The following is a 57,410-nucleotide window of genomic DNA, read 5'->3' as shown; positions in this document are numbered from 1 at the left end:
CGCTGGTGATCGCGCTGGCCCTGCGCGAGGCCGGCACCCCCTACAGCCGGATCGGGCTGGCCACCGCCGCCTACGCGATCTCGGCCGCCGTGGGCGGTCCGGTACTGGGCCGGATCGTGGACCGCACCGGGCAGCCGCGGGTGCTGCTCCTGTCCGCCGTGGTCGCGGGAGGCGGGTACGCCCTGCTGGCACTCGCGCCGGGCTCGGCCCTGGCCGCGCCGGTCGGCGCCGCGATCGCCGGGCTGGCGATGCCCCCGCTCGAACCCTGCCTGCGCTCGCTCTGGCCTGATGTCGTCGACGAGGAGCAGCTCGACACCGCGTACGCCTTCGACTCCGCCTCGCAGCAGATCCTCTACGTGGCCGGCCCGCTCGCGGTGGCCGGCATCGCGGGCGTGTTCAGCCCGGTCGCGGCGCTCTGGGTGGCGGCCGGACTCGGGCTGGCCGGGGCACTGGTCGTGGCCACCGCCGGACCGGCCCGGTCCTGGCAGGCACCGCCGCGCGCGCACTCGGCCGGCCTGCTCGGTCCGCTCCGCTCCCCCGGCCTGGTCCTGCTGCTGGTCGGCCTGGCCGGCGCCGGCTGGGCGGTCGGCGCCCAGAACGTCCTGTTCATCGCCTACGCGGAGGCGCACGAGGGCGCTCTGCCGGGCGGCGCGGGGACGCTGCTGGCCCTGGCCGCGCTGGGCGGACTGCTCGGCGCGCTCGGGTACGGGGCGGTCCGGTGGCGCAGCAGCACGGCGACCCGGACCTGGGTGATGGCGCTCGGGATGGCCGTCTCCTACCTGCCCCTGGTCCTGCTCCCCGGCCCGTACGCGATGGCCGCGCTGGCCTTCCTGTCCGGGGTCGGGCTGGCGCCGCTGCTGGCGGCCGCGTTCGTCCTGGTCGCGGAGCTGGCCCCGGTCGGCACGGTGACCGAGGCCTTCGCCTGGCTGGTGACGCTGTTCGCGACCGGCAACTCGCTCGGCTACGCCGTCTCCGGCAACCTCGCGGAGGGCTCGCTGCGACCGGTGGCGCTCTGCGCGGCCGGCGGGATCGGTCTGGGCGCGCTGCTGCTGTTCGGCGCCCGCCGCTGGTTCCAGCCCCTGCCGGTGACCGCGGTGGCGCGGCCGGTCCCGGTGGGCTGAGCCCCACCCCCCGCACGTGATCGCGCCCGTCGGACCGGGTGGTCTGGCCGACGGGCGCGATCACTTCTCTCGTAGGTCGTCCGAGGTCACCCGTCAGGGTGGCCCGGACCTCGATCAGCTGTGGCGGCCACGGCCTCCCCGGGCGACCAGGACGAGCAGCAGGCCCGCGCCGAGGACGACCGCGCCGAGCAGGCTCGCCAGGGGGCCGACCCCGCCACCGGTGCCGGGCAGCTCGCCGCCGTGGCTCGGCGTCGGCTGCGGCGAGTGCGGCGGGTGCGGCGAGTGCGTCGGCGACCAGGCCTCACTCGTGGACGGGGACGGCGAGGGCGACCACGACGGGGACCACGACGGCGAAGGCGTGGGAGAAGGCGTCGGCGAAGGCGTCGGCGTGGGCGAAGACGTGGGAGACGGCGACGGCGAAGGCGAAGGCGGCGCCGGCACCACCACCCCCAGGTCGAGGTCGAGATCCCGCACCCCGCCGGCCAGCCGGACCACCTGGGTGGCACCGGTCGCCGGGTCGGCGTCGGAGTCCAGGGCCGGGTCGGTCCCGGCCGCCCGCCGCGTCACCGTGGCGTCCTTCGGGAGCGTCGCCAGGTCGAAGCGGGCGGCGTACTCGCCGTCCGGCAGCCGCTCGAACAGGTAGTGCCCGGTCGCGTCGGTCACCGTCTGGACCGGCCGGCCGTCCTTGTCCCGCAGGACCCGGCCGGAGCCGTCCAGCAGTTCGACCCGCACACCGGGCAGACCGGGTTCGCCGGGCTGCTGCACGCCGTCCTTGTTCAGGTCGTTCCAGACGAAGTCGCCGAGCGCGTTGTCCGGCGGGGTCGGCCACTCCACGCCGACGCCGACCTTGGCGGGCTCGGCGGGCAGCAGCGGCCGGCCCTCGGAGTCGGTCGCGGAGTAGGCGAAGCTGTTCCAGGCGAAGTCGGCCTCCCCGGCGTCGATCGACGCGATCATCGACCAGGTGAGCGTGAACTGGCCGCCGGACTCCAGCGCGCCGGGCCGACGCACCCGGAACCAGGCCGCCGCCCCCGGCCCGGGGAACGTGGCGCTCCACACCGCACCGGCGTCGCACGGCCCGGGCACGGCGAACTCGCCGGGCAGACAGGGGTCGGCGGAGGTGGTGTACTCGATCACCACGGTCGGATCGCTCGCGACCAGCGGGCGCACCAGTGACGGCGTCCAGGCGGAGCCGCGCGGGGTGTCCGGGCGCAGCACGTAGCCGTCACCGGGGACCGGCAGCTTGTCGTAGGCGACGAAGTCGGTCACCGGGTCCGGGGAGTCGTTGCGGACGGTCATCCGGTAGGAGATCTGCCCGCCCGGGGTGGCCGTGCCGGTGCTGCCGTAGTCGGCGTCCCGGTCGCCCTTGACCTCCTTGTAGGCCCGCAGCACGGCCGGCACCTGCACCTCCACCTGCGAGGACGCGTGGCAGAGCGTCTCGGTGGTGTCGCCGTCGCGGTCGAGGTCCTGGGCGTCGACGACGCCGGTGTCGTTGCCGTAGTAGAAGCAGGCCACCGGCGGACCGGAGCCGTCGGCCGTCACGTAGACGTCGTTGGTGAGCTCACCGGGCCGGGCGCTGCCGGCCACCTGGACGTCGATCAGGGTCCGGTAGGCGAGGTTGTCGTGCAGGTAGGTCATGTCCGGGCTGCCCGCCGGCCAGGTCATCCGCAGCAGCTGACGGCCGTCGGGGCCGGGCAGGACGGTGACCTCGGAGGGTGCCACCGAGTCGGGCCAGCCGGTGTCGCGGCGCGCGGAGCCCTCGACGTAGACCATGCCGGGCGGCAGCAGGTCGTAGAGGACGAGCGGGCGGTCGAGAGTGCGGCCGGTGTGGTTGTACGGGATCACCTGGAAGGTGGCGGTGGCGCCGGGGGAGAGCACCGCGCCGGAGACGGTGGTCTTCGCCGCGCCCAGGTTGGTGGCGGCGGTGACGGTGGAGTCCGCGCAGGCGCTCGCGGCCGAGGTCACGCCGCCGGCGTCGGTGCCGAGCACGTCGACGCAGTTGTGCAGCGGCACCGGCGCGGGCCGGCCGTCGAGGCCGGGGGTGATCACCTGGAAGAGCACCTGGACACCGCTGCCGGGGCTCCAGCCGGTGGGGATCGGGCCGGTCCAGGTGAACCTCAGGCCGTCCAGCCGGCGGCCGGCCGGGATGCCGAGGACGTCGCCGGCCGGGTCGCCGGCCCCCTGCGCGAAGGTGACGCGGCGGACGGAGGAGCCGTCGAGGGGGCTGCCCGGGGTGAACGGGAGCCAGCCGGGGTCGGCGTCGAGGCGGTACTCCAGCAGCAGGCCGATCGAGGTCGGGTTCCAGGGGTCCAGCTGGATGGACTGCGGGGCGAGCCAGTTGTAGAGGTCGGCGGTGGTGCCGCTGCCGGGGTCGGTCATCACCAGGCTGGTGACGGGAGCGGCCACGTTGCCGGGGCGGAGGCTGAAGGAGGCGATGTCGCCGGACACGGCGTCCTGCCACACCTTGGAGGCGGAGACCTGGACTCCGGTGACGGGCGGCTGGAAGACCGGGGTGGTGGTGTCGGCGGTGGAGAGGTCGCGTTCGGGCTCGGGACCGAGCGGGTCGCCCTTGAGCACCACGTCGTTGGGCGCGGTGGTACCGCTGGGGAAGGCGTCCTCGGGGTAGTAGACGACCAGCACGCCGGGGATCCGGCAGCCGGCCTGGCCGTTCCCGGCCCGGAAGGCCCCGTTGTCGTAGACCCAGGTGGTGGAGCCGGGCGGGTTCTGGACCCAGCCGGGCGAGCGGCCGGTGTCGACGACGGCGCCCGCCGGCAGGGTGTCCACCAGCCGGCTGGCGTCCAGGTCGACGTTGGGCACGTTCGCGTTGGAGCAGGCGCTGAACTGGTAGGTCACCAGCCGGCCGTCCTGGCTGCTGCCCTGGACGCCCTTGGTGACGGTGTATCCGGGCTGGACGACCGCGGTGGTGTCGGCGGTCCCGGTCAGCGGCTGCTCGCCGTCGGCGGTGAGGGTGGCGGAGTTGGTGCTCCGCGTCCCGTTCGCGGTGGAGAAGTTGGGGTACTTGAGCACGACCGTGATGGTGGCGGTGGTGCCCGGGGTGAGGTCCTTGAGCTTGATCGTCATGGTGGCGCCGACGGCGCCGGCGGCGGGCACGGTCGATCCGGCGACATCGACCGTCGACGGGTCCGGGGTCCAGCCGACGAACTGCATCCCGGCCGGCAGGGTGTCGGTGATCAACCCGTTGACACAGTCCGTCACCGAGCAGGTGTAGCGCAGGGTGTAGGTGACGTTCTCGCCCGGCGCCGGGGTGGCCTTGTCGACCGTCTTGGTGAAGGTGACGGCGGCCTCGGCGGTCGGGGCACCGAGGGTGCCGGTGAGCAGGGTGCCGCCGAGCAGCCCGAGGGCGGCGGCAAGCCGTGCCAGGCGAGGCAGGCGTGAAGGTCTGGATCGGAGCGTCCGCATGGCGAAATCTCATCGTCTGTTAATTCGCCCGGCGGTGCGGCGCGAGACAGTCTGACGGGATTTCACTCGTTCGAACTAATACGAACGGACGCTTCAGGGAGCGGAGCCACCTGCGGCGGTGGACGCGACCGCCGTCGAGGCGCGCAGCACCAGCGAGGTCGCCAACGGCGGCACCGGTGCGACCGGCTCACCGCGCAGCAGGTCCGCGAGGGCGGCGACCCCGGCCCGGCCCAGCTCCTCGCCGGGCAGGTCGACGGTGGTGAGCGGCGGGGTGAGCAGCTCGGCCACCGGGATGTTGTCGATCCCGACCACCGAGAGGTCCACCGGGACGCGCAGGCCGAGTTCGGCCGCCGCCTGGTAGACCCCGGAGGCCACCACGTCGTCGTCGCAGATGACCGCGAGCGGACGGTCCGGGCGTGCCAGCAGCCGGTGAGCGGCGGTGCGGGCGGCGGGCTGGCCCTCGTTGAGGCTGACGCCCAGCTCGACCACCTCCAGGCCGGACGCCGCGGCGGCCCGCTCGAACGCGGCCTGACGGACCCGGAAGGTGTAGGCGGAGTGGGTGGACCGCAGCCGGCCGATCCGCCGGTGGCCCAGCCCGGCCAGGTGCTCGACGGCGGCGCGCATCCCGCCGGCCACGTCCAGCTCGACGGTCGGGCGGGCCCGGTCGGTGTCGGGGTCGGCGTCCAGGAAGACGGCGGGGGTGTCGGAGGGCAGCGCACCGAGCTGGCTGTCGTCCGGGGAGCAGATCAGCAGGCCGTCGAAGCGGCTGGTGGTCGCCGCGTCGGCGAGCGTGGCGCTCCCCCAGCCGGAGCTGACCACGACGGCCAGGCCGTGCCGGCCGCCCTCCTCGTGGACGCCCTCCAGCACCCGGCCGAAGAACGGTCCGAGGATGTTCGGCACGGCCAGCAGGATCATGCCGCTGCGCCCCAGCCGCAGTTGCCGGCCGGCCGCCTGCGGGCGGTAGCCGAGGCCGCGGGCCGCCTCCCGGACACGCTCCCGGGTGGCGTCCGAGACCCGGCGGCCGGCCTCGGAGCCCGAGAACACCAGCGAGACGGTGGCCTGTGAGACCCCGGCCAGCCGTGCCACGTCCCGTCCGGTGGGCTTGCGGACCGGGGCCGGCCAGGTACCGCTGACGCTCTCGCCCTGCGACGGGGCGGGCTCGGACGGGGACCCGGGCACTGCCGGCCCGGCCGACGATTCGGCCGACGACTCGGGCAGTGCCGGCTCAGGCAGTGGCGACTCGGGCGACGACGGCTGCGGATCGGGGGCGGGCACGGCGGCGGAGCGCGATCAGCCCTGCAGGGCGGTCGCGCGCGCGGCGTCGTCGGCCGCGTCCTCCTCGGCGTTCTGGCTGGCGATCCGCGCGGCCGTCCGGTTGCGGATGCCGTCGACCCGGCCGGAGATCTGGGCCGACATGTCGTCGCGCTGCCGGCTCAGCAGCACGTAGCTCAGCGGCGCCGACACCACGGCGGCCACCAGGAACAGGAAGATCGCGCCGGTCTGCCCCTTGACCGGGATGACCTGGAAGTGGCCCAGCAGCAGGGCGACCAGCAGGCAACCGAGGAAGATGCTGACCCGCATGGAGGTGTAGCGGAGCGTGGCGTGGGACTTGTTGCTCACCTTGCTGCTCACGGAGGACACATCCTTAGTCTGCGCGGGGGCCGGGCCGGTCTCCCAGTGAAGCATGCCCGACAGGCGGCGCGGGGAACGGGTCGCCCGTCCCCCGCCAACCGGTGTCCGGGCGGCCCGTGCCGTCAGCGCAGGTCGAGCCACATCGTGACGTCGTCGCGGTCGTCCCCGGGAGCCACCCGGATCGCGGCGGGGACCCTGCCGACCTCGGTGTAGCCGCAGCGGCCGTAGAAGGTCTCCAGGCCGAGGCCGCCGCGCAGGGTCAGCCGCAGACCCTCCAGTCCCCAGGCCCGGGCCACCCGCTCGGCCTCGGCCATCAGGTCGGCGCCGTAACCGCGCCCCTGGAAGTCCGGGTGGACCATGACGCGCTTGAGCATCCGCCAGTGCTCCATCAGGCCGAACCGCATGGAGTCGAAGAACAGCACGGCGGCCAGCCGGCCGCTCTCCACCTCATGGGCGACCAGCAGCCGGTCCGGCCCGGCCGGGGCGATGCCGGCGAACTGCGCGTCGGCGGTCTTCCAGACCTCGTCCTCCGTGACCGGCGCCACGAAGCCGACCGCGCCGCCGGCGTTGGTGACGTCGGTCCAGAGCCGGACGATGTCGGAGCACAGCTCGGGGCCGGGCTCGGGGTCGAGGGTGAAGGCAAGCGTCATGACCCCCGAGCCTAGCCGTCGTTACCGACGGACTCACGGCGCGAGGGCCGCCGCCGGCCGGCCCGCGGTGGACCCCCGCAGGGCCAGGCAGAGCACCACGGCGACCGCGCAGAGCCCGCCGGCCGCGTACCAGGCGAGGTCATAGGTGCCGAGGGCGTCCCGGGCGAGGCCGGCCAGCCCGGCCACCGCGGCCGCGCCGAGCTGGTGGCAGGCGAGCACCCAACCGAAGACGATCGGCGCGTCGTCGCCGAAGTGCCGGCGGCAGAGCGCGACGGTCGGCGGGACGGTGGCCACCCAGTCCAGGCCGTAGAAGATCACGAAGGCCAGGATCGGCGGCTCCAGCGAGCCCGCGAACAGCTGCGGCAGCACGAGCAGCGAGAGCCCGCGCAGCGCGTAGTAGGAGACCAGCAGGGTCCGGGAGTCGAAGCGGTCGGTGAACCAGCCGCTGGCTATCGTCCCGATCACGTCGAAGATCCCGATCAGGGCCAGCAGGCTCGCCGCCGTGGTGACGGGCAGGCCGTGGTCGTGGGCGGCGGGGATGAAGTGGGTGCCGACCAGGCCGTTGGTGGTCGCGCCGCAGATCGCGAAGGAGGCCGCGAGCAGCCAGAAGGCGCGGCTGCGGGACGCCTCGCGGAGCACCCGCAGCGAGCGGGCCAGCGCCCGGTTGTCCGCCGCCGGCGCGGGCGGCGCCTCCGTCGCGCCGTACGGGAACAGGCCGAGGTCGGCGGGCCGCTCGCGCATCAGCAGCAGCACCGGGACGGCGACGGCACTGGCCGCCAGCGACACGACGACGACCGCCGAGCGCCAGCCGTGCTGCTCGACCAGCCAGGCGCCGACCGGCAGGAAGATCAGGTTGCCGGCCGCGCCGGCGGCCGTCAGGACGCCGGTGACCAGCCCCTGACGGGCCCGGAACCAGCGTCCGGTGACGGTGGTGGCGAAGGCGCCGGCCATCGAACCGCTGCCCAGGCCCACCAACACGCCCCAGCAGAGCACCAGCTGCCAGGGCTCGCGCATCAGCATGGTGAGCCCGGAGCCGACCGAGATGGTCAGCAGCGCGCAGACCACCACCAGGCGGACGCCGAAACGGTCCATCAGGGCGGCGGCGAAGGGGGCGGTGAGGCCGTAGAGGGCGAGGTTGACCGAGGTGGCGCTGGAGATCGTCCCCATCGACCAGCCGAACTCGTTGTGCAGCGCGTCCATCATCAGGCTGGGCGCGGACCGGAACCCCGCCGACCCGAGCAGCACCAGCAGGGAGACGGCGGCGACCACCCAGGCGTAGTGCGGCCGGGGCCGGCCGGCCCCGCCCGGCCCCGGCCGGACGTCCGCGACGGGGTCCTCGGTGGGGACGGCCCCCGGGGCGGGGGCGGGGACCGGGCCCGCAGCGGGACCCGGGGCGGTGGCGGGGCCCGGTGTGGGGGCGGGGCCCGGTGTGGGGGCGGGGCCCGGTGTGGGGGCGGGGCCCGGTGTGGGGGCGTTGCGTTCGTTCACCCGGCCGAGTCTCCCGAAGCGCGCGCACCACCACGAGTGGCCTGACTGCCAGCTTTCGCAAGAATCGGGCCAGCGGGCCCGGCGTACGCTGGTCGCCGGCCCCGGCCGTCGGGGCCGGGGAGCGGAAGACCCGTACCGGGCCACGGGCACGGGCCACGGGCACGGGCACCGGCCACGGGCACCAACGGCCGGACGCCGGGACGGCGGACGGAGAGCGGAAGGGCGGACGCGGTGGCGCACAAGGTCGCGGTACTGGCACTCGACGGGGTGATCGCCTTCGAACTGGGCATCCCCGCACGGATCTTCGAGTCGGCCAAGGACGCCGACGGCGTCCCGCACTACCAGGTGGCGACCTGCACCGTGGACGGCCGGCCGGTCCCCACCAGTACGGATTTCCGGGTCGCCGTCGACCACGGGCCCGAACTCCTGGAGTGGGCCGACACCGTGGTGCTCCCGGCCTCCGCCGACCCGGGCCCGCGGCAGGTCGACGCCGAGCTCCGCCCCGCCCTGACCGCCGCCCTCGCCAGGATCCGGCCGGGCACCCGGCTGGTCTCGATCTGCACCGGCTCCTTCGTGCTGGCGGCCGCCGGTCTGCTGGACGACCGTCCGGCCACCACCCACTGGCGCTACACCGAGCGGTTCGCCGCCCTGTACCCGAAGGTCCGGCTCGATCCGGACGTCCTGTTCACGGACGACGGCGACGTGCTCACCTCGGGCGGGGTGGCGGCCGGCATCGACCTCTGCCTGCACATCGTGCGCCGTGACCACGGCAGCGCGGTGGCCAACGCGGTGGCCCGTTCCTGCCTGGTGCCGCCCTGGCGCGAGGGCGGCCAGAAACAGTACGTGGAAGTCCCCCACCCGGCCGTCGACACCGGCGCCGGCGCCGCGGCCGTCCGCGCCTGGGCGCTGGAGCACCTGGACCAGCCGCTCCCCCTGCGCCGGCTCGCCGACCGGGCGGGGATGAGCGTGCGGACCTTCACCCGACGGTTCCGCGAGGAGACCGGCAGCAGTCCGGGCGAGTGGCTGACGGTGCAACGCACCGAGCGGGCCCGCCAGCTGCTGGAGAGCACGGACATGACGATCGATCAGGTCGCCCGGCAGGCCGGCTTCGGTACGGCGGCCTCGCTCCGGCTGCGCCTGCGCGGGCGACTGGACGTCGCGCCGAGCGCGTACCGTCGCACCTTCCGATCAGTGGAACAGTCACACTGACGGGCGGACGGATCGGCCGGCGGATGACCGGAACCGGCCCCTCGCCGTGGACGAATTGGACGACGGCGGACCGCACGCACCCCGAGCACGGCACGGCCCGCCGCCATCCAATCGCGAAGCACGGGCCCTGAACCCGCGCAAAGCCCACCGCACTCGCCAAGGAGCCACCGCGCGATCGACGTACCACGGCCCCCCTGCTGACATGATCCCCCTGGACAGCAGCACCGCAGTGGCGTTCGGGTGTTCCCTCGGCGTCCCCTCGCAACGGAGAGCTGCTCCCAAGAGTGATCAGTCGGATACGTCACGTCAATGGGTTGTCCGAAATTCGGAATGGTTGCGTCAGGTTTCGGCCCGTTGATCGTCGGATTGTCACTGGGCCAGCGCGGCCCAGTCCACGGCGGTCAGCGGGTCCACCGGCCGGGCGTCGGCGCCGATCTCGCACCAGACCCGCTTGCCCGATCCGTCCGGATACCAGCCCCAGCGGTCGCAGAGCAGCTCGACCAGCTCCAGGCCGCGCCCGTTGGTGGCATCGGCGTCCGGGCCCGCGTGCCGGGGGGCGGGGGCGACCTGGCTGGCGTCCGCGACCTCCACCCGGAGCGGACCGACGGCGGCCGCCTCGCGCACCGCGCCGCCGCAGTCCGTGCCGTGCACCGGGGAGCCCTCACCCCCGGGGGGACCGTCACCCGCGGGGGATCCGTCGATCGGGAAACAGAGCCTCAGGACGGCCGGACAGCCGGTGTGCACCACGGCGTTGGTCACCAGCTCGGAGACCACCAGGACCACCGTCTCGGCGATCGGCGCGTCCGGGTCCACCCCGTGGTTGAGCAGCCGCGAACGCACCCAGCGGCGGGCCCGGCCGACCTCGGCGGGGTCCGCCCGCACCGCAAGCTGTACCTGAAGAACCTGCACCGCTCCACCACCCGCACTCGCAGTTCGGCCATCGTCTCGATCGGGCCGGGTCGGCCGGCCGGTCCCGGCACGCGCCGGGCCGCCGCAGGCCGGGCCGCCGTACGTCACACCCGGTACGTCGTGCCCACGCCATCTCGTCCGTCGCGCTCCGGCTGCGACACGAATACGCCTCAGGATGGTTCGACGGGCGGACCGCAGCAAGCGCTTCGGGCATATTCCAGCGATCGGGGGACAGGGCAGTGCATACTGTCCCGTTCACTCTGGCGAGCCTCGTACCGGCGATCGTCCGGCCCGGGGCCGACCGGCCGGACACGCAGTGGCGAACCTACCGCCGGACACCCCGGACGCGACGCCCGCCACTCGCGAACCACCCGTGCGACATATGTCCAACGGCCTTCGAACAACGGGATCGACGGCAGATCCCACCATGTGACGATCCGAAACCGCTGGTTCCCTTCCGCACCGAATCCGCCCGCTCCCGGAAGGCCGCAGGATAGCGTTGGACACGGCACCGAACCCCACGGCAGGAGGGTGGTTGGCGATGACCACCCCCGGAAGCGCCCCGCGCTGGGACGAACAGCTCCAACGGCGGCTCGCCCGGGGCGAGGAGACGGCGCTGGGCGAACTGTACGACCAGCTCGCGCCGATGGTGCACGGGCTGGCCGGGCGGATACTGGCCGACCAGGCCGCCGCCGCCCAGCTCACCCGCGAGATATTCGCCCATGTCTGGGAGCACCCCGAGGCCTTCGACCCCGCCCAGGGCTCGCTCCGCTCCTGGCTGGGCGCCCTGACGCACAGTCGCGCGGTCGACCGCCTGCGGGTCCGGCGCGCCGCCGAGGGCACGGACGGCACCGGCGGCGCCGGCCCGCTCGACGGCCCCGACGAGGAGGAGATCCGGGCCGTGGCCGCCGCCGCCCGCGTCCAGTACGTGGTCGACTCCCTGCCGCAGAGCCTGCGTGAGACCATCGCGGTGTCGTACTACGACGGCCGCACCTACCAGGAGACGGCCCGCCGGCTCGGGATCAGCGAGCAGACCGCCAAGCAGCGGATGCGGCTCGGTCTGGAGCTGCTGGCCACCGAACTCGCCGAGGAGCGCGCCCACCAGCGCGAGGCGGGCCGCCCCGACTGCCGGCGCCACGACGGGTGCGGCGGCGGGCCTCGCCAGGACACCCCGCAGCACGGCGGACAGCGGTACGCGGGACAGCAGGACGACGGACAGCGGCACGAGGGACGGCAGCACGGCGCGCGGCGGCACGACGGGCAGCGCCACGGGAACGAGGGCGGGGGCACGTGACGATCACCGAGGAGCAGCACGAGGCCCTGCGCTCACTGCTCGGCGCCTGGGCCCTGGGCGCCTGTCCGCGGCGCGAGGCCGCCGAGGTGGAGCAGCACCTGCGGACCTGTCCGGCCTGCGCCGAGGAGGCGGCCCGGCTCCGGGACGCGGCCGGCTGGCTCTCCGCCGACGAACCGCTCGACCAGCCCGGCCCGCTGCGCCAGCAGGTCCTCGACTGGTGCCTCACCCGGCGCCCCGCCGAACTGCCCGTCCCCGCCTGGGGCGTGCCCTACACCGCGGAGACCGCCAAACTCGACGCGCTGCTGCGCGACCTCGGCCCGGAGGAGTGGCAGGAGGTCGCCGAACTCCCGTGGCACGGCGGCACCGAGTACCTGTGCCCGGCCGAGGTGCTCTGCCACCTGGCCGCCGTGGACGGCTACGTGGCGCTGGCCCTCGGTCTGCCCGACCCCGTCCCGGGCGGCGGCGCACCGGCGGCCGACCGCCGGGTCCCGCCGCAGGACCCGGCCCCGGCGCTCCCCCGGGTACCCCGGCAGAGCGGCCCGCCGTGGGCCGGCATCGCCGAGCGCACCGCCCGGCTGACCGCCGAGCAGGCCGGCCAGCCCCCGCAGCGGGTCCGGGCCCGGTGGCGCCGGCACTGTCACGAGCTGGTCCGCTCCGCCGCACTGGCCCCGCAGGGCAACACGCCCGTGGACTTCGGCTTCGTGACCGTCCCGCTGCGCGACGCCTTCGTGGACCGGGCCTTCGAGTGCTACGTCCACGGCGAGGACGTGGCCCGGGCGGTCGCCTACCCGTACGCCCCGCCGGCGCCGCAGCACCTGCGGCAGATGGTCGACCTCGCGGTGCGGATGCTCCCGGCGGCGCTGGCCGGGGCGCGCGCCGCCCGGCCCGAGCTCGCCGGGGCGCCCGCGGGCAGGTCGCCCGACGGCGGGGTCCGGACCGGCCGGCAGGTGCGGCTGGTGATCGACGGCCCGGCCGCCGGCGAGTGGCTGATACCGCTGGACGGGCCGGAGTACGGCCCGCCCGGTGGTGAGCCGGTGGCCTCGATGGTCATGGACGGCCTGGAGTTCTGCCAGTTGGCCGCCGCGCACCGCGACCCGGACCGGGTGCCGGTCGGCGAGCACGGTGACCGGGCCGCGATCCGCGAGGTGCTCCGGGCGGCGCCGCTGCTGTCCCGCCCGTAGCCGCCCCGGAGGCCCGGCCGCGCGGGGCCGGTCCCGTCCGGGGTCCGGCGCCGCCCGGGGTCCGGGGCCGGACCTACGCGAAGACCACCGTGCGGGTGCCGTTGAGCAGCACCCGGTGCTCGCTGTGCCACTTGACCGCGCGCGCCAGCGCCTGGCACTCGACGTCCCGGCCGAGCGCCACCAGCTGGTCCGGGGTGATGTCGTGGCTCACCCGGGCCACCTCCTGCTCGATGATCGGGCCCTCGTCGAGGTCGGCGGTGACGTAGTGCGCGGTGGCGCCGATCAGCTTCACGCCCCGGGTGTGCGCCTGGTGGTAGGGCTTGGCGCCCTTGAAGCTCGGCAGGAAGGAGTGGTGGATGTTGATCACCTTGCCGGACAGCGCGGTGCAGAGCTCGTCCGAGAGCACCTGCATGTAGCGGGCCAGCACGACCAGTTCGACGTTCTCCTTGGCCACCAGGTCCAGCAGCTGCTGCTCGGCCTCGGCCTTGTTGTCCCGGGTGACCGGGATGTGGTGGAACGGAATGCCGTAGCCCTCGGTGAGGTCGCGGAACTCGGTGTGGTTGGAGACCACCGCGGCGATCTCCACCGGCAGCGCGCCGATCCGGGTGCGGAACAGCAGGTCGTTCAGGCAGTGGCCGAACTTGCTGACCATCAGGACGATCCGCATCCGCTCCTCGGACGGGTGGATCTGCCAGTCCATCCCGAACGAGGCGCCGATCGCGGCGAAGCTGGCCCGCAGCTTGTCCGCGGTGACCGGCTCGGCGGCGGAGAAGTGCACCCGCATGAAGAACAGTCCGGTCTCCGAGTCCCCGAACTGCTGGCTGTCGACGATGTTGCAGCCGGTCATGAAGAGGTAACTGGAGACCGCGTGGACGATGCCCTGCTTGTCGGGGCTGGACAGCGTGAGGACGTACTGGGCGCTGGCTGTCTGCTGTTCCACGGTGGGGATGTCCCGTCCTGAGGTCGTGCCGGTGCTGAGTGGTCCAGCGTGTCACATCCTGGACAGCGGCCGTCCCGCTGCCCGCACTGCGGGACGGCCCGGCCCACCGGCAGCGCGCCGGGGCCGGGCCGGGGCACGACGGACCGCCCCCGGCCGGTCCCAGGCCGGTCCCAGGCCGGTCCCAGGCCGAGGTCAGGACGAGGTCAGGACGAGGTCAGGACGAGGTCAGGATGCGCAGCACGTCCAGCGAGCGCGGCGGGGCGTCCGGGTCCTCGCCGTCGTTGACCGCCAGCTTGACGTGGGCCTCGCGGGCCGCCCGGACCGCCTCCGGCCAGCCGTGGTGGCCCAGGTAGGCGGAGGCCGGGGCGTCGGCGCCGACCTGGTGCAGGATCCGGACCACCCGCAGCACCGCCACGTCCACCACCGAGGCCTCGGCCGAGTCCCGGAAGATCGTGCCGACGTACTTCTCGGCGGACCAGCGGTCCAACCAGGTGTCCTCGACCAGCCGGTAGACGGCGTCGGTCACGTCACCGAAGCCCTCCCGGCCGGAGAGCCAGGTCTCCTGCTGGAACCCGGGGTCGGACAGCATGTGCAACGCCGAGCGCAGTCGGGCTCGCCAGCGCCACCAGGGCAGGTCGTTGAGCGGCATGCCGCCCATCGTGCTGGAGCGGTGGCCCGGACGAGAAGGGTTTCGGGAAGACCGATACGAAGAATCTGTGCTGGCGGACATGGAGAACGATCGTACGGTCCCCGGGACGGTTCGTGCTCTACTCCCGATCTACACGCGTCCCCGCTCGGAGTTCGGGTGGCATTTGCCGTCCGTTCGCTTTTCGGCCCTCTCGGCTTGCGGCGCCCCGGCTTGGCTGGTGCCGGTGCGCAGCAGAGCGCCCCGGGAGGGAAGACCGATGACCAGCCGAAGGGGCTCGTCCCAGGCCCAGAACGCGATCGCGGCGCGGCGCAACCGCCGCCCGATCGTCGCAGCCGCCGTCACCGCGGCGCTGCTCCCAACCCTCTTCTCGGCCTCCGCGTGCGGCGGACCGGCCGACGCCGCCACCGGCAGTGGCGAACTGACCGTGATGACCTGGGCCCCGTCCGGCACCGGCTCCGCGGACCGGCCCGGCATGACGGCCCTCGCCGAGGCCATCGGCCGGGACATCAACGCCAAGGGCGGTCTGAACGGCCGCCCGATCCGGGTCCTGACCTGCAACGAGCACAACACCGCGGACGGTGCCACGGCCTGCGCGCAGCAGGCGGTGGACGCCAAGGCGGTCGCCGTACTCGGCTCCTACAGCCAGTACGGGGACAACTTCATGCCCGTCCTGGAGCGGGCCGGCATTCCGCTGATCGGCGGCTACGGGCTCTCCCAGCCCGAGTTCAGCAGCCCGCTGTCGTACCCGGTGGGCGGTGGCCTGCCCGCGCTGATCGGCGGCAGCGGCCGGCAGCTGGTGGAGGCCGGCTGCAAGGCCGTCGCGCTGGTCCGGCCGGACACCCCGGCCGGTGACAACCTGCTCGGCTACCTGGCCAACGCGCTCAAGCCGGCCGGGATCAAGCTGCTGGACGTCAAGGCACCGGAGCAGTCGAACGACTACACGCCGGTCGCCCGCAAGGCGATCGGCAAGGACGAGCCGGCGAACTGCATCACCTCCGCCCTGGCCGCCGAGCCGACCGGCAACCTGCTGGACTCCTACCGCCGGCTGAGCCCGAAGAACACCCGGATCGCCTCGGTGATCGGCAGCGTCCAGCAGTCGGTGGTCGACTCCACCGGCGGCGACAGCGGCCCGCTGGCCGGCGCCTACGTCACCAGCTGGTACCCGCCGGAGTCCGCCAAGATCTGGGACGCCCTGCGCTCGGTGGTGCACGGCGACTCCGCCGGCGGCCGGAACGTCGACGTCTCCGACCCCGGGGTGCAGACCACCTGGGTCGCCTACGAGGTCTTCCGCCAGGTGTCCGAACGGCTGACCGCCGCCGGGCGGCCGCTCACCGCCAAGACCGTGACGGCGCTGCTGGACGGCGGTGAGCAGATCGACGTCGGGCTCACCCCGCCGCTGAACTGGGGCACCACCAACATGCTGCCCAGCACCGAGTCGCCGCGGCTGGTCAACACCTGGGTGAGCTACCAGGTGGTCAAGGGCGGACGGATGACCCTGCAGCAGCCGGGCTTCGTGGACGTCCGCTGGGTGCTCACCGGGGGCCGGCCGCCGGCCTGACGGCGCGCGCCCGGCACGGGCCGGACCGGTCACCCGGTTCCGGCCCCTCGGGCTGCCCGCCCACCGGGCACACGCTCCCCGGGCGCACGTTCCCCGGGCGCACACCGCCGGGCAGGGCCCGGCCGGAGCGCCGCGTCAGAGGTCCCCGTCGCCGCGGGTGGGCAGGCCGGTCTGGCCGGCGATGGTGTTCCAGAGCCCGGAGGCCTGCTTCTTCGCGGTGGTGGCGGTGCCGCTGGCCTGGACCGCGTTCTTGTAGTGCTGGTTGTCGATCTTCTTCGGGTCGCAGGCGCTCTGCGCGTCGCCGGCCCAGGCCGCGTACTCGTCGTCGGCGGTCGCCGAGGCCTGCCAGGCCGCGTTGAGCTGCTCGACCAGCTGCGGGCCGCTGGGCAGCTTGTCCGTCTTGAGGGCGGCGAGCTTGGTCTGCAGCTCCCGGCGCTTGCCGGCGGCGTCGGTCAGGGCCTGCTGGGACTCGGGCAGCTTGTCGCACTTCTGCACCGAACCGACCGCGCCGATCACCGCCTGGCGGCTGTCGTTGGCGGTGCCCAGCAGGTCGGACAGGGCCTGGGCCTGGGCCTTGACCTCCGGGCTGACGGTCGCCGCCGTGCCGCTCGCGGCGGGCGGGCCGCCGGCCGGGCTGCTGCCGGTGGCCACCGGGGCGGCCGGCTTGTCGTGACCGGCCTTCTCGTCGCCGCCGCTCATCAGGACGGCGACCAGGATGCCGGCGGCCGCGCAGCCGGCCACCACCCCGCCGATGATCAGCTTGCCGGAGGGCCGTCCGCCGCCGCGGTTGGCGACCTGGGTGGTGGGGTGGTCCTGCCCGCCGTAGCCCTGTGGGGCCGGGTACTCCTGCGGGGCCTGCTGGTACGCGGGGTAGCCCTGCTCCGGCTGCTGCGGGTAGCCCGGGGCGGGCTGCTGGTAGCCCTGGTCCGGCTGCGGATAGCCGGGCGCGGGCTGCGGGTAGCCGGGCTGCAGCGGATGGCCGCCCGCCTGCGGATCCCCCGCGGGGTAGGGCGGCAGGTACTGCGTCTCCGGCGCCTGGCCGGGCTGCGGCGCGCCGTACCCGGGCTGCGGCACGCCGCCCCACGAGGCGCCCTGGGCCGGAATGGCCTGGGTCGGCAGCGCGTGCGCGCCGTCGCCGAGGTACTCCGGCTGTCCCGAGGGCTGCCCGGCCGGCGGGAAGGGCGGCTGCCCGCCGGACTGCTGGGGCGGCTGCTGGCCCTGGGCACCCGGCGCCGGTGGCTGCCCGGGCTCGGGGCGGAACAGATCGTCCAGGTTGAAGTCACCCGAATTGGGGTACGAGCGGCGCTGGCTCAACGCGATTCCTCACCTGTGCACGACCGCGCGCTGACGGCGGACCACATCTCGTCGGTTCTTGGGGGCATCACAGTTCCTTGGACGTCGCGCCCACGCTACCGGTTCACCGAACCGGGTGACCACGTGGGCGGTCCATCCCTCACCGGCCCCTCACGCGCCGCACGGCGCCCCGCTCAGGCGGCCTCCGCCTCGGCCCGGGCCTGGAACTCGCGCACCACCCGCTGCTCCCGGAACGGCTCCAGCCGCCGCCGGAACTCGTCCAGGTACTCGACGCCCCGGTTGGACCGCAGCCCGCTCAGCAGCCGGACCGCCTGCGCGCCCGTCTCACAGGCCCGCTCCAGGTCCCGCTGCTGCAGCTGGGCCGTCGCCAGCAGCACCAGGTCCACCGCGCGGCGCCGGACCCTGGTCGGCGGGTGCAGGTCGAGCGCCCGACGGGCGTAGTGCTCGGCCGGTCCGGCCTGCTCCAAGTCCCGGTGGCAGTGAGCCAGCTCGTCCGCCAGGTAGGCGTCGTCGAAGTGGACGATCCAGTCCGGGTCGTCCTCCGGTCGGCGCTTCTCCATGGCCTCCAGCGCCTTGGCGGCCACCGCCTCGCAGGAGCGGGCGTCGCCGAGCAGGGCGTGGCCGCGCGCCTCGGCCGCGTAGAACATCGCCATCGCCGTCGGGGTGGCCACCGAGCGGGCCCCCTCCTGCGCGGCGCGGGCGAGTTGGGCGATCTCCCGCGGGTTGCCGAGCGTCGCCGCCAGGTGGCTCATCGAGGCCGCCAGCACATAGCCGCCGTAGCCGCGGTCGTCGGCCGCCTGGGCGAGCCGGAGCGCCTGGATGTAGTAGCGCTGGGCCAGCCCCGGCTGCCCGGTGTCCACCGCCATGTAGCCGGCCAGCTCCGTCAACCGGGCGACCGCCGCGAAGAGTTGCCGCCCGGTCTCCTCTCGGTAGGCGCCGCCGAGCAGGCCGGAGACCACGCTGTTGAGGTAGTGGACGACCACCGGGCGGACGTGCCCGCTGCCGAAGCGGTGGTCGAGGTCGACCAGCATCGCCGTGGTCGCCTTGATGGCCGCGACGTCCGTCGGGCCCACCCGCGGCCCGCCGGTCCGCGCCACCACCGGATCGGGCGGGGTGATCAGCCAGTCCCGGCTGGGCTCGACCAGGGCGGAGGCCGCCACCGTCGCACCGGTCAGGAAGTCCCGCCGGCCGACATCGCTGCGCCAGAGCTCACAGACCTGCTCCAGCGCGGCGTTCAGCGTCGGCGCGAACTGCAGCCCGATCCCGGAGCTGAGGTTCTTGCCGTCGGCCATGCCGATCTCCTCGACCGACACACCCCGCCCCAGCTTGCGCCCGAGCGCTTCGGCGATGACCGCCGGTGCCTGTCCGCGCGGCTGCTGGCCACGGAGCCAGCGCGCGACGGACGTCTTGTCGTACCGCAGGTCCAGGCCGTGCTCGGCCCCGCAGAGGTTGACCCTCCGCGCCAGGCCGGCGTTCGAGCAGCTGGCCTCCTGGATCAGCTGCTGCAGACGCTCGTTGGGCTGTCGTGCGACAAGTGGTCTCGCGGCCATTGGCTTCGCCTCCCCACACCCTCCGGTCCCGGCCGGTGGGCGACGATTCTGCTGATCTGTTGCCGACTGTCCGACCGTCCAAGGAATCTGACACCAGGTTAGCGATCAGCAACGCCACCGGGATACCCACGGTGACGATCCCCACCCCCCACGCGCCCTGGTCAATGCTCCCGTGCGCCCCCACTGCGCCCACCCCCGCCCACCCCAACTCGGTTGCCTCACCGGTTCGGGTGACAATTGCCGCCGCGCGGCAGACCCGCTCCCGCCGGGCCGTAACCAGCCTCACGCACGGTAGTTGAGCACCGCGTGGACGACATCCCAGACTCCCCCGACCAGGGCGGCAACGCCGGACTCCCCCCGCTGCTCATCGAAGCGGTCAGCTATGCCGAGACCCGCCACTGGGAGGTCGCCCCGGGTGCCTGGCTGATCGACGGCGACGGGCCGGCCCGCTGCTCCTGCGGCGACGGCCGCTGTCCGCTGCCCGGTGCGCACCCGCTCGACGCGGACTGGGCCCGCAAGGCGAGCGCCGGACCGGGGGCGGTGCGGCGCTGGTGGGCCGAGCGGCCCGACGCCTCGATCCTGCTGCCCACCGGTCGCTCCTTCGACGTCCTGGACGTGCCGGAGGTGGCCGGCTGTCTGGCGCTGGCCCGGATGGAACGGATGGACCTCCAGCTCGGCCCGGTGGTCGCCGTCCCGGCCGCGCCCGGCCGGTCCGGCCGGCGGCTGCACTTCCTGGTCCTGCCGGGTGTGGCGGCCAAGCTGCCGGAGATGCTGCGCAGGCTCGGCTGGCCGCCCGGCCGGCTGGACCTGGTGGCCCGCGGCGAGGGCGACTGGACGGTGGCCCCGCCGTCCCGGGTCGGCCCGAGCGGCTTCGCCCAGTGGGCCCGCTCGCCCTCCGCGCTGAACCGCTGGCTGCCCGACGCCGCCGAGCTGATCAGCCCGCTGGCGTACGCGTGCGGCCGCGAGGCGCCCTCGGTCCAGCAGCGGCCCGCCCAGCCGGCGGCGGTGCGCTGAGGCCGGCCCGGCACCCGGACGGCTCCGGACCGCGCCCCGCGGCGGCGCCGGGCCGGGCACCGGCCGGATGATTCACCACCCCGTGAACAGCCGCCCTACGCCTATCGGGTGAGGGCGTGCGATGCGCGACACCCCGCGCGCGACTGACGGGCCTTGCCTCCCACCGGAGGCGGGGCCCGTCAGACGCATGTGCGGATAAGGCTTCGATGTACCCGCTGGTCAACGGCGAAAGCCCCTCGTACGAGTGACAACGCTCAAGGATTGCCATGATCTGCCGAGGGGAGGAATTCCAGCGTGAGGGGACGCCGGAAGGGTCGCTCGGACGGGGAAGCCGGGCGAGGCGGTCGGGAGGGAGCCGGGAGGGATCGGAGGGGAACGGAGGGGAACGGAGGGGAACGGAGGGGAACGGAGGGGAACGGAGGGGAACGGAGGGGAACGGAGGGGACGGGAGGGAACAGGAGGGGAATGCGGGGGGCCGTGGCACCGGCCGGGTTCGGGGAGGCCGGTGCCGGGGGAACGGGAGGGACGGGGAGGACGAGCAGGGCCCGGTGCTGCGGGAGCACCGGGCCCTGCTCGTCGCGTCCTGCCGGGGCGCCCACCGCCGGCGCGCTCGGCCCGGCTGCCGGACCGGCGCAGTGGCCGGGCCCGCCCGGCCGTCAGGCCTGCGCGACGAAGACGTGCGCGGCGATCTCCTTGCCCAGCTCGGCCGCGTTGTCCCCGGTGCCCACCAGCACCCCGCCGACCCCGGTGGAGACCCGCACCGTCGACCCCGGCCGGATCCCGGCCCGGCGCAGCGTGCGCATCAGCTCGCCGTCGGTCTGGATCGGCTCGCCGATCCGGCGGACGACCACCTGGGCACCGCCGTCGCCCGGCCGCACCGAATCCAGCGGGACGAGCGCGGCGTCGTAGCCCTCGCCCTCCGCCTTGGCGTCCCCCAGTTCGTCCAGACCGGGGATCGGGTTCCCGTACGGGGACTGGGTGGGGTGACCGAGCATGGCGAGCACCTTGCGCTCCACCGTCTCGCTCATGACGTGCTCCCAGCGGCAGGCCTCCTCGTGCACCTGCTCCCACTCCAGCCCGATCACGTCGACCAGCAGGCACTCGGCGATGCGGTGCTTGCGCATCACCCGCACGGCGAGCCGCCGGCCCTCCTCGGTGAGTTCGAGGTGACGGTCGCCCGCGACCTGCAACAGCCCGTCCCGCTCCATCCGCCCGACCGTCTGGCTGACCGTGGGGCCGCTCTGCTCCAGGCGCTCGGCGATCCGGGCGCGCATCGGGACGATGCCCTCCTCCTCCAGCTCCAGGATGGTGCGAAGGTACATCTCAGTGGTGTCGATCAGCCCAGACATCGCCGCTGGCTCCGTTCCTCGGTGTCCTCACCGCCAATTCTGACCTACCGAGCGGGCAACCGGGCCCGCGCAGGGGCCCCGGGGGCGGGTTTTCGTTCCTGTTGACAGCGACACCGGTGAGGCAGCACCGTGCTGGCCGTAGCTTTCTCCATCGGCGGCCGGACCACCCGGCCGTCCCACCCGGCCGGCTCCCCCACCGGCAGAGAGCGAAGGCAACAGATGAGTGACCTGGTCGGCCGGTACTTCGACGCCGCGATCGAGCATCTGCGGCGGGTCCGGTCCGAGGAGTCCGAGAACATCGAGGCGGCCGCCGCGCTGCTGGCCGGAGCGGTCACCGAGGGGCGCCGGGTGTTCACCTTCGGCTCCGGCCACTCCTCGCTCGCCGCCCAGGACGTGGTCTACCGGGCCGGCGGGCTCGTCCCGGTGAACCTGCTGGACGTCCCCGGGATGGCCGGGGTGACGGTGATGCCGGCCCCGCTCGCCAGCGCGCTGGAGCGGGTCTCCGGGCTGGCCACCACCACCCTGGACCTCACCCCCGCCACCGCCGGGGACCTGCTCTTCGTCATCTCGCTCTCCGGCCGCCAGGTCATGCCGGTCGAGCTGGCCCAGTACGCCCGGTCCCGCGGCCTGACGGTGGTGGGGGTGACCTCGCTGGCGTACCCGGCGGAGGTCCCCTCGGCGCACCCGTCCGGCACCTATCTGAAGGACCACTGCGACGTCGTCCTGGACAACAAGATCGCGGTCGGGGACGGCGAGCTGACCCACCCTGCCGCCGAGACCACCTTCGGCCCGGTCTCCACCATCGTCACCAGCGCCCTGATGCAGGCCGTGGTCGCCTCGGCGGTCGGCCGGCTGGCCGACGCGGCGGCCGACGGCGACGGCGCCGCCCCGCCGCTGTTCCGCTCCGGCAACGTGCCGGGCGGCACCGAGTGGAACGCCAAGCAGATGGCCGACAACGCGGACCGGATCTTCTACACCTACTGAGCGGGCCCGCGCGCCGCCCCGGAGGGTCACGGTATGGGACAACCTCCGGCGGCATCCCGGCCAATGCCGGCGGGCGGGGCCCCCGCCAGGCGTACCGGTCGGGCGGTCGGGGCAGGAGAGCGGTGCGACCGGAGCGACGGGTGGGGGCCGAGGATGGCGTCGGGTGCGGGTCCGATGGGGTGGGTGCGCGAGGAGGAGCTGCTGCCCGAGCTGTTCCGGGTCGCCGACTCCGCCTCGCTGCAGGGGCAGCGCCGGTCCGTGCTGCTCTCCGCCTGGGAGCTGGCGCTGCTGGTGGTCGCCGCCGCGGCCGGCTCCGCCGACGGCGAACCCTGGGCCTGGCCGGCCGCCGTCGCCTACCTCGGCGCGATCGTCCTCGCCCTGGTGATCAGCCGGCAGAACCCGCAGGGCCTCTGGTACGAGGGCCGGGCGGCCGCCGAGTCGGTGAAGACGCTGGCCTGGAAGTTCGCCGTCCGGGCGGACGCGTACCAGCCGCCGCCGCGCAGCCTGCCGGACGCCGAGGGCCTGTACCGCTTCCAGCTCGGCCGGGTGCTCAGCGCCTTCCGGGGCAGCCGCGCGCTCGGCCCGGCCACCGGGAGCCCGGCCGCCGGGAGCGCGGTGGCCGGGGGCACGCGGGCCCCGGCGGCCGCGAGCGGCGCTCCGGACGGCGGCCGCGCCGACGCTGCCGGCACCGGGATCACCGAGGCGATGCACGGGCTGCGCGCCCAGCCGCTGGCCGTGCGCCGCGAGGTGTACCTGCGGGCGCGGATCCAGGTGCAGCACGACTGGTACCGGAGCAAGGCCCGGTACTGCGCCCGGGCCGGCTTCTGGACCGGTGTGCTGGGCGTGGTGCTGCCGCTGCTCGGCCTGGTGCTGGCCGTCCTGCGGGCGCTGGGCTGGTTCCGCTACGACGCGCTCGGCACGGTCTCCGCGGTGGCCGCCTCGGTCACCGCCTGGGCCCAACTGCGCCAGTACCGGCCGCTGGCCGCCGCCTACCGGCTGGCCGCCGAGGAGCTGGAGCTGATCCGCCACCAGCTGACCGGACTGGACCTCGGGTCGGCCGACGCCGAGGAGATCTGGGCCCGGCTGGCCCGCGACGCCGAGGACGCCGTCTCCAGGGAGCACACGACCTGGCAGGCCCGTCGCGAGGTCCGCGGGACGACCGACCGGGACCACTGACAGAGCCCTGACCCGGCGGGGCGCCGACCTGACGGAGCCCCGACCGGAGCTCAGCCCGGAGCCTGAGGAGGCCGCGCGTGTCACTACGGATGGTCAAGGCGGCCGACGGCCGCGCCCTCGCCGTCGAGACGGTGGGCGACCCGCGCGGCCGGCCGGTGTTCCTGGTGCACGGCACGCCCGGCAGCCGGGTCGGCCCGCACCCCCGCAGCACCGTGCTCTACCGCCTGGGTGTCCGGCTGATCTCCTTCGACCGGCCCGGTTACGGCGACTCCACCCGGCTGCCCGGCCGGCGGGTGAGCGCGGCCGCCGCCGACGTGCGGACCATCGCGGACGAGCTCGGGCTCGCCGAGTTCGCGGTGCTCGGCCGCTCCGGCGGCGGCCCGCACGCGATGGCCTGCGCGGCGCTGCTGTCCGAGCGGGTCACCCGGGTGGCCGTGCTGGTCGGGCTGGCGCCCCGGAACGCGGCCGGCCTGGACTGGTACGGCGGGATGACCCCCTCCAACGTCCGGGCGTACCGGGAGGCCGAGCGCGGGCACGGCCGGATCGCCGACTCGATGCAGTTCCGCTCCGAGCAGATCAGGGCCGACCCGGGCCGGCTGCTGAAGGGCCTGCGGCCGGAACTGCCCCCCACCGACCGGGAGGTGGTCGCCGACACCGGGCTGCGGCGGATGCTGCAGAGCAACTACCGCGAGGCGTTCCGGCACGGCGCCGACGGCTGGATCGACGACGTGCTGGCCTTCACCGCCGACTGGGGCTTCCGGGTCCAGGACATCAGCGTGCCCACCTGGCTCTGGCACGGCGCGGACGACCAGTTCTCCCCGGTCGAGCACTCGCGCTGGCTGGCCGACAACATCCCCGGGGCCGCGCTCTTCCTGGAGCCCGGTGCCGCGCACTTCGGCGCCTTCCGGGTGATGACCACCGCGCTGGCCTGGGCGGCCGGGCACAGCTCGGCCGACCGGCCGCCGGGCGGCCCGCTCCGGCCCTGACCGGGGGCGGGCGCCCGGACCGCCTCAGGCCCCGACCGGGGTGACCGGCGCGCCGCCCGCCAGCACCGCCAGGACGTTCTCCACCGCCAGGCCGCCCATCGCCTGCCTGGTCCGCACGGTGGCGCTGCCCAGATGCGGGGCGAGCACCGCCCGCTCCTGGGCGAGCAGCGCGGACGGCACGGCCGGCTCGCGCTCGAAGTTGTCCACGGCGGCGGCGAACAGCGCGCCCGACTCCAGGGCGCCGGCCAGCGCCTCCTCGTCCACCACCCCGGCGGTCATCGAGACCACCACCGCGCCGGGCGGCAGCAGGGCCAGCCGGCGGGCGTCCAGCAGGTGCCGGGTGGTGGGGCCGAGCGGGCAGGTGACGACCAGCACGGTGGAGCGGGCCAGCAGCTCCTCCAGCGGCAGCCACTCCGCGCCCCCGGCCTGCTCCGGCGGCAGCTCGCGGCGGTTGTGGTAGCCGACCGGCATGTCGAAGGCGCGGGCCCGGCGGGCCACCGCCTGCCCGATCCGGCCCATGCCGAGGACGCCCAGCGGGGTACCGGCCAGCTCCAGGCCGAGCAGGAAGTTCGGCGCCCAGGCCCAGGGCTGACCGGAGCGCAGCAGCCGCTCGCCCTCGCCGAGCCGGCGGGTGGCGGCCAGCAGCAGCGCCCAGGCCATGTCGGCGGTGGCGGCGGTGAGGACGCCGGGGGTGTTGCTGACCAGCACGCCGCGCTCGGCGCAGGCCGCGAGGTCGATGTTGTGGTGGCCGACCGCGTGGTTGGCCACGATCCGCAGGCCCGGACCGGCCGCGTCCAGGAAGGCACCGTCCACCACGTCGTCCAGGGTGGTGACGACCGCCGCCCGGCCCCGGACGGCCGCCAGCAGCTCGCCGCGCGCCATCGGCAGGTCCGAGTCGTGCACGGTCGCGGGGTGCCGTTCGGTGAGCCGCTCGACCACCCCGGGGGCGAGGCGGCGGGTGACCAGGACCGGGGGCAGGGGCTGCTCGCTCATAGGGCCCGAAGCATACGCTCCGGGCCCTGCGGCCGACTTCGGACGTCCCGTGCGCCGGGTGACGTCCCGTGCGCCGGGTGACGCCCCGGGGTCACACCGGCTGCGGCTCCAGGTCGCGGTTGATCCGCTTCCAGCCGCGGGCGGCGACGGTGTTGGGGTGTTCCTCGCCGAACTGGCGGATCAGCTCGGCGATCGACCGGGCGCGCAGCTCGGCGGCCTGGCTGTGCCGGCCGGCCGTGCGCAGGGTGACGGCCAGGTTGGCCTCACAGGCGACCGCGTCCGGGTGGCGGGGCGTGTAGCGCTCGCACAGCCCGGCGTACGCGCGGCGGCCCAGCTCCTCGGCGAGTCCGACCTGGCCGGCGTCCCCGTAGGCGTTGGCCAGGTTGATCATCGCGTTGAGGGTGTACGGGTGATCCTGGCCGACCGAGCGGGTGAGCCCGTCCACGGTGTCCCGGCCGCGCTCGATGGCCCCCTGGGTGTCGCCGCTGCCCCGCAGGTAGATGCCGAGGTTGTTGGCGCAGGCCAGGGTGAACGGGTGGTCCTCGCCGAACAGCCGGCGGTGCCCCTCGTACACGGTGGTGCACAGGTCGCGGGCGGCCTCCTTGTCGCCGGAGGCGCTGTGGTCGGCGGCCAGGTTGAGCGCGCAGGCCAGCGCGTCGGGCGCGTCGGCGCCGTACCGCTCCAGGTAGCGCTCGTAGGTCTCCTTGGTGATCCGGCGGGCCTCGGCCAGCTGGCCGGTCCGGCGCAGCGAGACCGCCAGCGACTTGGCGTTGCGCAGGTTCTCCGGCAGGTCCGGGTCCAGCACGTCGCCGAGGTCGTTGGTGACCTCCTGGAGCAGCTCCACCGAGCCGCGGTAGTCGCCGAGTTCGCGCAGGTCCCGGGCGAGGTTGGACTTGGTGGACAGGGTGTACGGGTGGCGCGGGCCGAGCACCGCGGTGCGCCGGTCCAGGGTCTCCTGGTCGAGCTCGCGGGCGGCCTCGCTGTCGCCGACCAGCCGGTAGTCGATGGCCAGGTTGTTCGCCATCGAGAGCGTGCGCGGGTTGTCGTCCCCGAACAACTCCCGGAACTGGTCGAGGATCTCGCGGTCCAGGTCGAGCGCCTCCTGGAACCGGCCGAGGGCCCGGCGGTCGGCGCCGAGCGAGCCGGCGGTCATCAGGGTGTACGGGTGGTGCTCGCCCAGCAGGGCCCGCTGGCGCTCCAGGGTGGACTCGTCCAGGGCCAGCGCCTCGGCGTAGTTGCCCTGCGAGCGGAGCACGTTGGCGAGCTGGAAGCGCAGCAGCAGGGTCTGCCGGTCGTCCTCGCCGAGCTTGCCGGTCCACTCCGCGTCCAGGGCGTGGCCGAGGTCCCGGGCACGGTCCAGCTCACCGCGCTTCCAGAGGTAGCGGACGCGGTCGATGAGCAGCTGCCGGGTGTCCGCCTCGTCGCAGTTGTGCGCCTTGGAGGGCGACAGGTGCGGCCAGATCTCGTCGAAGGCGGGCCAGTTGGCCGGGTCGTCGGTGTCTCCGAGGACGGGCCGGGCGCCGGTGAGGATGCGGTGCACCTCGTGGACGGCGACCTCCTGCTCCTCCTCGGTCATCTCGGCCCGGATCACCGCCTGGACCAGCCGGTGGACCTGGAAGCTGTTGGTGCCGGCGTCGACCTTGGCGAGCGCGTACCGGCCGATCGCCTGGATCACCTTCCCCAGCATGAACTTGTCGCTGAGGTCGGCGTCGTACTGCACCAGCGCGCGGATCATCTGGTCGCTGTAGAACAGGTTCATCGAGATCGGCTCGGGCGCGAAGAACGCGCAGAGCTGGAGCAGCCGGACCGCCGCCGGCGACTGCGTGCGCAGCCGGCCGATCGAGACGTTCCAGGTGGCGCCGACCGGTGTCGGGTAGTCGGCCGGCCGGGCGCCGGCCAGCGCGCGGGCCGCCTCGGCCTGCAGCTGGGCGACGTAGGTGTCCACCGGCGTCCCGGTGGTGTCCAGCCAGGCGGCGGCGACCTCGACGGCCAGCGGCAGGTCGCCGACCGCCTCGGCGACCCGGTCGGCGTCGGCGCGGGAGAGCCCGCGGGCCCGGCGGCAGAGGTGCTCGACGCTCTCGCCGCGGGTGAAGACGTCCACCTCCAGCGCCTCCGCGTGACCGGACCAGGCCTGGTTGCGGGAGGTGACCAGGATGTGGCCGGAGCCGCCGGGGAAGAACCGGCGGATCTCGGCCGGCTCGTCGGCGTTGTCGAAGATGAGCAGCCAGCGGGCGGTGGGCACACCGCGGCGCAGCGCCTCCCGGGCCGCCTCGGCGGCCTCGGTGACCGAGTCGCCCACCCGCAGGCCGAGCCGGCGGGCCAGGTCGGCCAGCGCCGGGGCGACCAGCTCGGTCTGCTCGGCGTCGATCCACCAGACCAGGTCGTAGTCGGACATGAAGCGGTGCGCGTACTCCAGCGCCACCTGGGTCTTGCCGACACCGCCGAGCCCGTACAGGGTCTGCGGGGTGGGCAGCACGGCGGCCATGCCGCCGCGCAGCTGGTTGCGCAGCTGCTCCAGGACGGCGGCCCGACCGGTGAAGGAGGGGTTGCGCGGCGGGACGTCCCAGACCTGCGGCTTGCTGCCGGGGAACCGCGGGCCGGTGCCGGTGGTCTCGGCGAGCGGCACGTCGGCCCGGCCGAGGGCGCGCAGCAGGGTCTGCACGGACTGCGTCTCGTCGCGGCCGACCAGGTCGACGGGGTTGCGGTTGCTGAACGGCGCGGTGAGCCGGACGTCGCCGACCCGGACCGGGACGAGCTGGCGGCGGGTGCCGGACGGGTCGGAGCTGACCACGGACTCCCAGAGCGCGCGGGCCTGCGGCGAGCGCTGGTAGGCGGGCGAGAGCACGGCGACCGTCCGGTAGGCGGCGTCGATGCCGCGCTCGGTCTCCTGGCGCGGGTCGGAGCCGGCGCTGAGGTCCCGGGGCAGCACCCGGAAGCCGGCCCGGGTCAGCACCGACTCGATCCAGTCGGCCCACATCCGGTCCTCGGGGACGTAGGAGAGGTAGAGGTCGGCCGGGACGGACGGGCGGCGCCGGGTGAAGGCGTCGACGTAGCGCAGCCGGACCTCCTCGTCGACCGTCGGCAGCGAGGCGACCCGGCCGTTGGTGATCACGCCGGTCAGCCGTTCGCAGGCGGCCAGCATCGAGGTCTGCGCGCCGCCCTGGTCGCCGAAGGTCGCCAGGATCTCCTCGTAGGCGTAGAACGGCCGGTACGGGATCTCCACCGAGCCCCAGTAGTGGGCCAGTTCCTCGCCCGCCAGGCCGGCCGGGAGGCCGTCGAAGCGGATCCGGGCCAGCGCCCGCCCGGCGTCCGCCTTCTCCTTCTCGCCCTCGTCGATGCGCATCGGCACCGGCAGGATGCGGATGCCGCGCTCGCGGTAGCGGTCGTGGATGTGCTGGGCGATCCGGGAGGCGCCGTCGATCGACTGGTCGCTCAGGGTGAAGCAGACCACCAGGTCGTCGGGCATCTGGACGGTGCAGATCTCGGCGATGTCGGACAGGCCGGTGCGGGAGTCGATCAGCACGTAGTCGTAGCGCTTGCTCATGTCGGCCTTGAGCGCGTCGAAGAACTGCCCGCCGTCGAAGCGGTCGTAGAAGATGTCCCAGTCCAGGTGGGTGACGGCCTCGGAGTAGTCCCGGTTGAACTGGCCGGCGGAGAGGAAGTCCAGGCTCCCGCCGCCGGGGAACAGCGGCCAGGAGAGCGACAGCGCGTGCGGGTGCACCCGGGCGAAGTCGAGGTGCCAGCCGTCCTCGTGCTCGACCGGGCGCAGCGCCTCCTCCCGGTACTCGGCGATCAGGTCCATCATCCCGGTGGTGCCGGCCAGCACCGCCGGGTCGAGGAACGGGTGGAAGAACTTGGCCAGGCCCGGTGCCTCCAGGTCCCAGTCCACGGTGAGCACCCGGAACCCGTTGGCCGCCAGGATCCAGGCGGTGTTGGCGAGCGCCATGGTGCGCCCGGTGCCGCCCTTGTAGGAGTAGAAGGTGATCACCCGGCCCTGCCGGTCCTGCTCCGCCTCGCGCCGTTCGGCGATCTCGGCCGCGGTCGGGCCGCCGATGCGGAGGTTCCTGGTGCGGTTCTCACTCATGTGGTTCCTCCCCCGGGCGGCGTCCCGTCGTCGGACGGTCGCCGAAGTCGCTGGCTGGGTGGTCGTCGTGGCCGAAGGGGGCGGGGCCCGGCCCGTCCCGGCCGCGGCCCGGCCGGAACGCGTCGCGCAGGTTGGGCCGCGGCGGCGCCGGTTCGTCGGGCTCGGTCCTGGTCCGGCCCTCGAACGCGTACTTGGCCTTCATCGCCGCCCGCGGCAGTGCGTCGTCGAACTCCTCCAGGCTGCCCAGTCCGGGCGTCCCCCCGGCGGTTCCGAGGAAGCTCGGCCGGGCCGACCGGTGGGTGATCCGCAGGATCTGGTCGCTGAGTTCCCCCATCTCCCGGTGCCGCTCGACGCAGTCCGGGTCGTCCAGGTTCCACGGTTCCAGGACGCTCACCCAGGTGGAGTCCGAGCGGTCGAAGCGCCGGACCAGCTCGCGCCGCCGCTCGTCCTGGAGCGCCCAGCGGTCCAGCAACAGCAGTCCGGGGGCGCTGGGTTCACCACCCGCGATGATCGCCTCGGCCTCTTCGTCGAACTCGTGCACGGTGGCCTGGAACCCCAGCTGCCGGGCCAGCCGCACCGCGTGCTCGGCCAGCGGACGGGCGGCGGCGGGCCGGTAGGGGTGCCAGTCGGTGCGCCTGGCCCCGTAGTAGTCGGGATTGCGGTCGGCCGGCAGCTCGCCCTGGTGGTAGGAGAGGACGGAGATCCGCAGCTGTTTGGTGGGCGCGGTGACGTCGAAGGCGCTGGGCTGGGCGTTGAAGTCCAGCCGGCGCCCGACCGGGATCACCGTCTCCTCGGCCACCTCCACGATCCGCCGGGCCAGCCGGTGCACGGCGAGCTCGTAGGCGGAGCGGAAGTAGCTGAGCTTCATCAGCGCGTACAGGCCCTCGGTGGCGTAGTCCGGCCCGAAGCTGGTGTGGTTGAACTGGAGTTCGCTCGCCACCCGGGGCAGTTTGTAGCGGCTCATCGGCGCCCAGAGCACCGGCACGATGCCGCTGGTCCGCTCCGAGTCGAGGTTCGCCGGGTACACCGGGCGGCGGGTGAAGGAGTGCCACTCCTGCCCGCACGGCACGCTGTTGAAGTAGCGCGGCGAGTACAGCGGCACGAAGACCCGGCAGGCGGCCAGCTCCTCGGAGAGCCGTTCGGCCCACAACTCCCCCTGGTGCATGGACTCGTCCATGAACCCGACCGGTACTCCCGCGGGGACGGTGGTGAGTTGGAGCACCGCCTCGCAGAGGTCCCGGTACAGCTGCCGCACCCAGTGGTTGGGGTCACCCGCACCGCGCGCCCCCGATCTCGGGGTGTGGGCGTAGCTGAGGAAGAAGTACGGCCGGGCGGCGTCCTCGTCCCAGCCATGGTCGTTCACACGCGCCTCCCCCTGGCCCGCCGGCAACCTCTTTACCGCGAGTCCCCGTACGCGGGGCTTCAGTGTAGGAACGACTGCGGCCCCAATGGAATAGCACATCCCCCGGCACGAATTGACATGACTGAAACGAACCGGGTACGACCGCGGCCGGGGCGGGCCCGGCCGCCGCCGCCCCGCCGCGCCGCCGTCCGACCCGTCAGGCGCGCGAGCGGCGCAGGACCCGCTCGGCGAGGTCGACCGCCTCGCGGACCGGCACGAGGCGGCAGCGGGCGGCGCCGATCCGGCCCGTGCTGACGCCCACGGCCTCGCGCAGGACCTGCTCGCCCAGGTCGCCGAAGTGGAGGTCGTCGAGCTCGGGGGCCTTGAAGGAGATCCAGCCCGCCGCGCCGCGGCAGCGGTACTCGCGCAGCGGGACGTCGGGCATCCGCAGGTCCGCCAGGTGGAAGGCGGTGAAGCGGGACATCGGGACCCCGAGCATCAGGACCCGGGCGTCCAGGTCGTACAGCCGACCGAGCGGGGACGCCGGGCCCAGGTGGCAGCCGTCCGGGTGGTGTTCGGTGATCCGGCGGGCGAGCCGGCCGACGGCGGCCCACGAGGTCTGCGGGTGGCGGCTGCGCCGGGCGTCCCGGTGGGTGCGGATCGCCTCCGAGAGGGCGCCCATGCTCGGGGAACAGGGGGTGGTGGCCGGGTCGAAGGCCGGCATCCGGCCGCGGTAGGCGGCGATCTCGGCGGGCGAGAGGCCGGCCGTGGCCGCCGCGTGGATCCGGGAGGTGGCCGAGTTCTCCGGGGTGGCCGTGTACCCGACCAGGGTGCCGTGGTCTCCGACCGCCGCCAGCAGCGCCTCCACCACCGCGGCCGGCCCGCCCACCACGGGGCCGAGGGCCCGCAGCGACGCCTGGACGTGCACGACCGTACCCGGGCGGACCCCGAGGGCCGTGACCTGCTCGGTCAGCCGGGCCGTGGTGAGGGCGCGGAGTTCGGTGAGGATGACGGCTCCCCGGGGGTGAGGACGGCTGGCCGGCGACGAGGACGGAAGGGCTCAGCCGCCGGCCATCGCGCGCTCCTCCCGGGCCAGGTCGGCCGCCCGCTCGGCGGCGGCGGGCAGCGCCACGGCGAGCCACGGGGCGACCGTCGTCCGCATCCCGTCGGCGAAGCGCAGCCCGAGCCCGGTCAGCGAACCGGACCCGGCCAGCCGCTCGACCGCCTCCGCGGTGTAGCGCCGCCAGAGCGCGAACTGCAGCCGGGCCCGGTCGGCGGCCTCCCCCGGCAGACCGTCGTACGCGAGGGTGCGGGTGCCCCAGTACTCGGTGACCGCCAGATGGGCGTAGGTACCCTGGAGCAGCCCTTCGAGCGGCCGCGGGTCGGGCCGCCAGGGGGCCAGGTACAGCGCGTCGTCGTCGCGGTCGTACAGGTCCAGCAGGTCGAGCACCGCACCGAGCTTGACGTGCTGGAACTCGTGCGCGAGCAGCAGCGCGAGGGTCGGCGCGGTGGCGGGCCGGGCGATCGCGACCACCCCGAACGCCTGCCGGGCCGCCGAACTGACGTCCCGTCCGGCCGGTCCGGGCCGCAGCGGGGTGACCGCCCGCAGGCCCGCCCGGATGCCGTCCGCGTACCCGGGCAGGTCGTGCCCGAGCAGCTCCCAGGCCTCGCGCAGCGCGCCGGTCCAGTGCAGCAGCTCGCCGTCCGGCAGCCGCTCCGCCACGGCGTGGTCGTGACTGTCGCGCAGCGGGTCGACGTCCTCCAGGGCGACGCTCCAGCCCCCCGCCAGCCGGACGGCGCGCAGCGGCTCGTCCAGGGCGGTGCGCACCGAGCCGTCGGCCGCCCGCACGGTGAGGCCGCCGGGCAGGCCGGTGACGACCGCCTCGCCGTCGGGCAGGGCGATCCGCCCGAGCGTGGGCAGGTGCAGCCACCCGCCGCGCACCGGCACGGCGACGGCGTCGCCCCGCCCGGCCCGGACGGCCGCCGCGGCCGCCAGGCCCGCCAGCGGGCCCAGCCCGGTCCCGAGGTCACCGGCCAGCTGCCGGGCCGCCCAGGCGCGGGCGTACGGATGGGCGAGGACGGTGTCGACCGCGTCCGGGGCGGCGGCGTCCAGCTCGGACAGCAGGGACCACGCCTCCGGGCGGCCCTGCCCCGAGGCGTCCCAGGCGGCTGCCAGCATCGCCCGGGTGAGCGCGAGTTGGGAGCGGGCCAGGGCGCGCACGGTGTCCGCGCCGCCGTAGCCGCGGGCGAGTTCGTCGAGTTGCGCCGGGGCGAGTGCCGCCGGCGCGACCGGCGCGGCCGCCTGGGCCGGCACGACGACCGGTCCGCTCCGTGCCGTGATGCCGTTGATGAGCGTCATGAGGTCCCCGCAGTAGACGGACGGGTTGTCGAAGCCGCCGCCACCATCGTGACTCCGATACCGGTGGGCGTACAGGCCGCCTCCACAGGTGCGCACGACGGGGCAGGCCCGGCAGGTGGGCCCGAGGCCGTCGAGACCGGACTGGCGGGCGGCGATGCCCGGGTGCCGGGCGACGTCGTCGAGACTGTGCGCGAACACGTCGAAGCCGGTCGCGGGGGCGCCGTCGTAGGCCGTCTTGAGGCTGTCCACCTGTTCGAAGGTGCCGTCGGTCTCCAGCACGACCAGATCGGACGGCTCCAGGCCGAGCGACTCGGTGAGACTGGTGAACCCGCGCAGCGTCCGGTGCACCGACTCGAAGGTGCGCACGGCGAACGGCCGCCCGTCCGCCTCCCAGCGGTCGTGGACGGTGAGCAGCCAGTCCGCGTAGGGCGTCCCGCCCCGCCCGGCCGGGCGCTTCGGCGGGTCGTCCCAGGTGGCGTGCGGCAGCAGGAAGTCGACGGCGGGCGGCTGGAGTTCGGCCAGCGCGCGGTAGACGGCCACCGGGTCGTTCTCGACGTCGACGGTGCAGAGCAGGCCGGCGAAGAGGTGCCGGAACTCCGGTTCGCTCAGCAGCGCCACGGCCCGCAGCACCTGGGGGTGGCTGCTGCGCCCGTCGGCGAAGCGGCGGTGCCGGTCGTTGGCGGCCCGGTCGCCGTCCAGCGAGATGCCGACCCCGATCCCCGTCTCGGCGAACAGGGCACAGAACGCGCGGTCCAGCAGCACGCCGTTGGTGTGGATGCGCAGGTCGAGGGCGCAGCCCGGCGGCAGCGCCGCCCGCAGCGCCCCGGCCACGCGCCGGAGCCGGTCCGGGCCGGCGAGCAGGGGTTCTCCCCCGTGCAGGACGACCCGGACGGCGGACAGCCGGTGCGCGGCCGCGTGCGCGCCGATCCGCTCGGCGGCCTTGGCCAGCACCTCGTCGCCGATGACCTTCGGCCGGGTGCGCCAACTGGTGTCCGCGTGCTCGTAGACGTAGCAGTGGTCGCAGGCGAGGTCGCACCGGCTGTGCACCTTCACCACGAATTGCGAGAAAGGCAGCGGAATTCGCTTCATCGTAGGTCTGTTGAATTCGGGTGCGGTCCGGTGGAATTCCGGCCCGTTGTTCCCGGACCGGTCAGATCGAGGAATTGAAGGCGGCGACCGCGACCCGGCCGGCTTCGGCGCCGGGCAGGGCGCGCCGCAGCCGGGCGGCGAGCTCCTCCGCGCCGAGGGCGGCGAGTTCGGCGAGCGAGGGTCCTCGGTCCGGGGCCTGAGCGTCCGTCAGTTCGGTGCCTGGCCTGGTGCTGATTACCGGAGTCATATTCGTTCCTTAGGCGCGGTTAGAACCTGCCGAGGGTGGGTAAGCCACCCGATTGCGACCAATGTAGTACCCAGCCGACGTCCGCGCGGCACCTTGCGGTCTCAAGTTGGTCTCCCCGGCCGGTCGACGGCCTGTGGCGGCGCCCGAAGGCCCCAGAAATCACCCGTCCGGCGGTCGCGCACTTCGCCGTGGCGCGCGCCGAACCGTTTCCGCCGGGCCGGTCCCGGCCCGGCGGAACGACCTCGACTCAACGTCCGACGGCGTACCCCCAGAGGCTCGCGGTGACCTGGGCGCTCAGCGCCCCGGCCGTCCCGGCGCAGGACGCGACGACCATCGCGTCGAACGCCCGTCGCAGCAGGGCCTGGCGGCGCGGTGGCACCGGCGCCACCGGGGGCCGGTCCTGGTTCTGGGTAGGCTGGTGCATCGGAGTACCCCTCCTGTGTAGAGACCGGTGCTCTCGGGGGGAGTCCCATGACGGTCAGGCGGCCACCTGACCGGTCGTCAATGGGGCTTCCCCCGGCTCATTTCCGCGGTAATTCACAATGTACTGCCCGCGGGACGGCCGCGTTGCGGTGAATTGGGTTCCCGGCACGGTCGGCACCGGGGGAATTCATCCGGGCGCCGGTCGCGTTCCCGACCGGCCCGGCCGTGTCCGCATTCTAGCGTCCCAACCCCCGCACGGCCCCGAGGAGTTCCTCGGTGAACTCCCGGCCGTGCGCGGTGAGCCCCCCGCTGCCGAGCAGGGTAGTACCGGCCGCCAGGGCGTGCCCGCGCCAGCGGGTGAACTCCTCGGCCGCCCGGCCGCCCTCCGCCGCACCGGACCGCTCGGCGCACCAGAAGTCGGCGACACCCAGGTGCGCGTAGGTGCCCTGCAGCAGGGCGCCGACCGGGCGCGGGTCGGGCCGCCAGGGGGCGTGGTGGACGGCCGCGCCGTCGGGCCGGTGCAGCGGGACGAGGTCGAGCAGCGCGCCGAGTTGGAGGTGCAGGAACTCGTGCACCAGAGCGAGCGCGAGCAGCACCGGATCGCCCGGCAGCGAGGCCGCCACCGCGCCGTACGCCCGGCGCGCGGCGGCACTGACCGCCTCGCCGCCCGGGGCCGGACGCAGCGGGACGATCGTGGTGACGCAGGCCGCGACCGCCTCCGCGTACGGCCGGTGGCGGCGCACCAGGATCCGCCAGGCGTCCGCCAAAGCGGTGTGCCAGGAGGCGAGTTCGCGGGCGTCCAGCGGCCCGGCGGGCGGCCGCCCGTAGTCGACCCGGCGCTGCCCCGCGTGATCGACCGCCGGGGCCCAGCGCAGCCCGTCGCACTCCAGCCGGAGCGGTTCGGCCACCGGGGGCCGGAGGAACTCCCGCAGCGCGTCCAGCCGGACGGCCTCGCCCGCCGTGCGGGCCCGCAGGCTGTCGGCCGCCCAGGCGTCCAGCTCCGGCCGCAGCAGGACCTCCTCCCACCGGGCCCGGTCCGTCCGCTGCGAGGCCCGGACCTCGGCGTACGCCGCGCGGTAGCCGGCGTCCTCGGGCGCCGCCCGCCGCAGCGCCAGCAACAGCAGCGCGCGTTTGCTCAGCTGCCCGGAGCGCAGCAGCCGGACGGCCTCCGGTCCGCCGCGCGCGGCCGCGATCGCCCGGAACGTCGCCCGGTCCACCCCGTGCCGGGGCAGTCCGTCCGCGCCCGGCCCACCCGTACCAACCACCGGTCATCCTCCTCGCTTGGCACCGGCCGTGTCCGCCCGCAGCCTCCCCGCGATGTGGCGGATCAGCCGGTCCAGGTCGGCGCAGTACACGGACGGGTGAGCGAAGCCGCCCCCGGCCGCCGGGCCGGGGTAGCGGTGCGCGTACAGGCCGCCGCCGCACACCCGCACCAGCGGGCAGGCCGTGCAGACCGGTCCGAGGCCGTCGAGGCCGCGCTGGCGGCCGCGGAACGCCGGGTGCGCGGCCGCCTCGCCGAAGCCGTGCCGGAACACGTCCAGGCCGGTTCCGGCGGCTCCGTCGGCCACCACCTTGAGGCTGTCGGCCTGTTCGATCGCGCCGTCCGTCTCGACCACCACGAGGTCCACCGGCGCCAGCCCGACCGCCTCGCTGGCCGCCCGCCCGCCGAGCAGGAGCACGGCCAGCTCCTCGAAGAGCCGGACCCCGGTCTCCCGCCGGGGGGCGCCGTACCAGCGGTCGAAGGCGGCGATCAGCCACTCCCCGTAGGGCGCCGCGTCCCGGCCCGAGGGCGGGCCGGTCGGCAGCGCCCGGCGCACCCCGGCCGGCGGGGCCGCCCACGTCCCGTGCGGCAGCAGCAGGTCGACGCGCGGCGGCGCGAACTCCAGCAGCGCCTCGTAGGTGGCGACCGGGTCGGCGGCGAGGTCCACCACGCAGAGCAGCCCGGCGAACAGCTCCCGGTGGGCCGCCGAGCCCAGCAGCCGCAGCGCCTCGGCCGTGCGCGCCCAGCTGCCCCCGCCGGACGGCAGCCGCCGGTGCCGGTCGTGGTCGGGGGCGGCGCCGTCCAGCGACACCCCGACGGCGACCCGGTGGCGGTGCAGCACGTCCAGCAGCGCCGGCTCGTCCAGCAGCCGCAGTCCGTTGGTCTGCAGGCTGAACCGCACCGTCGGCGCCACCTGCGCCAACTCCGCCAGCACCGCGTCCAGATGGGCGGCGCCGACGAGCAGCGGCTCGCCGCCGTGCAGGATCACCGCGACCTCGTCGAGGCCGCGGTCGGCCACGTGCTCGGCGATCCGCCGGGCCGTCCGGCGGACCGTCGCCAGCTCCATCCGGCGCGGGCGCCGGCGCCAACTCTGGTCCGCCGCCTCGTACATGTAGCAGTAGTCGCAGGCCAGGTTGCACCGGCTGTGGACCTTGAGCAGGAACTGGCGGAACGGCACCATGCCCGCGAGCCTAGCCGCCGGCCGGCGGTCCGCCCGCCGGGCCGGCACCACCGGCCCGGCCCGCGCGGCCGGCCGGTGTCACACCGACGGCGGCTCGATGTCGGAGTCCAGCCGCAGCCCCGCCTTGACCGCCACCGTGGTCGGGTGCTCCTCGCCGAGGGTCTGCCGGGCCCGGCGGACGCAGTCGCCGCGCAGTTGGGCCGCGCGCTCGCCCTCCCCCGCCGCGGCCAGCGACAGCGACAGGTTGGAGTTCACCCCGATGGCGTCGTAGTGGTCCGGCCCGAGGGTCTCGGCCATCAGCGGCGCCGCCCGCTCCTCGAAGGCCAGCGCCGCCGCCGGTTCCCCGGACAGCACGAGGTCGTTGGCGTGGTTCATCATCGCGATCGGGGTGTACGGGTGCTGGTCGCCGAGGACGGTCCGGAACTGCGCCAGGGTGCGGCCGGACAGCTCCCGCGCCTCCGCCGTGCGGCCGGCCAGCCGCAGGTAGACGGAGAGGTTGTTGGCGCCGGCCAGCGTGACCGGGTGGTCGCCGCCCAGGTAGTCCCGGTAGCGGGCGAGGGCGCCTTCGGCGAGCTGGATCGCCCGGTCGGTGTCGCCGAGCGCGCTGAAGTCGCTGGCCAGGTTGGTGGCGGCGGCCAGGGTGTCCGGGTGCTCGGCGCCGTTGATGTCCAGGTAGCGCTGGTAGATGTCCTCGTCTATCTCCAGCGCCTCGGGGTAGCGGCCGGCCCGGCGCAGCGCCACGGCGAGGTTCTTGCGGGCGCGCAGGGTGTCGGTGTGGCCGTCGCCGATGGTCTGCTGGTAGATCCGGACGGTCTCCTCCAGCAGCTCCAGCGCCTCCCGCAGCCGTCCGGTCTCACGCAGGTCGCGGGCGTAGTTGGAGGCGGAGGACAGCGCGTAGAGGCTGTGCGCGCCGAGCGCGTCGCGCTGCTGGAGGTAGTTGCTGCGGTGGCGCTCCAGGGCGGCCCGGCGGTCACCGGCGAGGTAGTCGGACACCGCCAGGTTGTTGGTGATCATGAGGGTGCGCGGGTGGTCGGGGCCGAGGGTGCGCCGGGCCGCGTCCAGGGTCTTGCGGTCGCGGGCCCGGGCCTCCTCGTAGCGCCCGAGGAAGCGCAGGTCGGCGCCGAGGCTGTTGGCCACCGCGAGGGTGTGCGAGTGCTCCGGGCCGAGCGTGGCGGTGAAGCGGTCCAGGATGTCCTGGTCCATCTCGTAGGCCTCGTGGAGGGCGCCCTGGGAGCGCCGGATGTTGCTGAGCTGGGTGCGCAGCATCAGCGTCTGGGCGTCGTTCTCGGCGTCGAAACCGGGGCCGCCGTAGTCCTGCTGCCGCCAGATCTCCAGGGTCCGCTCGGCGAGGTCGCGGCCGGACTCGTGCAGGCTGCGCTTCCACTGGTAGCGGACCGAGTCGATGATCCACTGCCGGACGTCCTCGTCGCCGCTGCCGGCCGCGCCGGAGGGCCACAGGTGCGGCAGGAGCTCCGCGTACTGCGGCCAGTTGGCGGGAATGTCCGGGTCGCCGGGGTTGGCGGTGGCGAGCGCGGCGTGCACGACCGCCCGCAGCCCGGCCCGCTGCTCCTCCCCGACCTGGTCGCGCAGCACGGCCTGGACCAGCCGGTGCACGGTGATGGTCTCGCTGCCCTGGTCGGTGCGGGCCAGTCCGAACCGGTTGATGGCGCGCAGGAACTCGCCGATCGCGAGCTTGTCGCGGGGCGCGCGCGGCGGCAGCCGCAGCGCGTGGGTGACGGCGCGGCTGTAGAGCAGCCGCATCGGGATGGCGTCGGGCCCGAAGAACGCGCAGATCTCCAGGATCTGGGCGGCGGGGGCGTTCAGCCGGCGCAGCTCCTCGACCGAGATCCGCCAGGTCGCCGCCGCCGAGTGCGGGTACTCGGCGGTGCGCAGCCGGGTGCGCTCCAGCATCTCGGTGAGTTCCTCGTCGAGCAGTTCGAGGTAGGTGGCGATGGGCATCGACGTCTCCTGCAGCCAGACCGCGGCCTGGCCGACGGCGAGCGGCAGGTCGCCGAGCCGGTGCGCGACCTGGTCGGCGTCCTCCGGGGCGAGGCCCGAGTTGAAGCGCCGCAGCAGCCGGACGCTCTCCTCCCGGGTGAAGACGTCGACCTCGACCAGACCGGCGTGCTTGGACCAGCCCTGGTTGCGGGAGGTGATCAGCACGTGTCCGCCGGAGGAGCCGGCCGGCAGCCAGGGCGCCAGCTCCTCGGGAGTGCCGGCGTTGTCGTAGACCAGCAGCCAGCGGCGGTACGGCTCGCCGCGGCGCAGCGCGTCCAGCACCGCGGCGGCGGTGTGGGCGACGTCGTCGCTGCTCTGCACGCCGAGCCGGGGGGCGAGTTCGGCGAGCTTCTGCGGGATGTTGGCGGGCTCCTCGGCGGGCACCCACCAGACCACGTCGTAGGCGGCCTTGAAGCGGTGCGCGTACTCGCCGGCGATCTGCGACTTGCCGGCGCCGCCGAAGCCGTAGAGCACCTGGCTGAGCACCGCGGTGGGGCCGCCGGTGAAGCGGTTGCGGAGCAGCTCCAGCAGCCGGCCGCGCCCGGTGAAGGAGGCGTTGCGCGAGGGCGCCTCCTGGATCTGCGGCGCGGTGCCGGGGAACCGCGCGGGGGCCGCGAACTCACCGCTGTCCCCGTCCGGCTGGCGGACGCTGCCGGGCGGCGGCCCGAGCTCGCTGTACAACTGGGACTCGGCGAGCACGGCCGAGGAGCGGACCAGGTCGGGAACGGCCCGGCCGACGAACGGACGGGGCACCGGCTCGTCCGAGTCCTGCAGCCGCAGCGCCACCAACGCCGGGGAGCCGGAGCTGAGTTCGTGACCGCTGAGCAGTTGCCAGGCCTCGACCGCGCGGGGCAGCGCGGTGTACTCGGGCGACAGCAGGGCGAGCAGCCGGCCCTGCCCGTCCAGCGGGCCGGCGGCCTCCGGCGGGCGGCCGCCGGGGTACGGCTCGGCGGCGTTGTGCAGCGAGGTCTGGTAGCCGAAGCCGGTGAGGGTGGCGGCGGCCCACTCCGCCCACATCCGGTCCTCGGGGGCGTAGCTGACGAAGACCTGCCGGGGCATGGTGCGGGTGGAGCGCAGGTAGGCCCCGTACAGCCGGCGGCGGGCCTCGCCGGTGAGCGGGCGCAGCGTGCGGACCCGGCCGTCGGTGATCCAGCCGGCCAGCCGTTCGAAGGCGTTGAGCAGGCTGCGCGCCTCCTGCGGCCGGTCGGCGACGGTGGCGGGCACCTCCTCGTAGGCGTAGAAGGGCTTGTACGGGACTTCGACGTCGCTCCAGTAGGCCGCCCGGCGTTCGGCGGACAGCCAGCGGCCGAGGTAGGGCGCGAACGCCTCGCGGGCGTAGTCCCGGCCCGCTTCGAGGCGTTCCTGCTCGGCGTCCTCGACCCGCATCGGCACCGGCAGGACGCGGATGGCCCGCTCATCGGCCTCGGCGATGGTGCGGGCCGCGTCCACGCCGCCGCGGATGTTCTGCGCGCTGAAGGTGAAGCAGTCGACGACGGAGTCGGGCATCAGGACGGTGCAGATGCCCGAGGTGTCGCTGACCCCGGTGCGGCTGTCGATCAGCACGTAGTCGTAGGACCGGGCCCAGCGGTCGCGCAGCTCGCGCAGGAACTCGCCGCCCCGGATGTCCCGCCCGTGGTAGAAGCTGCGCCAGTTGAAGCTGGTGACGGCGGCGGGGTAGGCCGCGTTCTGCCGCCCGGCCGGCAGGAAGTCCAGCCGGCCGCCGGGCGGCAGGTCGAGCGCCAGGCCGCAGATGTAGCCGCCCAGCCGGCCCGGTTCGTCGAGCCAGGCGGCGGGGGCGAGCCCGCCGCCCGGGCCGGCCACGCTGGGGAGCGCCTGCTTGACGTAGGCGCGCAGCAGGTCGATCAGGCCGTCGGTGGCGTGCAGTTCGGGATCCACCAGCAGCGGGTGGTAGTAGCGGTGCAGGCCCGGAGCCTCCAGGTCCCAGTCGACCACCAGGACGCGCAGGCCCCGGCTGGCCAGGATCCAGCCGACGTTGGCCAGCGCCATCGTTCTGCCGGTGCCGCCCTTGAACGAGTAGAAGGTGACGACCGATCCCGGTCCGGTCCGCTCCGGGTCTGCGCCGGGCTCAGCGAACATCGTCCTGCTCCCTCCTCGACGGCACTGCCGTCCCGTCCGGGCTGCGGCGCGGTCCCGGCGGCCCGGCCGGGACGGCCAGTCCGGGCATCACCGGGGCGGCGTCCTCCCCGTCGGGGCCGAAGCCGAAGGCGGCGCCGTCGTCATCGTCCCCCCAATCGAAGTTGTCGTCCATGAGCTTGTTCTGAGCGACCGTCACCATGATGGTGAGGTCGGTGTCGAAGCTCTCCCGGCCCACCGCGACGCGGAACAAGTGCTCCAGGTCGCTCCGGCGCAACCAGTTGCGGCGGAACACGCCGCGCACGCCGGTCCACAGCGCGTCGCGCTCCGGGCCGGCCGGCGGGTCGTCCGTCCCGGCCGGGACCATCACGCCGGTGACGGGGTGGTTCTGGTCGTCGTACTCGCGCAGGGCCGGGCGGTAGACCTCGCTGCCGGCCATCCACGGGTCCACCAGCAGCACGCTGACCTGGTTGTCCTCCCGGGCCCGGTCGAGCCGCTCGCCGAGACCGGGCCCGATCTCCTCCAACGTGGTGGTGTGCCCGGCGGAGGTGATCACCTGCTGGGCGCGGACCGCCAGCGGCGGCTGGGTCGGCGGGTGGTAGGGCGCCCACTGCCACGACTTGGCCCCGTACCAGCCGCCGCGGCACGCGCCGCCCGCCCCGGCGGCGGCCGCGGCGTCGGAGGAGCGGCCGGCGGCGATGAACAGCCGGACCATCCCGGCGGTGGGCGCGGGGCGGATCGCCGGCACCACCGGGAAGTAGCCGCGGACGGCGCCGAGGTCGAACTCGGGCAGTTCGCCGAGCCGCCGGGCGGCGGCGTCCCGGATCCGCTCGGCGACCACCCGGACGACCAGCCGGTAGTCGGGGCCCAGCGGGTCGGTGCGCAGCAGGTCGCGCAGGCCGGAGCGGGCGTAGGCGTCGCCCATGCCCTGCTGGACGAACTGGATCTTCCTTACCTCGTCCGGCAGTTCGCCCGGCAGGGTCTCCCACAGCACCGGGATCAGGGCCGGCACGACCTCGCCGGCCAGCTCCTCGTGCCGGCGGACCCGGCCGCGGAAGGCCGTCCACTCCTTGCCGCAGTAGAGGCTGGCGAAGTAGGCGGGCGAGTAGAGCGCGACCATGGTCCGGCAGCGGGCCAGCATCTGGGCGAGCTGCTGCTCCCAGTTGTCGCCCAGGCGCAGCCCCTCGGTGTCGCGGTAGGCGAGCTCGTCGGCGCCGGCGGCGGGTTCGATCCGGCCGAGTTCGTCCCGCAGGTCGTTGAAGAACTGGTCGACGAAGGCGTCCCCGGCCTCGTAGTCCCGCCGGGCGTAGCTGAAGAAGAAGTACGGCCGCACTGATCCCCCCGGGGCCGACGGTGCCGCGACTGCGCTGCTGTCATACCCAGCATGTCGTGAACTCCACCGGCGGCGCCCGGCAGTTGGCCAAGCTGGTGGGCGCGGGCTCCGGCGGCGCGCCCCCGGTCCTGCCCTAGAGCGCCGACTGGAAGGCCGCGACCGGCTCCGCACCGGGAGTCAGGACGTCCGAGACCACCCGGCGCAGCAGGTCGCCGAGGACGGTGTCGGGCAGGGCGTCGATCTCGTCCAGCGGCAGGGCGGTGACGTCGACCAGGTCAGAGCCGAGTCCGGCGGCGGTTTCCGCGCTGGTGACGCCCATCAGTCCCTCATTCGATCGTCTCGGCCCGCCGGGCCGGTGGCCCGGGGAGTCGGTCCCGGTCCGCGACGCGCATCCTACACCCGGGCATGACGGGTCATCAGGTGCGCGGGGGGCGCCGCGCCCGGCGCTTTCCCCGGTCCGCCGCCGCGGGCCCCCGGGGGCGGCGGGGCCGCCCGGGCACCCGGCCGGGCGTCACGGGCAGAGCCGCTCCACCCGCCAGCCGGTCGCCGCCGCCGGGTCGGCGAGGAAGCGCAGCCGGTCGTGCAGCCGGTTCGCGCGGCCCTGCCAGAACTCGACGCTCTCCGGGACCACCCGGTACCCGCCCCAGAACGGCGGCACCGGCACCCCCTCGCCCTCCGGGTAGCGGCGCTCCAGCTCCGCGTACCGCTGCTCCAGCACCTCCCGGCTGCCGACCGGGCTGGACTGCTCACTGGCCCAGGCCCCGAGCTGGGAGCCGTGCGGACGGGTGCGGAAGTAGGCGGCGGTCTCGTCCCGGCCGACCTTCTCGACCCGGCCCTGCACGATCACCTGGCGGGCCAGCACGATCCACGGGAAGAGCAGGGCCGCCTGCGGGTTGGCGGCCAGCTCGGTGCCCTTGCGGGAGCCGTAGTTGGTGAAGAACACGAAGCCGCGCCGGTCGAAGCCCTTCAGCAGGACCGTCCGCGAACTCGGCCGGCCCCCGGCGTCGGCGGTGGAGAGCACCATCGCGTTCGGTTCCACCACCCCGGCGTCGTCCGCCTCGTGGAACCAGCGGGTGAACTGGGCGATCGGGTCGGCGGCGACCAGCTCCTCGACCAGGCCCTCGTGGGCGTAGTGCTCGCGCATCACGGTCAGGTCCGGCCCGGGCCGGGCCTCCTCGGCCAGGATCCGGGTGGCGGGGCTCGGGGGCGTCGACTGGGCGCGTTCCGGGGTCTGCACGTCAACATCATCCCGTACGACAAGCAACCGGCACCGCTACCTCCGGACAAACCCCGGTGGGAGATAAGGTGTCTCGCCACCGTTCGACCGCCCGAGCTACAGGCAAATGTCCGGAAACCGATGATTGATTCCGGAGATTCGCCGGGCACGACCGGCCCTCAGGTGAAGGTCGAGCGGTCCTGCGGGAAACATCACCACTGTGGTGTATGGCGCAATGCACCCCGTGCCTGTCACGCTGGCACCGAGTGCCAACCACCATCGGTCACTGGCGTACCGCCCCACCACGGCGGACCGCCGATCGCAGAGCTGAAGGAGCCGTCGTATGTCCGACTTCGTACCCGGGCTTGAGGGAGTCGTCGCTTTCGAGAGCGAGATCGCCGAACCCGACCGTGAAGGCGGCGCCCTGCGGTACCGCGGAGTCGACATCGACGACCTGGTCGGCCACGTCTCCTTCGGCCACGTCTGGGGCCTGCTGGTGGACGGCAAGTTCAACCCGGGCCTGCCCGCCGCCGAGCCCTTCCCGATCCCGGTCCACTCCGGCGACATCCGGGTGGACGTGCAGTCCGCCCTCGCCATGCTCGCCCCGGTCTGGGGCCTCAGGCCGCTGCTCGACATCTCCGCCGAGCAGGCCCGCGACGACCTCGCCCGCGCGGCCGTGATGGCCCTCTCCTACGTGGCGCAGTCCGCCCGCGGCCAGGGCCTGCCGATGGTCCCGCAGAGCGAGATCGACAAGGCCGAGACGGTCGTCGAGCGCTTCATGATCCGCTGGCGCGGCGAGCCCGACCCGAAGCACGTCAAGGCCATCGACGCCTACTGGACGTCCGCCGCCGAGCACGGGATGAACGCCTCCACCTTCACCGCCCGCGTCATCGCCTCCACCGGCGCCGACGTGGCGGCCGCCCTCTCCGGCGCGGTCGGCGCGATGTCCGGCCCGCTGCACGGCGGCGCGCCGTCCCGGGTGCTCGGCATGATCGAGGAGATCGAGCGCACCGGCGACGCGACGGCCTGGGTGAAGAACGCGCTGGACAAGGGCGAGCGCCTGATGGGCTTCGGCCACCGCGTCTACCGCGCCGAGGACCCGCGCGCCCGCGTGCTGCGCCGCACCGCCAAGGAGCTCGGCGCGCCGCGCTTCGAGGTCGCCGAGGCGCTGGAGAAGGCCGCGCTGGAGGAGCTGCACAACCGCCGCCCCGACCGCGTGCTGGCCACCAACGTCGAGTTCTGGGCCGCCATCATGCTGGACTTCGCCGAGGTGCCGGCGCACATGTTCACCTCGATGTTCACCTGTGCGCGCACCGCCGGCTGGTCGGCGCACATCCTGGAGCAGAAGCGCACGGGCCGGCTCGTCCGCCCCGCCGCGCGCTACATCGGCCCGAACGCGCGCAGCCCGCGCGACATCGAGGGCTACGGGGCCATCGCGCACTGAAAACCGCTGGTGGGCAGCGGGTCCGACACTCCGCCGGACCCGCTGTTTCCGCAGCTCGCGGCCGTGAAGATCGCATCTCAGCGGGCGGACCGGCGTACCGCTGTGGCGGGGGCGGCCGGTAGGCTGCCGCCCGTGGCTCAGATCCAGATCCCCGCTGACATCAAGCCCGCAGACGGCCGTTTCGGCTGCGGCCCGTCCAAGGTGCGCCCCGAGGCCCTGAGTGCCCTCGCCGCCACCGAGACCTCCCTGCTCGGCACCTCGCACCGCCAGGCCCCGGTGAAGAACCTGGTCAAGCGCGTGCGTGAGGGCGTGAGCAGCCTCTTCTCCCTCCCCGAGGGGTACGAGGTGGTCCTCGGCAACGGCGGCTCCACCGCCTTCTGGGACATCGCGGCCTTCGGCCTGGTGCGGGAGAAGTCCCAGCACCTCGACTTCGGTGAGTTCTCCTCCAAGTTCGCCTCCTCGGTCAAGGCGGCCCCCTGGCTGGGCGAGCCGACCGTGATCAAGACCGCCCCGGGCACCCACCCGCTGCCGGTCGCCGAGGCGGGCGTGGACGTCTACGCGCTCACCCACAACGAGACCTCCACCGGCGTCGCGATGCCGATCGGCCGTCCGGCCGGTGCCGACCAGGGCTCGCTGGTCCTGGTGGACGCCACCTCGGGCGCCGGCGGCCTGCCGGTCGACATCACCGAGACCGACGTCTACTACTTCGCCCCGCAGAAGTCCTTCGCCGCCGAGGGCGGCCTGTGGCTGGCGACGTTCTCCCCGGCCGCCCTGGAGCGCGCCGCCGAGATCGCCGGCTCCGGCCGCTACATCCCGCCGTTCTTCGACCTGCCGACGGCCATCGACAACTCGTCGAAGGACCAGACGTACAACACCCCGTCGATCGCCACCCTGTTCCTGCTGGCCGACCAGCTGGAGTGGCTGAACGGGAACGGCGGGCTGGACTGGGCGGTCGCCCGGACCGCCGACTCCTCGTCCCGCCTGTACGGCTGGGCCGAGAAGTCGTCGTTCGCCAACCCGTTCGTGGCGAACCCGGCCGAGCGCTCCCAGGTGGTCGGCACGATCGACTTCGACGACGCGGTGGACGCCGCGGCCGTCGCCAAGGCACTGCGTGCCAACGGCATCGTCGACACCGAGCCGTACCGCAAGCTCGGCCGCAACCAGCTGCGCGTCGCGATGTTCCCGGCCATCGACCCGGCGGACGTCGAGGCGCTCACCGCCTGCGTCGACTACGTGGTCGAGCGGCTCTGAGCCGCCGGCCGGCCGAACGGGCCGGCCCACGCGTGAGGGCCACCGCCCGCGGGCGGTGGCCCTCACGCCGTTGTCGCGCTACCTGCCGACGACCGAGCTGATCAGCACGACCACCAGCAGCAGCACCAGGGCACCGGTCACGATACGCATACGAGTCTTGGGGTCCACGGTCATCGAGCGTACCTGCGCCCGGCCGGCGGCTGGACCCCGAGGTTCGATCCGCCGCTGGCGTCCAGGTTCTGCCCGGTGATCCAGCGGGCGTCGTCGGAGACCAGGAAGGCCACGACGTCGGCCACGTCGGCCGCCTCGCCGACCCGGTCGAACGTCGAGTAGGCGGCCACCCGCTCCCGCGCCCGCGGGTCGGCCAGCCAGGGGTTGATGTCGGTGGCGACGACGCCCGGCAGCACCGCGTTGACGGTGATCCCGCGCTCGCCGAGCTCCTCGGCGAGGGTCAGGGTCAGGGTGTTCAGCGCCCCCTTGGTCATCGCGTACGAGACGGCCGCCGGGAAGGCGACCCGGGTGACCCCGGACGAGACGTTGACGATCCGGCCGCCGTCGCGCAGCCGGCCCAGGCCATGCTGGACGACGAAGAACGGCGCCCTGGCGTTCACCGCGAAGACCCGGTCGAACTCCGCCTCGGTCACCTCGTGGATCCGCCCGGGCTGACCGGCCCCGGCGTTGTTGACCAGGATGTCCAGGCCCGCGCCGCCGCCGTGCGCGGCCAGGGCCTCGTCGAAGGCTGCCCAGAGCGCCGGGGCGTCGCCGGGCACCCCCAGCTCGGCGCCGACCGCGAAGGCCCGCCCACCGGCCCGCCCGATCGCCTCCACGACCTCCGCCGCCGCCTCGGCGTTGCCGCCGTAGTGGACGGCGACGAGTGCGCCGTCCCGCCCCAGCCGCTCGGCGATGCCCCGCCCGATCCCCCGGCTGCCGCCCGTCACCAGTGCCGTCCTGCCCGTCAGCGCGCCCATGGCTACGCCCCCTCAATTCTGTAGCGGTCGCTAATGAAAGGAACCGTACCAGAGTTTCTGTAGTGGTCGATATAGAATGACCGGCATGGCCACCACCCCCGCCGCCCGCGTCCCGGCCTCGCCCGCGGCCACGCCCGCGGCCACGCCCGCGCAACCCCGCACCCCGCAGCGCGGACGCCCGCGTTCCTTCGACCGCGAGGCCGCCCTGGAGCAGGCCCTGCGACTGTTCTGGGAGCGCGGCTGGGAGGCGACCTCGGTCGCCGATCTCACCGCCGCCATGGGCATCCGCCCGCCGAGCCTGTACGCGGCCTTCGGCGACAAGCGGGCGCTCTTCGAGGAGGTCGTCAGCCGCTACCAGGGCGGCCACGGGGCGTACGCGACCCGCGCGCTGGCCGAGGAGCCCACCGCCCGGGCCGGCATCGCCCGCATGCTGCGCGAGGCCGCCGCCCAGGCCACCGACCCGGACCACCCCTGGGGCTGCCTGCTGATCAGCTCGACCGTGAACTGCACCTCGCCCGAGGTCGACCGGGCGGTCCGGGCGATCCGCACCGCCAACCTCCGCGCGCTGGAGTCACTGATCCGGGCGGACGTCGCGGCCGGCCACGAGCCCGCCGAAGCCGATCCGGCGGCGCTGGCGCAGTTCACCGCCACCGTGCTGCAGGGGATGTCCCAGCGGGCCCGCGACGGCGCCGGCCGGGCCGAGCTGGAGCGGGTGGCCGCCGACGCGATGCGGGTCTGGCCCTGACCGACGGGCGGCGGGCCGGTCCCACCGACGGGCGCGGCCCGGCCCCGCGGGCGTCAGCTCCAGCGGGCCAGCGGCCAGGAGCGGACCGTCCCGTAGTGCGCGAAGCCGCCGTCCGGCTCGCTCTTCATCAGAAGCAGCTCCGCGGCCTCCCACTCAGGCCCCCGGTACTCGTCCAGCGCCAGCACCAGGGAGTCCAGTTCGGCCGCCGCCATCCGCCGCACCGCCCGCCGGTGGCCCCGGGAGGAGCCGGCCCGGGCCAGGGTCAGATGCGGGTGGAAGCCGAACGCGTCCACCTCGCCGACCACCTCCGCGGTGGCCTCGTTCACGGCCTCGGCGAGCCGCCGCAACGCCCACGCCTGGCCCTCCACCCCGGCCCAGAGCACCCGCTCGCCGAACCGCCCGGCCCCCGCGAGCCGCAGCCGGTGCGCGGCGTGCACCCGGGCCACCGCCGCCAGCCCGCTCTCCAGCTCCGGCAGCCGCTCCACCGGCACCTCGCCGAGGAAGGCCAGGGTGAGGTGCCAGCCCTCGACGGCCGTCCAGCGCAACCGGTCCGCCCCCGGCAGACCACGCACCGGGGCCACCGCGTCGGCCAGCCCCCGCACCGCCTCCACCGGCGGCGACACCGCCACGAAGAGCCTCATGGGGCCATCTTCCCCCGCCGGACGGTTTGGGCTAGAACCTGTTCATGAAGATCCGTACCGGCGGCCCCGCCGACACCGCCGACATCCTCTCGCTGCTCGACGGCGCGGTGGCCTGGCTCGCCGCGCACGGCCGGGCCGACCAGTGGGGCGACCAGCCCTGGAGCACCACCCCGGCCATGATCGACCGCATCGAGGGCTACACCGCCGAGCAGTTCCTGATCCGGCTCGCGACGGACGACGAGGGGCGCGCCATCGGCTGCTGCGTCCTGTCGGAGCAGGCCAACGCGTACGCCACCCCCGTCGACGAGCGCGAGCTGTACATCCGCAACCTGGTCACCGACCGCGCCCTGAAGGGCTCCGGCATCGGCGCCGCGCTGATCGCCGACGCCGTCGACGAGGCCCGCCGGCGCGGCATCGGCCTGGTCCGGGTGGACTGCTACGCGAGCGAGGACCGCCGCCTGGTCGGCCAGTACCGCGCGCTCGGCTTCACCGAGACCGAGTCCTTCGAGTCCGAGTACAAGGGCAAGCCCTGGCGGGGCCAGATCCTGGAGATCCGGCTCTGACCCCGCACCCCGGGCGCACCGCGCGGCGCGCCCGGGGCCGACCGTCCGTCAGCAGGCGGCGGCCAGCTCGGACTTGGCCGGGACCACGGTGCGCGGCACGAAGGCCACCACCCGGCCGCCGCGGCCCGGGTGCAGATCGAACCGGAGCCGCAGGTCCGCGCTGCGGGCCAGCACCAGGCCGATCACACCGGCCGCCAGCGCCGAGACCAACCCGCAGGCCAACAGCCCGAGCCGGGGCCCGTACGAGGCCGTCACCCAGCCCACCACCGGGGCGCCGATCGGCGTGCCGCCGGTGAAGACCAGCACCAGCAGGCCCATCACCCGGCCCCGCATCGCGGGGTCGGTGGCCAGCTGGAGCATCGAGTTGACCGAGGTGTTGAAGCTCAGCCCGAACACCCCGATCAGGGTCAGCAGCAGCGCGAAGGACCAGTAGCCGGGCGCGAAGGCGGCCAGCACCTCCAGGGCACCGAAGGCCAGCGCGGCGGCGACCAGCCGGCGCAGCCTGGGCGCGCCGCGCCGGGCCGCGAGCAGCGCCCCGGCCAGTGAGCCGACCGCCATCGCGGTGTTCAGCAGGCCGTACTGCCCGGCGCCCACCTTGAAGGTGTCGTAGGCGAAACCGGAGAGCAGCGTCGGGAAGTTGAACCCGAAGGTGCCGATGAACCCGGCCAGCACCATCGGCCAGAGCAGCTCGGGCCGCTCCTTGACGTAGCGCAGGCCCTCCCGCAGCTGCCCCTTCTGGCGGGAGATCGGCGCGGTCGGGCGCAGTTCGCCCGTCCGCATGGCGAGCAGCCCGCCGATCACGGCGGCGAAGGAGAGCGCGTTCACCGCGAAGGCCCAGCCGCTGCCGACCGCGGCGATCAGCAGGCCCGCGACGGCGGGGCCGACCAGCCGGGCGGTCTGGAAGTTGGCGGCGTTCAGGCTGACCGCGTTGGCGAGGTCCTTGGGACCGACCATCTCGGAGACGAAGGCCTGCCGGGTGGGGTTGTCCACCACCGTGACGAGGCCGAGCAGGAGCGCGAACGCGTACACGTAGTACGGCGTCACCACGCCGCCGATGGTCAGCACGGCCAGCCCGAGGGCGAGCAGGCCCATCGCGCCCTGGGTGTAGATCAGCAGCCGGCGCTTGGGCATCCGGTCGGCGAGCACACCGCCGAAGAGGCCGAGCAGCAGCATCGGCAGGAACTGCATGGCGGTGGTGATGCCGACCGCGAGCGGGCTGCCGGTGAGGCTGAGGACCAGCCAGTCCTGGGCGATCCGCTGCATCCAGGTACCGGTGTTGGACACCACCTGGCCGGCGAAGTAGTAGCGGTAGTTGCGGACGCGCAGTGAGGAGAACATCCCTCCGGGCCGGGTGAAGCGGGCTCCGGTCGGGGATTCCTGAGCGGCGGGGGTGACCGCCGCGGTGCGTTCGTCGGGGTCGTCGTCGCCGTTGCCGGGCAGCCCCGCGGGGGCGGGTGCCGAGGCGTCGGCGGCCGTGGCGGTGGCCGCGGCGGGTTCGGTGGTCGGGTCGTCGGTGCGGATGGCGGCGCTGGCTGCGGCCGGCGGTGTCACGGTGCTCTCCCCTCGCGGCGCGACGACCCGGCGGGGGGTCGTCGCGCTCCTGGTTTCGGTGGTCGGTGCTGCGGTGATGCGGTTCTCCTTCGTCCTCCGGCGGCTGACCGGAACTGCTGGGCCCAGAGCGTGTCTTACAGGTGTGCGAGCTTGTAGAGCACCGGCGCGGCCGCCCTCAGGGCGGCCCACTCCTCCTCGTCGAGACCCTCGGCGAGTTCCGCGAGCCAGGCGTTGCGCCGGCGGCGGCTCTCCGCGAGGATCACCTCCGCCTGTTCGGTACTGCTGACGACCACCTGCCGGCGGTCCTCCGGGTGCGGCTCCCGCCGCACCAGGCCCTTCTCCTCCAGCATCGCGACGATCCTGGTCATCGAGGGCGGCTGTACGTGCTCCTTCCGGGCGAGCTCACCCGGCGTGGCCTTCCCGCAGCGTGCGAGGGTGCCCAGCACCCCCATCTCGGTAGGGCTGAGCGACTCCTCGACCCGTTGGTGACGCAGGCGACGGGAGAGGCGCATGGTGGACGACCGCAGCTGACTGACGGCTGCGAGGTCCTGCTCGGACATCTCGGGCATGTATTTAGCTTACGTCATTACTCTCGCTAAGGAAAATTGCCAGGCGGGGACACCCGGGCACCCCCGGCGGGGCCGCCGGACCTCGCGGACCGCCGGGGCGCGACCCCGCGCCCGGGCCGACTTGCCGCGCCGCACAGCGCGCCGGGCGCGATGCTGGTCATGACGGGTTTCCCACCCACCCCGCAGCAGAAGGGCCGACCAGAAATGTCCGACCTCGCCACCGAGCAGAACGACACCGGCTTCGCCCGCCTCGCCATGGTCACCATCGACTGCGCCGACCCGGTCGCGCTGGCCGCCTTCTACGGCGAGCTGCTCGGGTGGGAGACCAGGCACGTGGACGAACGCTTCGCCATCCTGGACAACCCCGAGGGCGGCAGCCCGCTCGGGTTCGGGCGGGTCACGGGGTACCGGCCCGAACCGTGGACCGAGCCCGACGGCAGCAAGCACTTCCACCTGGACTTCTACGTCGACGACCTGGAGGAGGCCACCGCCCGGGCCCTGGCGCTCGGCGCCACCGAGCCGCAGTACCAGCACGGCCGAACGCTCAAGGTGCTGATCGACCCGGCCGGCCACCCGTTCGGACTAGCTCCCCTGGAGTGACGGCGCGCGGTCGCGACAGGCCCGTCGACCACCTCCTCGCGACCGCCCCACGACCCCGCCGCAACCGCCCCACACCCCCGCCGCACCCCCGCCGCGACCGCCCCGCGGCACGCATGCGCAGGCCGGGTGTGCATGCGCAGGCGGCGTCAGAGCTTGGTGGCGAGATCTTGCCGGTCACGTGAAGACCGCCCCTGACCTGCGATTTCACCAAATGACCGAACATTGTGCGACTCATCGGTAGTGGTTACTGTCGCCCGTTGTCAGGGGCACCACACGCCAGGTCTACCCCGGGCAGGACCGACCACGACGCCGCACGTCCCGCGTCCCGGCACTGCCGTCCTTCACGACCGGCCGCTTCCCGGCCGACGGGTCCGCCCGATGCCTGGCGTCAGTCCTCCCCCAACCCGTCCAGGGAGTTCCTCGTGGGTGAGATCCACCATGCCGACCTCGGCTGGGTGACGCCGGCGGTCTCGTACTTCGTCGCCTGTCTGGGTGCCTTCGTCGCCCTGCGCAGCGCCCGTTGGGCGCTGGTCTCGTCGGGCCGCACCCGGACCTACTGGCTGCTGTTCGCGTCGACGTCGCTCGGCGCGGGCATCTGGTCGATGCACTTCATCGCAATGCTCGGCTTCTCCGTCACCGGGGTCGAGATCACCTATCGCCCGGGGCTGACCGTGCTCAGCCTGATCGTCGCGATCGCGGTGGTCGGCCTCGGCATCTTCACCGTCGGCCACAGCCGCCACCGCCGCACCGCGCTGCTCGCGGGCGGACTGACCACCGGGCTCGGGGTGGCGGCGATGCACTACCTCGGCATGGCCGCGATGGTCCTGCCCGGCCACCTCGGCTACGACCACACCACGGTGGGTCTCTCGGTCGGTATCGCGATCTTCGCGGCGACGGCCGCGCTCTGGGCCGCGCTGAACATCAGGGGCACCGTCGCCGTACTGGCCGCCGCGCCCGTGATGGGCGTCGCGGTGTGCGCCATGCACTACACCGGGATGGCGGCGGTCTCCGTCCGGCTGGACGCCGCGCAGGGCACCCAGGGCGGTGTGATGGCTCTCCAGTTCATCTTCCCGCTGGTGGTCGGGCTGGGTTGCTACATCTTCTTCGGCTCGCTGGCCTTCGCGGTCTCGCCGAGCCGCGGCACCGTCAACGCCCAGCCGGTCCTGGTCGGCCGGGCCGCCCCGCTGGCCCCGCGCGGGCGCTGAACGCCGGGTCCGGCGGGGGTGCCGGCCGCGGCACGACACCCCCCGCCGGAACCGCGCGCACCCCCGCCGGACCACGCTCAGCCCGGGCGGACCACGCTCACCCCGGGTGAACCGCACTCACTCCGGCCGGCCGAGCGGCTCCGTGAGGTGCTCCGGCGTGGCCACCGGGCAGACCTTGTGCACGAAGTCGCGCCGCAGTCGGTGGTACGGCTCGCCGTCCCGGTAGAAGTTGCGGTGCATCCGCCGCAGCTCCCGCGTCCGGTGGTCGGCCAGCGTCCCGGTCTCCTCGCCCTCGGCCCGGCGGCGCTTCTTCTCCACCAACCGGCCGGTCAGCTCCGGGGACCCGGCCAGCCGGGCCGCCTCGCGCTCCACCCAGTCCCGGAACCCGGCCGCGTCGCCGCCCGCCGTCCGGTCCACCAGGCCCAGCCGCGCGGCCCGGGGCGCGCCCACCGGCAGGGTCCGCGTGGTCAGCAGCTCGGCCTGCTCGGCACCGACCCGGCGGGGCAGCGTGTAGGTCCAGTACTCGGAGCCGTAGAGGCCCATCAGCCGGTAGTGCGGGTTGAGCACCGCCGACTCGCGGCACCAGACCTCGTCGGCGGCGATCGCCAGCATCAGCCCGCCGGCGGCGGCGTTCCCGGCCAGCGCGGAGACCGTGAGCTTGTCGGTGGTGGTGAGGACCGCCTCGACCAGGTCGTCCATCGCGTTGATGTTCTCCCAGGACTCCAGCGCCGGGAACGTGGCCCCCTCGATCACGTTGAGGTGGATGCCGTTGGAGAAGAAGTCCCGGGCCGCGCCCAGCACCAGCACCGAGGTCGGCCGGTCCGCCGCCTCCCGGTAGGCGGCCAGCAGACGGCGGCACTGATCGGTGCTCATCGCCCCGCCCGCGAAGGAGAATTCGAGGAAGCCGACGGCGTCCCGCTCGTGGTAGCGAATCTCCGCCCAGGTGTCCCGCCCGGCCGCCGAGACCGGGGTGACCGGCACCTCGCGGACCCGGTGCAGGTGGTCGGCGAGCACGGTCGCGGCCGGCTGCTTGAAGGTGGCCGGCCCGCCGGGCGTCCGACGCGGACGCAGCTGCGGGATCCAGACCGCGCCGTCCACGGTGGCCCGGCAGATCGCGCCGTCCCGCTTGGCGATCACCGCGCCGGGCCGGGCGCCGCGCAGCTCGTCCTCGGGGTACCCGCCGTGCAGGAAGTACTCGCGTCCGTGGAGCTCGTCGAGCACGCCCGGCTGCGAGTCGGCGGCCCGCAGTTTGCGCAGCACGGTGGCGGTGTCGTCGGCGGACCAGTCGATCCGCCGGTCCTCCTGCCTGAGGAAGGGCCGCAGCCGGCCGAGGACGTCGGGCCGGTCGTAGTCCAGCGGTTCGGGTGTGAACAGCCCGCCCTCGAAGCGGCTGACCGCCAGCAGCACCGCCTCCACGGCGGCGTCCGCGACCTCGCCGCGGTAGAGCTCGCTCTTGCCGCAGGCCCGCACCGGGAAGTCGACCGACGCCCAGATGTCACCGGCGTCCATCTCCGCCACCGCCTGGAGGACGGTCACGCCCCACCGCTCGGCGCCCTCGGTGATCGCCCAGTCGAGCGAGGAAGGGCCTCGGTCGCCCTTCGGGCCGGGGTGGACGATCAGGACGGTCCGGGTCGACCAGATGTCCGCCGGGATCGCCTTGGTGAGCATCGGGCAGATGATCAGCTCGGGGTCGGTCCGGGCCACGGCGGCCCGGACCGGCTCGTCGCCGAGCGCGAGTTGCACGGCCACCTCGTGACCGCGCTCGCGGAGTTCGGTGTGGACGCGCTGGGTCAGGCTGTTGAACGCGGTGGCGATCAGAAGAACGCGCAAAGGGGGCCTCCGGGCAGTGACTTACGTCGTGCGCGGAGGCGATGAAACCAGGGCATGGACACGTAACGATTACGGACGGGGCTTCCCCCGCCGACCCTCACCCACCTTGCACACCTGTGCCGACGACATCCCGTACGCTTCGCCCGATCTCCCCACGACCTCCCGATTCCACGTCGAACCGGCGCCGGCCCGGCCGGTCACCCGGACGCCCGTCACCGGGCTCACCGGGGGAACGCGCGCCTGGCCCGCCAGGTGGTGTGCTCGCGCGAGACCGCGTCCTCCGCCTCGGCGGCCAGCCGGGCCCACCGCGCCTCGGCGTCCGGGGCCTTCAGGTCGAGGTCGGAGAGCTGGTTGCCGACGTTCTCCAGCTCGCGCGCGGCCAGCTGGTACGCGGCGGCCAGCGGACGCAGCTGCTTCAGCTGGGTCCAGGCGATCACCGAGGCGGCCGCCGCCGAACTGGCGCCGAAGACGTGCACCGGCAGCGCGCCGACCGCCTGCGCGATCGCCGCCGCCGCCCCGATGATGATCAGCGCGGCGATCCCCAGCCCCCAGGAGACCGCCTGCGTCTCGCACGCTTCGGCCCGCGACCGGTACCAGGTGCGCTGGCCCTCCACCCGGGTGCGCAGGTAGAGCGTCCGGCGCGCGACCAGGCTGTCGGCCCGCACCCGGCGCATCTCCTCGGTGATCTCCGGGACGGAGCCCGGCGGCACGATCTCCGGGTCCTCGAAGGCGTGCATCACGTCCTCCACCTGGAGCAGGTAGCCGCGGTCCACCTCCGCCGACCGCGCCTCGCCGTCGAAGGGCCGGGCCCGCATCGAGTACTTCCAGGCGAGCGTCTTGACCGACTCGGCCGCCGCCCGCGCCTCGTACCACCGCCCCTGCGGGTTGCTGCGGCGCAGCCGTGACCAGAAGTAGCCGGCCACCAGGAACGCCACCACCGAGAAGAGCGGTGTGATGTCGCTGTCCCCCCGGTGCTCCGGCCCCGGCAGTGAACCGACCACCGCGGCGACCACCAGCATCGCGATCAGCCCCCGGTACCAGCGCAGCGTCTCGCGCTGACCGTCCAACGAGGCCTGGTCAGCCGTCCGGAACAGCTCCGGCAGCAGCTTCGCCTCGTCTCCCCCGGGCGGATCCTGTTGCACCATCGGTAGAGCCCCCTCCCCGTCTCCCGTCCAGGCAGTATGCCCACCACCAACTGCCCTACACAGGCCCATTCTTGACAGATTCTTCACGTCGGTGATTGATCACACCGGTGGCACCCGTTATAACCGGTTACATGCCTCTGCACTGGAAGCTCGTCGTCGACTGCGCCGATCCGCACCGCCAGGCCGCCTTCTGGGCCGCCGCCCTGGAGTACCGGATCGAGGACCACAGCACGCTGATCGAGCGACTCCTGTCGGCCGGCGCGGTCACCCCCGACCTCCTCACCGAGATCGACGGCCACCAGGCCTTCCGCGCCCTGGCCGCCGTCCGCCACCCCGACGAGCCCTTCGACCCCGTCAGCGACACCGGCCTCGGCCACCGCCTGCTCTTCCAGCAGGTACCCGAACCCAAGACGGTGAAGAACCGCCTCCACCTCGACCTCCACCCCGGCCCGGCCGCCCGCGACGCCACCGTGGCCCGCCTGGAGACCCTCGGCGCCACCGCCCTGCGCCACGTCAAGGAGCCCGGCGGCGAACACGTGGTGATGGCCGACCCCGAGGGCAACGAGTTCTGCGTGCAGTAGCCGTCCGCCGGGCCGGAGCGGGAAGTCGGCGGGTCCGACTTCCCACTCCGGAGTTGTCATCGGGCGTCCACCTCGATCCGACCGCGAGGCACTCGAACCAGTGCCCCCACCAGCCTTCCGACGCGCCGACATCGCCTGGGACCCACCGATCTGGCCGGGGGGGGGGGGGGGCGCGCGCGCGCGGGCCCCCGCCGGCCCGGGGGGCGGGGGGCGGGGCGGGGGCGGGAACCGCGGCCCGCCGGGCCCACCCCGCACGCGGCGCCGCCCCGGCGGCGGC

The 57,410-nt window shown here is 74.3% G+C and carries 46 protein-coding genes (1 of these 46 running past the window's edge); 16 read left to right on the top strand and 30 right to left on the bottom strand.

Annotation, left to right across the window (positions count from 1 at the left end; all coding sequences use genetic code 11):
• Positions 1-1,121 carry the 3' portion of an MFS transporter gene (locus ACFXHB_RS21395; protein ID WP_380576177.1) on the top strand. It extends 88 nt beyond the left edge of the window, so 1,121 of the gene's 1,209 nt are visible here — the last part of the coding sequence; the start codon falls outside the window, past its left edge; its stop codon occupies positions 1,119-1,121.
• A 114-nt stretch (positions 1,122-1,235) separates the two neighbouring features.
• Here the strand turns inward: ACFXHB_RS21395 and ACFXHB_RS21390 are convergent, their stop codons facing one another.
• The 5 genes from ACFXHB_RS21390 to ACFXHB_RS21370 form a co-directional block, all read right to left on the bottom strand.
• Positions 1,236-4,538, bottom strand: a complete 3,303-nt coding sequence (locus ACFXHB_RS21390) for an SdrD B-like domain-containing protein (protein WP_380576176.1) — start codon at positions 4,536-4,538, stop codon at positions 1,236-1,238.
• A 93-nt stretch (positions 4,539-4,631) separates the two neighbouring features.
• Positions 4,632-5,717, bottom strand: a complete 1,086-nt coding sequence (locus ACFXHB_RS21385; protein ID WP_380576175.1) for a LacI family DNA-binding transcriptional regulator — start codon at positions 5,715-5,717, stop codon at positions 4,632-4,634.
• Positions 5,718-5,828: 111 nt separating this feature from the next.
• Positions 5,829-6,170 (bottom strand): DUF4229 domain-containing protein, encoded by a 342-nt coding sequence (locus ACFXHB_RS21380; RefSeq protein ID WP_380576174.1) that lies wholly within the window; start codon positions 6,168-6,170, stop codon positions 5,829-5,831.
• 122 nt (positions 6,171-6,292) lie between these two features.
• Positions 6,293-6,820 (bottom strand): GNAT family N-acetyltransferase, encoded by a 528-nt coding sequence (locus tag ACFXHB_RS21375; protein ID WP_380576173.1) that lies wholly within the window; start codon positions 6,818-6,820, stop codon positions 6,293-6,295.
• A 33-nt stretch (positions 6,821-6,853) separates the two neighbouring features.
• Entirely contained in the window at positions 6,854-8,308 is a 1,455-nt protein-coding gene (locus ACFXHB_RS21370; protein ID WP_380576172.1) for an MFS transporter, read from the bottom strand.
• 231 nt (positions 8,309-8,539) lie between these two features.
• Here ACFXHB_RS21370 and ACFXHB_RS21365 point away from each other — a divergent pair, with 231 nt between their 5' ends.
• Positions 8,540-9,517: a GlxA family transcriptional regulator gene (locus ACFXHB_RS21365; RefSeq protein ID WP_380576171.1), complete on the top strand. Its 978-nt coding sequence runs from the start codon at positions 8,540-8,542 to the stop codon at positions 9,515-9,517.
• A 369-nt stretch (positions 9,518-9,886) separates the two neighbouring features.
• Here ACFXHB_RS21365 and ACFXHB_RS21360 read toward each other — a convergent pair whose 3' ends face one another.
• Positions 9,887-10,426: an ATP-binding protein gene (locus tag ACFXHB_RS21360; RefSeq protein ID WP_380576170.1), complete on the bottom strand. Its 540-nt coding sequence runs from the start codon at positions 10,424-10,426 to the stop codon at positions 9,887-9,889.
• 541 nt (positions 10,427-10,967) lie between these two features.
• On the opposite strand from ACFXHB_RS21360, the gene ACFXHB_RS21355 reads away from it, so the two are divergent.
• Positions 10,968-11,720: a sigma-70 family RNA polymerase sigma factor gene (locus ACFXHB_RS21355; RefSeq protein WP_380576169.1), complete on the top strand. Its 753-nt coding sequence runs from the start codon at positions 10,968-10,970 to the stop codon at positions 11,718-11,720.
• On the top strand, positions 11,717-12,901 hold the full coding sequence (locus ACFXHB_RS21350; protein ID WP_380576168.1) for a zf-HC2 domain-containing protein: 1,185 nt from the start codon (positions 11,717-11,719) through the stop codon (positions 12,899-12,901). Before ACFXHB_RS21355 ends, ACFXHB_RS21350 begins: the two co-directional genes overlap by 4 nt.
• A 73-nt stretch (positions 12,902-12,974) precedes the next feature.
• Here ACFXHB_RS21350 and purU read toward each other — a convergent pair whose 3' ends face one another.
• On the bottom strand, positions 12,975-13,850 hold the full coding sequence (purU, locus tag ACFXHB_RS21345) for a formyltetrahydrofolate deformylase (RefSeq protein WP_380576184.1): 876 nt from the start codon (positions 13,848-13,850) through the stop codon (positions 12,975-12,977).
• A gap of 205 nt (positions 13,851-14,055) precedes the next feature.
• Positions 14,056-14,490, bottom strand: a complete 435-nt coding sequence (locus ACFXHB_RS21340) for a hypothetical protein (protein WP_380576167.1) — start codon at positions 14,488-14,490, stop codon at positions 14,056-14,058.
• Positions 14,491-14,746: 256 nt separating this feature from the next.
• Here ACFXHB_RS21340 and ACFXHB_RS21335 point away from each other — a divergent pair, with 256 nt between their 5' ends.
• Complete coding sequence (locus ACFXHB_RS21335) at positions 14,747-16,048, top strand: ABC transporter substrate-binding protein (protein ID WP_380576166.1); 1,302 nt, start codon at positions 14,747-14,749, stop codon at positions 16,046-16,048.
• 135 nt (positions 16,049-16,183) lie between these two features.
• Here ACFXHB_RS21335 and ACFXHB_RS21330 read toward each other — a convergent pair whose 3' ends face one another.
• On the bottom strand, positions 16,184-17,362 hold the full coding sequence (locus ACFXHB_RS21330) for a hypothetical protein (protein WP_380576165.1): 1,179 nt from the start codon (positions 17,360-17,362) through the stop codon (positions 16,184-16,186).
• A 173-nt stretch (positions 17,363-17,535) separates the two neighbouring features.
• Positions 17,536-18,912: a transcriptional regulator gene (locus ACFXHB_RS21325; RefSeq protein WP_380576164.1), complete on the bottom strand. Its 1,377-nt coding sequence runs from the start codon at positions 18,910-18,912 to the stop codon at positions 17,536-17,538.
• Between the two features lie 315 nt (positions 18,913-19,227).
• Between ACFXHB_RS21325 and ACFXHB_RS21320 the strand changes: the two genes are divergently transcribed.
• Positions 19,228-19,926, top strand: a complete 699-nt coding sequence (locus ACFXHB_RS21320; RefSeq protein ID WP_380576183.1) for a bifunctional DNA primase/polymerase — start codon at positions 19,228-19,230, stop codon at positions 19,924-19,926.
• Between the two features lie 656 nt (positions 19,927-20,582).
• On the opposite strand, the gene ACFXHB_RS21315 is transcribed toward ACFXHB_RS21320, so the two are convergent.
• Positions 20,583-21,275, bottom strand: coding sequence for a metal-dependent transcriptional regulator (locus ACFXHB_RS21315; RefSeq protein WP_380576163.1), 693 nt, complete (start codon positions 21,273-21,275; stop codon positions 20,583-20,585).
• 219 nt (positions 21,276-21,494) lie between these two features.
• Here ACFXHB_RS21315 and ACFXHB_RS21310 point away from each other — a divergent pair, with 219 nt between their 5' ends.
• The 3 genes from ACFXHB_RS21310 to ACFXHB_RS21300 all read left to right on the top strand — a co-directional run bounded on the left by ACFXHB_RS21310 (position 21,495) and on the right by ACFXHB_RS21300 (position 24,421).
• A complete protein-coding gene (locus tag ACFXHB_RS21310) occupies positions 21,495-22,259 on the top strand; it encodes a sugar isomerase domain-containing protein (protein WP_380576162.1) in 765 nt (254 codons plus the stop codon).
• 183 nt (positions 22,260-22,442) lie between these two features.
• Positions 22,443-23,435 carry a DUF4231 domain-containing protein gene (locus ACFXHB_RS21305; RefSeq protein ID WP_380576161.1) on the top strand — a complete coding sequence of 331 codons (993 nt, stop codon included), beginning with the start codon at positions 22,443-22,445 and terminating at the stop codon, positions 23,433-23,435.
• Between the two features lie 89 nt (positions 23,436-23,524).
• A complete protein-coding gene (locus tag ACFXHB_RS21300; protein WP_380576182.1) occupies positions 23,525-24,421 on the top strand; it encodes an alpha/beta fold hydrolase in 897 nt (298 codons plus the stop codon).
• Between the two features lie 24 nt (positions 24,422-24,445).
• Here ACFXHB_RS21300 and ACFXHB_RS21295 read toward each other — a convergent pair whose 3' ends face one another.
• The 13 genes from ACFXHB_RS21295 to pdxH all read right to left on the bottom strand — a co-directional run bounded on the left by ACFXHB_RS21295 (position 24,446) and on the right by pdxH (position 43,968).
• The gene (locus ACFXHB_RS21295; protein ID WP_380576160.1) at positions 24,446-25,414 is read right to left on the bottom strand and encodes a 2-hydroxyacid dehydrogenase; all 969 of its coding nucleotides are present in this window, start codon (positions 25,412-25,414) and stop codon (positions 24,446-24,448) included.
• A gap of 91 nt (positions 25,415-25,505) precedes the next feature.
• Positions 25,506-29,498, bottom strand: a complete 3,993-nt coding sequence (gene fxsT / locus ACFXHB_RS21290; protein ID WP_380576159.1) for an FxSxx-COOH system tetratricopeptide repeat protein — start codon at positions 29,496-29,498, stop codon at positions 25,506-25,508.
• A complete protein-coding gene (locus ACFXHB_RS21285) occupies positions 29,491-30,861 on the bottom strand; it encodes a TIR-like protein FxsC (protein ID WP_380576158.1) in 1,371 nt (456 codons plus the stop codon). Before ACFXHB_RS21285 ends, fxsT (ACFXHB_RS21290) begins: the two co-directional genes overlap by 8 nt.
• A 196-nt stretch (positions 30,862-31,057) precedes the next feature.
• Positions 31,058-31,768 carry an aminoglycoside N(3)-acetyltransferase gene (locus tag ACFXHB_RS21280; RefSeq protein ID WP_380576157.1) on the bottom strand — a complete coding sequence of 237 codons (711 nt, stop codon included), beginning with the start codon at positions 31,766-31,768 and terminating at the stop codon, positions 31,058-31,060.
• Between the two features lie 132 nt (positions 31,769-31,900).
• Positions 31,901-34,288 carry an FxsB family cyclophane-forming radical SAM/SPASM peptide maturase gene (locus tag ACFXHB_RS21275; RefSeq protein WP_380576156.1) on the bottom strand — a complete coding sequence of 796 codons (2,388 nt, stop codon included), beginning with the start codon at positions 34,286-34,288 and terminating at the stop codon, positions 31,901-31,903.
• A 61-nt stretch (positions 34,289-34,349) separates the two neighbouring features.
• Complete coding sequence (fxsA, locus tag ACFXHB_RS21270) at positions 34,350-34,535, bottom strand: FxSxx-COOH cyclophane-containing RiPP peptide (RefSeq protein WP_380576155.1); 186 nt, start codon at positions 34,533-34,535, stop codon at positions 34,350-34,352.
• A 247-nt stretch (positions 34,536-34,782) separates the two neighbouring features.
• Positions 34,783-34,959 carry a hypothetical protein gene (locus ACFXHB_RS21265; RefSeq protein WP_380576154.1) on the bottom strand — a complete coding sequence of 59 codons (177 nt, stop codon included), beginning with the start codon at positions 34,957-34,959 and terminating at the stop codon, positions 34,783-34,785.
• A gap of 235 nt (positions 34,960-35,194) precedes the next feature.
• The gene (locus ACFXHB_RS21260; RefSeq protein ID WP_380576153.1) at positions 35,195-36,223 is read right to left on the bottom strand and encodes an aKG-HExxH-type peptide beta-hydroxylase; all 1,029 of its coding nucleotides are present in this window, start codon (positions 36,221-36,223) and stop codon (positions 35,195-35,197) included.
• A gap of 3 nt (positions 36,224-36,226) precedes the next feature.
• Positions 36,227-37,399, bottom strand: a complete 1,173-nt coding sequence (locus ACFXHB_RS21255; protein ID WP_380576152.1) for an FxsB family cyclophane-forming radical SAM/SPASM peptide maturase — start codon at positions 37,397-37,399, stop codon at positions 36,227-36,229.
• Between the two features lie 78 nt (positions 37,400-37,477).
• Positions 37,478-41,494 (bottom strand): FxSxx-COOH system tetratricopeptide repeat protein, encoded by a 4,017-nt coding sequence (gene fxsT, locus ACFXHB_RS21250; RefSeq protein ID WP_380576151.1) that lies wholly within the window; start codon positions 41,492-41,494, stop codon positions 37,478-37,480.
• Positions 41,484-42,824 (bottom strand): TIR-like protein FxsC, encoded by a 1,341-nt coding sequence (locus tag ACFXHB_RS21245; protein ID WP_380576150.1) that lies wholly within the window; start codon positions 42,822-42,824, stop codon positions 41,484-41,486. Before ACFXHB_RS21245 ends, fxsT (ACFXHB_RS21250) begins: the two co-directional genes overlap by 11 nt.
• 133 nt (positions 42,825-42,957) lie before the next feature.
• Positions 42,958-43,143: an FxSxx-COOH cyclophane-containing RiPP peptide gene (gene fxsA / locus ACFXHB_RS21240; protein ID WP_380576149.1), complete on the bottom strand. Its 186-nt coding sequence runs from the start codon at positions 43,141-43,143 to the stop codon at positions 42,958-42,960.
• A gap of 192 nt (positions 43,144-43,335) precedes the next feature.
• A complete protein-coding gene (gene pdxH, locus ACFXHB_RS21235) occupies positions 43,336-43,968 on the bottom strand; it encodes a pyridoxamine 5'-phosphate oxidase (RefSeq protein WP_380576181.1) in 633 nt (210 codons plus the stop codon).
• 415 nt (positions 43,969-44,383) lie between these two features.
• On the opposite strand from pdxH, the gene ACFXHB_RS21230 reads away from it, so the two are divergent.
• Positions 44,384-45,484 (top strand): citrate synthase 2, encoded by a 1,101-nt coding sequence (locus ACFXHB_RS21230; RefSeq protein ID WP_380576148.1) that lies wholly within the window; start codon positions 44,384-44,386, stop codon positions 45,482-45,484.
• Between the two features lie 132 nt (positions 45,485-45,616).
• Positions 45,617-46,735 (top strand): phosphoserine transaminase, encoded by a 1,119-nt coding sequence (gene serC / locus ACFXHB_RS21225; protein WP_380576147.1) that lies wholly within the window; start codon positions 45,617-45,619, stop codon positions 46,733-46,735.
• 170 nt (positions 46,736-46,905) lie between these two features.
• Here serC and ACFXHB_RS21220 read toward each other — a convergent pair whose 3' ends face one another.
• Positions 46,906-47,703 carry an SDR family oxidoreductase gene (locus ACFXHB_RS21220; RefSeq protein WP_380576146.1) on the bottom strand — a complete coding sequence of 266 codons (798 nt, stop codon included), beginning with the start codon at positions 47,701-47,703 and terminating at the stop codon, positions 46,906-46,908.
• Between the two features lie 85 nt (positions 47,704-47,788).
• Between ACFXHB_RS21220 and ACFXHB_RS21215 the strand changes: the two genes are divergently transcribed.
• The gene (locus ACFXHB_RS21215; RefSeq protein WP_380576145.1) at positions 47,789-48,448 is read left to right on the top strand and encodes a TetR/AcrR family transcriptional regulator; all 660 of its coding nucleotides are present in this window, start codon (positions 47,789-47,791) and stop codon (positions 48,446-48,448) included.
• A 53-nt stretch (positions 48,449-48,501) separates the two neighbouring features.
• On the opposite strand, the gene thpR is transcribed toward ACFXHB_RS21215, so the two are convergent.
• Positions 48,502-49,089, bottom strand: coding sequence for an RNA 2',3'-cyclic phosphodiesterase (gene thpR, locus ACFXHB_RS21210; protein WP_380576144.1), 588 nt, complete (start codon positions 49,087-49,089; stop codon positions 48,502-48,504).
• A gap of 44 nt (positions 49,090-49,133) precedes the next feature.
• Between thpR and ACFXHB_RS21205 the strand changes: the two genes are divergently transcribed.
• The gene (locus tag ACFXHB_RS21205; RefSeq protein WP_380576143.1) at positions 49,134-49,652 is read left to right on the top strand and encodes a GNAT family N-acetyltransferase; all 519 of its coding nucleotides are present in this window, start codon (positions 49,134-49,136) and stop codon (positions 49,650-49,652) included.
• Between the two features lie 48 nt (positions 49,653-49,700).
• On the opposite strand, the gene ACFXHB_RS21200 is transcribed toward ACFXHB_RS21205, so the two are convergent.
• Complete coding sequence (locus tag ACFXHB_RS21200; RefSeq protein ID WP_380576142.1) at positions 49,701-51,203, bottom strand: MFS transporter; 1,503 nt, start codon at positions 51,201-51,203, stop codon at positions 49,701-49,703.
• A 134-nt stretch (positions 51,204-51,337) separates the two neighbouring features.
• Complete coding sequence (locus tag ACFXHB_RS21195; protein WP_329489192.1) at positions 51,338-51,772, bottom strand: MarR family transcriptional regulator; 435 nt, start codon at positions 51,770-51,772, stop codon at positions 51,338-51,340.
• Positions 51,773-51,931: 159 nt separating this feature from the next.
• Between ACFXHB_RS21195 and ACFXHB_RS21190 the strand changes: the two genes are divergently transcribed.
• Together ACFXHB_RS21190 and ACFXHB_RS21185 are read left to right on the top strand one after the other, a co-directional pair.
• Entirely contained in the window at positions 51,932-52,372 is a 441-nt protein-coding gene (locus tag ACFXHB_RS21190) for a VOC family protein (RefSeq protein ID WP_380576141.1), read from the top strand.
• A gap of 422 nt (positions 52,373-52,794) precedes the next feature.
• Entirely contained in the window at positions 52,795-53,577 is a 783-nt protein-coding gene (locus ACFXHB_RS21185; protein WP_380576140.1) for an MHYT domain-containing protein, read from the top strand.
• Between the two features lie 117 nt (positions 53,578-53,694).
• Here ACFXHB_RS21185 and ACFXHB_RS21180 read toward each other — a convergent pair whose 3' ends face one another.
• Positions 53,695-55,407 carry a hydrogenase maturation protein gene (locus ACFXHB_RS21180; protein WP_380576139.1) on the bottom strand — a complete coding sequence of 571 codons (1,713 nt, stop codon included), beginning with the start codon at positions 55,405-55,407 and terminating at the stop codon, positions 53,695-53,697.
• A gap of 221 nt (positions 55,408-55,628) precedes the next feature.
• A complete protein-coding gene (locus ACFXHB_RS21175) occupies positions 55,629-56,552 on the bottom strand; it encodes a DUF4231 domain-containing protein (RefSeq protein ID WP_380576138.1) in 924 nt (307 codons plus the stop codon).
• A 131-nt stretch (positions 56,553-56,683) separates the two neighbouring features.
• Here ACFXHB_RS21175 and ACFXHB_RS21170 point away from each other — a divergent pair, with 131 nt between their 5' ends.
• The gene (locus ACFXHB_RS21170) at positions 56,684-57,133 is read left to right on the top strand and encodes a VOC family protein (protein WP_380576137.1); all 450 of its coding nucleotides are present in this window, start codon (positions 56,684-56,686) and stop codon (positions 57,131-57,133) included.
• The last annotated feature ends 277 nt before the right edge of the window (positions 57,134-57,410 follow it).

Origin of the sequence: Kitasatospora sp. NPDC059327 (genome assembly GCF_042752535.1) — a bacterium.
Taxonomy (GTDB): domain Bacteria; phylum Actinomycetota; class Actinomycetes; order Streptomycetales; family Streptomycetaceae; genus Kitasatospora.
Note: the sequence above shows the minus strand (reverse complement) of the source record. Positions and strands in the feature narration are given on the sequence as shown.

What these genes read in the sequence shown, in the direction of transcription:
- ACFXHB_RS21390 (WP_380576176.1), bottom strand. Translation starts at nt 4,538, where the DNA reads ATGCGGACGCTCCGATCCAGACCTTCACGCCTGCCTCGCCTGGCACGG.
- ACFXHB_RS21375 (WP_380576173.1), bottom strand. Translation starts at nt 6,820, where the DNA reads ATGACGCTTGCCTTCACCCTCGACCCCGAGCCCGGCCCCGAGCTGTGC.
- ACFXHB_RS21355 (WP_380576169.1), top strand. Translation starts at nt 10,968, where the DNA reads ATGACCACCCCCGGAAGCGCCCCGCGCTGGGACGAACAGCTCCAACGG.
- ACFXHB_RS21340 (WP_380576167.1), bottom strand. Translation starts at nt 14,490, where the DNA reads ATGCCGCTCAACGACCTGCCCTGGTGGCGCTGGCGAGCCCGACTGCGC.
- ACFXHB_RS21335 (WP_380576166.1), top strand. Translation starts at nt 14,747, where the DNA reads ATGACCAGCCGAAGGGGCTCGTCCCAGGCCCAGAACGCGATCGCGGCG.
- ACFXHB_RS21325 (WP_380576164.1), bottom strand. Translation starts at nt 18,912, where the DNA reads ATGGCCGCGAGACCACTTGTCGCACGACAGCCCAACGAGCGTCTGCAG.
- ACFXHB_RS21315 (WP_380576163.1), bottom strand. Translation starts at nt 21,275, where the DNA reads ATGTCTGGGCTGATCGACACCACTGAGATGTACCTTCGCACCATCCTG.
- ACFXHB_RS21310 (WP_380576162.1), top strand. Translation starts at nt 21,495, where the DNA reads ATGAGTGACCTGGTCGGCCGGTACTTCGACGCCGCGATCGAGCATCTG.
- ACFXHB_RS21300 (WP_380576182.1), top strand. Translation starts at nt 23,525, where the DNA reads ATGGTCAAGGCGGCCGACGGCCGCGCCCTCGCCGTCGAGACGGTGGGC.
- ACFXHB_RS21295 (WP_380576160.1), bottom strand. Translation starts at nt 25,414, where the DNA reads ATGAGCGAGCAGCCCCTGCCCCCGGTCCTGGTCACCCGCCGCCTCGCC.
- fxsT (WP_380576159.1), bottom strand. Translation starts at nt 29,498, where the DNA reads ATGAGTGAGAACCGCACCAGGAACCTCCGCATCGGCGGCCCGACCGCG.
- ACFXHB_RS21275 (WP_380576156.1), bottom strand. Translation starts at nt 34,288, where the DNA reads ATGAAGCGAATTCCGCTGCCTTTCTCGCAATTCGTGGTGAAGGTGCAC.
- fxsA (WP_380576155.1), bottom strand. Translation starts at nt 34,535, where the DNA reads ATGACTCCGGTAATCAGCACCAGGCCAGGCACCGAACTGACGGACGCT.
- ACFXHB_RS21265 (WP_380576154.1), bottom strand. Translation starts at nt 34,959, where the DNA reads ATGCACCAGCCTACCCAGAACCAGGACCGGCCCCCGGTGGCGCCGGTG.
- ACFXHB_RS21255 (WP_380576152.1), bottom strand. Translation starts at nt 37,399, where the DNA reads ATGGTGCCGTTCCGCCAGTTCCTGCTCAAGGTCCACAGCCGGTGCAAC.
- fxsT (WP_380576151.1), bottom strand. Translation starts at nt 41,494, where the DNA reads ATGTTCGCTGAGCCCGGCGCAGACCCGGAGCGGACCGGACCGGGATCG.
- fxsA (WP_380576149.1), bottom strand. Translation starts at nt 43,143, where the DNA reads ATGGGCGTCACCAGCGCGGAAACCGCCGCCGGACTCGGCTCTGACCTG.
- pdxH (WP_380576181.1), bottom strand. Translation starts at nt 43,968, where the DNA reads ATGCGCGAGCACTACGCCCACGAGGGCCTGGTCGAGGAGCTGGTCGCC.
- ACFXHB_RS21230 (WP_380576148.1), top strand. Translation starts at nt 44,384, where the DNA reads ATGTCCGACTTCGTACCCGGGCTTGAGGGAGTCGTCGCTTTCGAGAGC.
- ACFXHB_RS21220 (WP_380576146.1), bottom strand. Translation starts at nt 47,703, where the DNA reads ATGGGCGCGCTGACGGGCAGGACGGCACTGGTGACGGGCGGCAGCCGG.
- ACFXHB_RS21215 (WP_380576145.1), top strand. Translation starts at nt 47,789, where the DNA reads ATGGCCACCACCCCCGCCGCCCGCGTCCCGGCCTCGCCCGCGGCCACG.
- thpR (WP_380576144.1), bottom strand. Translation starts at nt 49,089, where the DNA reads ATGAGGCTCTTCGTGGCGGTGTCGCCGCCGGTGGAGGCGGTGCGGGGG.
- ACFXHB_RS21205 (WP_380576143.1), top strand. Translation starts at nt 49,134, where the DNA reads ATGAAGATCCGTACCGGCGGCCCCGCCGACACCGCCGACATCCTCTCG.
- ACFXHB_RS21195 (WP_329489192.1), bottom strand. Translation starts at nt 51,772, where the DNA reads ATGCCCGAGATGTCCGAGCAGGACCTCGCAGCCGTCAGTCAGCTGCGG.
- ACFXHB_RS21190 (WP_380576141.1), top strand. Translation starts at nt 51,932, where the DNA reads ATGACGGGTTTCCCACCCACCCCGCAGCAGAAGGGCCGACCAGAAATG.
- ACFXHB_RS21175 (WP_380576138.1), bottom strand. Translation starts at nt 56,552, where the DNA reads ATGGTGCAACAGGATCCGCCCGGGGGAGACGAGGCGAAGCTGCTGCCG.
- ACFXHB_RS21170 (WP_380576137.1), top strand. Translation starts at nt 56,684, where the DNA reads ATGCCTCTGCACTGGAAGCTCGTCGTCGACTGCGCCGATCCGCACCGC.